This is a genomic window from Streptomyces sp. NPDC049541 (genome assembly GCF_044465725.1).
In the GTDB taxonomy this organism is placed as follows: domain Bacteria; phylum Actinomycetota; class Actinomycetes; order Streptomycetales; family Streptomycetaceae; genus Streptomyces.
This window is the reverse complement of the sequence record NZ_JBITLY010000003.1, coordinates 115,080-170,460: the sequence shown is the minus strand read 5'-3', so window position 1 is coordinate 170,460 and position 55,381 is coordinate 115,080. Positions and strand designations below refer to the sequence as shown.

General features: G+C 70.8%; 52 protein-coding genes and 3 tRNA genes (2 of these 55 only partly in view). 27 read left to right on the top strand and 28 right to left on the bottom strand.

All coding sequences use genetic code 11. From position 1 onward, the window contains the following. From efeB to ACIBW9_RS13040, 6 genes are all read right to left on the bottom strand, one after another. A protein-coding gene (gene efeB / locus ACIBW9_RS13065; RefSeq protein WP_398954273.1) for an iron uptake transporter deferrochelatase/peroxidase subunit crosses the window boundary here: on the bottom strand, window positions 1-182 show its 5' end (the start). It extends 1,123 nt beyond the left edge of the window; 182 of the gene's 1,305 nt are visible here — the first part of the coding sequence; it begins with the start codon at window positions 180-182; its stop codon lies off the left edge, out of view. A gap of 8 nt (window positions 183-190) precedes the next feature. Then, window positions 191-2,284, bottom strand: coding sequence for a copper resistance CopC/CopD family protein (locus tag ACIBW9_RS13060; protein ID WP_398954270.1), 2,094 nt, complete (start codon window positions 2,282-2,284; stop codon window positions 191-193). A 13-nt stretch (window positions 2,285-2,297) separates the two neighbouring features. Continuing rightward, complete coding sequence (locus ACIBW9_RS13055; protein WP_398954268.1) at window positions 2,298-2,747, bottom strand: copper chaperone PCu(A)C; 450 nt, start codon at window positions 2,745-2,747, stop codon at window positions 2,298-2,300. Further along, window positions 2,744-3,397, bottom strand: coding sequence for an SCO family protein (locus tag ACIBW9_RS13050; RefSeq protein WP_398954266.1), 654 nt, complete (start codon window positions 3,395-3,397; stop codon window positions 2,744-2,746). The genes ACIBW9_RS13055 and ACIBW9_RS13050 overlap by 4 nt, the downstream gene beginning before the upstream one ends. A gap of 81 nt (window positions 3,398-3,478) precedes the next feature. Continuing rightward, on the bottom strand, window positions 3,479-4,216 hold the full coding sequence (locus ACIBW9_RS13045; protein WP_398954264.1) for a YcnI family protein: 738 nt from the start codon (window positions 4,214-4,216) through the stop codon (window positions 3,479-3,481). 146 nt (window positions 4,217-4,362) lie between these two features. Continuing rightward, entirely contained in the window at window positions 4,363-5,193 is an 831-nt protein-coding gene (locus ACIBW9_RS13040) for a hypothetical protein (RefSeq protein ID WP_398954262.1), read from the bottom strand. A 223-nt stretch (window positions 5,194-5,416) separates the two neighbouring features. Between ACIBW9_RS13040 and ACIBW9_RS13035 the strand changes: the two genes are divergently transcribed. Next, window positions 5,417-5,863, top strand: coding sequence for an ATP-binding protein (locus tag ACIBW9_RS13035; RefSeq protein ID WP_398954260.1), 447 nt, complete (start codon window positions 5,417-5,419; stop codon window positions 5,861-5,863). A gap of 13 nt (window positions 5,864-5,876) precedes the next feature. Here the strand turns inward: ACIBW9_RS13035 and ACIBW9_RS13030 are convergent, their stop codons facing one another. The 3 genes from ACIBW9_RS13030 to ACIBW9_RS13020 form a co-directional block, all read right to left on the bottom strand. Further along, window positions 5,877-7,244, bottom strand: coding sequence for a PLP-dependent aminotransferase family protein (locus ACIBW9_RS13030; RefSeq protein WP_398954258.1), 1,368 nt, complete (start codon window positions 7,242-7,244; stop codon window positions 5,877-5,879). Between the two features lie 82 nt (window positions 7,245-7,326). Beyond that, window positions 7,327-8,793, bottom strand: a complete 1,467-nt coding sequence (locus ACIBW9_RS13025) for an aminopeptidase P family protein (RefSeq protein WP_398954255.1) — start codon at window positions 8,791-8,793, stop codon at window positions 7,327-7,329. 81 nt (window positions 8,794-8,874) lie between these two features. Beyond that, window positions 8,875-10,386: a PP2C family protein-serine/threonine phosphatase gene (locus tag ACIBW9_RS13020; RefSeq protein ID WP_398955209.1), complete on the bottom strand. Its 1,512-nt coding sequence runs from the start codon at window positions 10,384-10,386 to the stop codon at window positions 8,875-8,877. A gap of 446 nt (window positions 10,387-10,832) precedes the next feature. Between ACIBW9_RS13020 and ACIBW9_RS13015 the strand changes: the two genes are divergently transcribed. Continuing rightward, on the top strand, window positions 10,833-11,498 hold the full coding sequence (locus tag ACIBW9_RS13015; RefSeq protein WP_398954253.1) for a bifunctional DNA primase/polymerase: 666 nt from the start codon (window positions 10,833-10,835) through the stop codon (window positions 11,496-11,498). A gap of 109 nt (window positions 11,499-11,607) precedes the next feature. Continuing rightward, the gene (locus tag ACIBW9_RS13010) at window positions 11,608-12,147 is read left to right on the top strand and encodes a hypothetical protein (protein ID WP_398954251.1); all 540 of its coding nucleotides are present in this window, start codon (window positions 11,608-11,610) and stop codon (window positions 12,145-12,147) included. 244 nt (window positions 12,148-12,391) lie between these two features. On the opposite strand, the gene ACIBW9_RS13005 is transcribed toward ACIBW9_RS13010, so the two are convergent. The 3 genes from ACIBW9_RS13005 to ACIBW9_RS12995 all read right to left on the bottom strand — a co-directional run bounded on the left by ACIBW9_RS13005 (window position 12,392) and on the right by ACIBW9_RS12995 (window position 15,118). After that, complete coding sequence (locus ACIBW9_RS13005; RefSeq protein ID WP_398954249.1) at window positions 12,392-13,357, bottom strand: DUF5926 family protein; 966 nt, start codon at window positions 13,355-13,357, stop codon at window positions 12,392-12,394. Window positions 13,358-13,448: 91 nt separating this feature from the next. Beyond that, window positions 13,449-14,096: an ATP-binding protein gene (locus ACIBW9_RS13000; protein WP_398954247.1), complete on the bottom strand. Its 648-nt coding sequence runs from the start codon at window positions 14,094-14,096 to the stop codon at window positions 13,449-13,451. 194 nt (window positions 14,097-14,290) lie between these two features. After that, a complete protein-coding gene (locus ACIBW9_RS12995) occupies window positions 14,291-15,118 on the bottom strand; it encodes a glycerophosphodiester phosphodiesterase (protein WP_398954245.1) in 828 nt (275 codons plus the stop codon). 256 nt (window positions 15,119-15,374) lie between these two features. Between ACIBW9_RS12995 and ACIBW9_RS12990 the strand changes: the two genes are divergently transcribed. From ACIBW9_RS12990 to ACIBW9_RS12975, 4 genes are all read left to right on the top strand, one after another. Then, entirely contained in the window at window positions 15,375-16,799 is a 1,425-nt protein-coding gene (locus tag ACIBW9_RS12990) for a S1C family serine protease (protein ID WP_398954243.1), read from the top strand. 111 nt (window positions 16,800-16,910) lie between these two features. Then, window positions 16,911-16,997 (top strand) — tRNA-Ser (locus ACIBW9_RS12985). Continuing rightward, complete coding sequence (locus ACIBW9_RS12980) at window positions 16,965-17,411, top strand: IS200/IS605 family accessory protein TnpB-related protein (RefSeq protein WP_398955207.1); 447 nt, start codon at window positions 16,965-16,967, stop codon at window positions 17,409-17,411. The genes ACIBW9_RS12985 and ACIBW9_RS12980 overlap by 33 nt, the downstream gene beginning before the upstream one ends. Then, window positions 17,344-17,562 (top strand): zinc ribbon domain-containing protein, encoded by a 219-nt coding sequence (locus ACIBW9_RS12975; protein ID WP_398954241.1) that lies wholly within the window; start codon window positions 17,344-17,346, stop codon window positions 17,560-17,562. The genes ACIBW9_RS12980 and ACIBW9_RS12975 overlap by 68 nt, the downstream gene beginning before the upstream one ends. Window positions 17,563-17,680: 118 nt before the next feature. On the opposite strand, the gene ACIBW9_RS12970 is transcribed toward ACIBW9_RS12975, so the two are convergent. Together ACIBW9_RS12970 and ACIBW9_RS12965 are read right to left on the bottom strand one after the other, a co-directional pair. Further along, window positions 17,681-18,145, bottom strand: a complete 465-nt coding sequence (locus tag ACIBW9_RS12970; RefSeq protein ID WP_398954239.1) for a hypothetical protein — start codon at window positions 18,143-18,145, stop codon at window positions 17,681-17,683. 39 nt (window positions 18,146-18,184) lie between these two features. Beyond that, entirely contained in the window at window positions 18,185-19,054 is an 870-nt protein-coding gene (locus ACIBW9_RS12965) for a bifunctional DNA primase/polymerase (RefSeq protein ID WP_398954237.1), read from the bottom strand. Window positions 19,055-19,387: 333 nt separating this feature from the next. Between ACIBW9_RS12965 and ACIBW9_RS12960 the strand changes: the two genes are divergently transcribed. From ACIBW9_RS12960 to ACIBW9_RS12935, 6 genes are all read left to right on the top strand, one after another. Then, window positions 19,388-19,699 (top strand): hypothetical protein, encoded by a 312-nt coding sequence (locus ACIBW9_RS12960; RefSeq protein ID WP_398954235.1) that lies wholly within the window; start codon window positions 19,388-19,390, stop codon window positions 19,697-19,699. Window positions 19,700-19,903: 204 nt separating this feature from the next. Then, entirely contained in the window at window positions 19,904-20,848 is a 945-nt protein-coding gene (locus ACIBW9_RS12955; RefSeq protein WP_398954233.1) for a bifunctional MaoC family dehydratase N-terminal/OB-fold nucleic acid binding domain-containing protein, read from the top strand. Beyond that, a complete protein-coding gene (locus ACIBW9_RS12950; RefSeq protein ID WP_398954230.1) occupies window positions 20,845-21,261 on the top strand; it encodes a MaoC/PaaZ C-terminal domain-containing protein in 417 nt (138 codons plus the stop codon). The genes ACIBW9_RS12955 and ACIBW9_RS12950 overlap by 4 nt, the downstream gene beginning before the upstream one ends. After that, window positions 21,258-22,424: a lipid-transfer protein gene (locus ACIBW9_RS12945; RefSeq protein WP_398954228.1), complete on the top strand. Its 1,167-nt coding sequence runs from the start codon at window positions 21,258-21,260 to the stop codon at window positions 22,422-22,424. The genes ACIBW9_RS12950 and ACIBW9_RS12945 overlap by 4 nt, the downstream gene beginning before the upstream one ends. A 179-nt stretch (window positions 22,425-22,603) precedes the next feature. Then, window positions 22,604-23,161 carry a SigE family RNA polymerase sigma factor gene (locus tag ACIBW9_RS12940; protein WP_398954225.1) on the top strand — a complete coding sequence of 186 codons (558 nt, stop codon included), beginning with the start codon at window positions 22,604-22,606 and terminating at the stop codon, window positions 23,159-23,161. 138 nt (window positions 23,162-23,299) lie between these two features. Further along, window positions 23,300-24,976 (top strand): long-chain fatty acid--CoA ligase, encoded by a 1,677-nt coding sequence (locus ACIBW9_RS12935; protein WP_398954223.1) that lies wholly within the window; start codon window positions 23,300-23,302, stop codon window positions 24,974-24,976. A gap of 594 nt (window positions 24,977-25,570) precedes the next feature. Here the strand turns inward: ACIBW9_RS12935 and ACIBW9_RS12930 are convergent. After that, window positions 25,571-26,767 carry an MFS transporter gene (locus tag ACIBW9_RS12930; RefSeq protein ID WP_398954221.1) on the bottom strand — a complete coding sequence of 399 codons (1,197 nt, stop codon included), beginning with the start codon at window positions 26,765-26,767 and terminating at the stop codon, window positions 25,571-25,573. A gap of 183 nt (window positions 26,768-26,950) precedes the next feature. On the opposite strand from ACIBW9_RS12930, the gene ACIBW9_RS12925 reads away from it, so the two are divergent. Beyond that, window positions 26,951-27,529 carry a TetR family transcriptional regulator gene (locus tag ACIBW9_RS12925; RefSeq protein WP_398954219.1) on the top strand — a complete coding sequence of 193 codons (579 nt, stop codon included), beginning with the start codon at window positions 26,951-26,953 and terminating at the stop codon, window positions 27,527-27,529. A 21-nt stretch (window positions 27,530-27,550) separates the two neighbouring features. Here the strand turns inward: ACIBW9_RS12925 and ACIBW9_RS12920 are convergent, their stop codons facing one another. Further along, entirely contained in the window at window positions 27,551-31,591 is a 4,041-nt protein-coding gene (locus ACIBW9_RS12920; RefSeq protein WP_398954217.1) for a PAS domain-containing protein, read from the bottom strand. Window positions 31,592-31,855: 264 nt separating this feature from the next. Continuing rightward, window positions 31,856-32,317: an SSI family serine proteinase inhibitor gene (locus ACIBW9_RS12915; protein WP_398954215.1), complete on the bottom strand. Its 462-nt coding sequence runs from the start codon at window positions 32,315-32,317 to the stop codon at window positions 31,856-31,858. 170 nt (window positions 32,318-32,487) lie between these two features. On the opposite strand from ACIBW9_RS12915, the gene ACIBW9_RS12910 reads away from it, so the two are divergent. The 3 genes from ACIBW9_RS12910 to ACIBW9_RS12900 all read left to right on the top strand — a co-directional run bounded on the left by ACIBW9_RS12910 (window position 32,488) and on the right by ACIBW9_RS12900 (window position 34,284). Further along, window positions 32,488-32,578: transfer RNA gene (locus ACIBW9_RS12910), tRNA-Ser, on the top strand. Window positions 32,579-32,766: 188 nt separating this feature from the next. Then, a tRNA-Arg gene (locus ACIBW9_RS12905) sits at window positions 32,767-32,839 on the top strand. A gap of 566 nt (window positions 32,840-33,405) precedes the next feature. Continuing rightward, a complete protein-coding gene (locus ACIBW9_RS12900; RefSeq protein WP_398954213.1) occupies window positions 33,406-34,284 on the top strand; it encodes a hypothetical protein in 879 nt (292 codons plus the stop codon). 219 nt (window positions 34,285-34,503) lie between these two features. On the opposite strand, the gene ACIBW9_RS12895 is transcribed toward ACIBW9_RS12900, so the two are convergent. Together ACIBW9_RS12895 and ACIBW9_RS12890 are read right to left on the bottom strand one after the other, a co-directional pair. Further along, window positions 34,504-34,752 (bottom strand): hypothetical protein, encoded by a 249-nt coding sequence (locus ACIBW9_RS12895; RefSeq protein ID WP_389073087.1) that lies wholly within the window; start codon window positions 34,750-34,752, stop codon window positions 34,504-34,506. A gap of 348 nt (window positions 34,753-35,100) precedes the next feature. Further along, on the bottom strand, window positions 35,101-35,577 hold the full coding sequence (locus ACIBW9_RS12890) for a MarR family winged helix-turn-helix transcriptional regulator (protein ID WP_398954210.1): 477 nt from the start codon (window positions 35,575-35,577) through the stop codon (window positions 35,101-35,103). 126 nt (window positions 35,578-35,703) lie between these two features. Between ACIBW9_RS12890 and ACIBW9_RS12885 the strand changes: the two genes are divergently transcribed. Beyond that, entirely contained in the window at window positions 35,704-36,096 is a 393-nt protein-coding gene (locus ACIBW9_RS12885; RefSeq protein ID WP_398954208.1) for an HGxxPAAW family protein, read from the top strand. A gap of 81 nt (window positions 36,097-36,177) precedes the next feature. Beyond that, window positions 36,178-37,062: a DUF2797 domain-containing protein gene (locus ACIBW9_RS12880; RefSeq protein ID WP_398954206.1), complete on the top strand. Its 885-nt coding sequence runs from the start codon at window positions 36,178-36,180 to the stop codon at window positions 37,060-37,062. Window positions 37,063-37,259: 197 nt separating this feature from the next. On the opposite strand, the gene ACIBW9_RS12875 is transcribed toward ACIBW9_RS12880, so the two are convergent. Next, window positions 37,260-37,457: a hypothetical protein gene (locus tag ACIBW9_RS12875; protein WP_398954204.1), complete on the bottom strand. Its 198-nt coding sequence runs from the start codon at window positions 37,455-37,457 to the stop codon at window positions 37,260-37,262. A gap of 230 nt (window positions 37,458-37,687) precedes the next feature. Here ACIBW9_RS12875 and ACIBW9_RS12870 point away from each other — a divergent pair, with 230 nt between their 5' ends. The 7 genes from ACIBW9_RS12870 to ACIBW9_RS12840 all read left to right on the top strand — a co-directional run bounded on the left by ACIBW9_RS12870 (window position 37,688) and on the right by ACIBW9_RS12840 (window position 47,062). Continuing rightward, on the top strand, window positions 37,688-38,596 hold the full coding sequence (locus ACIBW9_RS12870) for an amidohydrolase family protein (protein WP_398954202.1): 909 nt from the start codon (window positions 37,688-37,690) through the stop codon (window positions 38,594-38,596). 128 nt (window positions 38,597-38,724) lie between these two features. Beyond that, complete coding sequence (locus ACIBW9_RS12865) at window positions 38,725-39,465, top strand: response regulator transcription factor (protein WP_311736776.1); 741 nt, start codon at window positions 38,725-38,727, stop codon at window positions 39,463-39,465. Further along, on the top strand, window positions 39,462-41,096 hold the full coding sequence (locus ACIBW9_RS12860; RefSeq protein WP_398954200.1) for an ATP-binding protein: 1,635 nt from the start codon (window positions 39,462-39,464) through the stop codon (window positions 41,094-41,096). The genes ACIBW9_RS12865 and ACIBW9_RS12860 overlap by 4 nt, the downstream gene beginning before the upstream one ends. 14 nt (window positions 41,097-41,110) lie before the next feature. Next, window positions 41,111-42,529, top strand: coding sequence for a glycosyltransferase (locus ACIBW9_RS12855; protein ID WP_398954198.1), 1,419 nt, complete (start codon window positions 41,111-41,113; stop codon window positions 42,527-42,529). Between the two features lie 2 nt (window positions 42,530-42,531). Next, complete coding sequence (locus tag ACIBW9_RS12850) at window positions 42,532-44,694, top strand: glycosyltransferase family 39 protein (RefSeq protein WP_398954196.1); 2,163 nt, start codon at window positions 42,532-42,534, stop codon at window positions 44,692-44,694. Window positions 44,695-44,764: 70 nt separating this feature from the next. Further along, window positions 44,765-46,177 (top strand): MFS transporter, encoded by a 1,413-nt coding sequence (locus ACIBW9_RS12845; protein WP_398954194.1) that lies wholly within the window; start codon window positions 44,765-44,767, stop codon window positions 46,175-46,177. Window positions 46,178-46,306: 129 nt separating this feature from the next. Next, on the top strand, window positions 46,307-47,062 hold the full coding sequence (locus tag ACIBW9_RS12840; protein ID WP_398954192.1) for a TetR/AcrR family transcriptional regulator: 756 nt from the start codon (window positions 46,307-46,309) through the stop codon (window positions 47,060-47,062). A gap of 190 nt (window positions 47,063-47,252) precedes the next feature. Here ACIBW9_RS12840 and ACIBW9_RS12835 read toward each other — a convergent pair whose 3' ends face one another. The 4 genes from ACIBW9_RS12835 to ACIBW9_RS12820 form a co-directional block, all read right to left on the bottom strand. Further along, complete coding sequence (locus tag ACIBW9_RS12835) at window positions 47,253-47,723, bottom strand: PPOX class F420-dependent oxidoreductase (protein ID WP_398954189.1); 471 nt, start codon at window positions 47,721-47,723, stop codon at window positions 47,253-47,255. A gap of 60 nt (window positions 47,724-47,783) precedes the next feature. Then, window positions 47,784-48,605 (bottom strand): YceI family protein, encoded by an 822-nt coding sequence (locus ACIBW9_RS12830; protein WP_398954187.1) that lies wholly within the window; start codon window positions 48,603-48,605, stop codon window positions 47,784-47,786. A gap of 128 nt (window positions 48,606-48,733) precedes the next feature. Continuing rightward, a complete protein-coding gene (locus ACIBW9_RS12825) occupies window positions 48,734-51,265 on the bottom strand; it encodes an MFS transporter (protein WP_398954185.1) in 2,532 nt (843 codons plus the stop codon). A gap of 13 nt (window positions 51,266-51,278) precedes the next feature. Beyond that, window positions 51,279-51,785 carry a MarR family winged helix-turn-helix transcriptional regulator gene (locus ACIBW9_RS12820; RefSeq protein ID WP_398954183.1) on the bottom strand — a complete coding sequence of 169 codons (507 nt, stop codon included), beginning with the start codon at window positions 51,783-51,785 and terminating at the stop codon, window positions 51,279-51,281. Window positions 51,786-51,980: 195 nt separating this feature from the next. Here ACIBW9_RS12820 and ACIBW9_RS12815 point away from each other — a divergent pair, with 195 nt between their 5' ends. Beyond that, the gene (locus ACIBW9_RS12815) at window positions 51,981-52,181 is read left to right on the top strand and encodes a hypothetical protein (protein WP_398954181.1); all 201 of its coding nucleotides are present in this window, start codon (window positions 51,981-51,983) and stop codon (window positions 52,179-52,181) included. Window positions 52,182-52,190: 9 nt separating this feature from the next. Here ACIBW9_RS12815 and ACIBW9_RS12810 read toward each other — a convergent pair whose 3' ends face one another. From ACIBW9_RS12810 to ACIBW9_RS12795, 4 genes are all read right to left on the bottom strand, one after another. Beyond that, complete coding sequence (locus ACIBW9_RS12810; RefSeq protein ID WP_398954179.1) at window positions 52,191-52,895, bottom strand: hypothetical protein; 705 nt, start codon at window positions 52,893-52,895, stop codon at window positions 52,191-52,193. Window positions 52,896-52,934: 39 nt separating this feature from the next. Further along, a complete protein-coding gene (locus ACIBW9_RS12805; protein ID WP_398954177.1) occupies window positions 52,935-53,858 on the bottom strand; it encodes an RNA polymerase sigma factor SigF in 924 nt (307 codons plus the stop codon). Between the two features lie 247 nt (window positions 53,859-54,105). Then, a complete protein-coding gene (locus ACIBW9_RS12800) occupies window positions 54,106-54,945 on the bottom strand; it encodes an RNA polymerase sigma factor SigF (protein ID WP_398954175.1) in 840 nt (279 codons plus the stop codon). A 170-nt stretch (window positions 54,946-55,115) separates the two neighbouring features. Beyond that, on the bottom strand, window positions 55,116-55,381 hold the 3' portion of the coding sequence (locus ACIBW9_RS12795; RefSeq protein ID WP_398954173.1) for a Dabb family protein. The gene runs 28 nt beyond the window's last position; the window shows 266 of its 294 coding nt (coding positions 29-294); the start codon falls outside the window, past its right edge; the stop codon is at window positions 55,116-55,118.

The following is a 55,381-nucleotide window of genomic DNA, read 5'->3' as shown; positions in this document are numbered from 1 at the left end:
GGTGCGGCGGCATACCCCACGGCTCCGCCGGCAGCGCCGAGCACGAGCCCGGTGGCGCCGGCGGTGCCGAGCAGCTTCCGTCGCGAGATGCCGTCTCCGGGGGACGCGGAAACCCTCTCCTGCGGAGCCCCGTCGGGAGCTGCGTCGGGAGTGCGGGCCTCCCGAATGGACTTGTCAGCCATGGTGCGATTCAGCCGATCTGCGCGTTCTTGGAGACGGTCACCTGGTCGATGTCGGAGGTGCGCACGGTCACGGCGACCTTCCAGTCGCCGGCCATGGGGATCTGCACGCTGCTCGTCGCCCAGTGTCCGGTGGCGATGTGGTCGGGGTTGACGGGCAGCGGTCCGATCTTCTTGGCCTCCAGGGTGAAGGCGACCTTCACCTCGGGGATGTCGAAGGCGCGCCCGTTGGGCCGCTGGACGTAGACGTGCATGTCGTTGCCGCCCACGCGTGCGGGGTCGAGGTCCACGGACACGACGCCCTTGCCGTCCGTGCCGCCCGTGTCGAAGGGCATGGTCAGGGTCAGCGCGCCGGACGACGAGTCCGCCGTCGAGGAGGAGGACGAGGACGCCGAGGTGGCCGCCCTGGCCTCCTGTTCCGTGCGTCCGGGCTCGGTCTGCGTCAGCACGGTGGTGACGGCGAGCAGGACGACGGCGACTCCCGCCTCGGCGAGTACGGAGCGCCGTAGGCCGAACCGGTCGGGGTCGGCGTCGCGCTGCCGCTTCTGCCGTGCGGTGGCCATGGCGGCCTTCTGGCGGGCGAGTTGGGCGGCGCGCTCGGAGTCGGCGGGGGCTTCGGAGGCCCGGGCCTCGTCGGCAGCCTCTGCCTCCTCGGGCTCCTCGGATCCTTCGGAGCCGGTGGTGGACGCGGGGCCACCCTTGACCGTGGAGCCGCGAGCGGCCCTCGATCCCGCGCCCGCCGAGGAGTCGGCGGAAGCCGAAGCCGCCTTGGCCGAGCCGGTTCCCGCGCGGGCGGCGGCCGGCTCCCTGTCGCCCAGGTCGTCGCCCTCCGACGTGGTGTCCTGCCCCACCTCCTCCTCGCGTGGCTGCACGACGGTGGTGTCCGCCAGTCGTGCCGTCCACCGCCGGGAGATCCATGCGATGCCGACGAGCAGTGCCACGAGCCCGATCTTGACGAGCAGCAGCTGTCCGTACGTCGTGTCGGTGAACGCCGACCAGGAGCCGAGCTGGCGCCAGGACTGGTAGCTGCCGGTCGCGACGAGGGCGAGGACGCTGCCGAAGGCGACTCGGGAGAAGCGGCGTACTGCCGCGGCCTCGATCGGGGTGTCCGACCGGTACAGCGCCACGAGGAGCGCGCACAGACCGCCGAGCCATGCGGCCACGGCCAGCAGATGGACGACGTCGACGGGCATCGCGACGCCCGGCTGGAGCCCGGTGGAGGCGTGCTCCGCCATCGCCCAGCTCGCCGCGAGCCCGGCGGCCACCACGGATCCGCCTATCGCGAGCCCGAACGTCAGATCCCGCTTCTCCTCGTCGTCCCGCTTGTCATAGGCACCGAAGAGCACGGCGATGAACAGGGCCGCCGCGGCGAGCAGCAGCAGCCGGGAGATCAGTGCCGCGCCCGACTTGGTCTGCAGCACCTGCCCGAGCAGGCTCAGGTCGAAGACGGCGCCGACCTTGCCGGAGCTGGTGTAGGAGCCGCGCAGGAGCAGCAGCAGGAGGGTGGCCGAGGTGAGCGCGAGCCACCCGGAGACCACGAACCGCTGCAGCGCCCGGACGCCGGAGCCGCGCCGCCAGCAGGCGAGGACGAAGGCGGCGCCGCCGACCATGACGATGAAGCCGGCGTACGACACATACCGGCCGAAGCCGTACAGCCAGCCGACGATCCCGCCGCCCACCGTCCGGTCGGTGACCGAGACGGTGGTGGTGGAGGGGGCACCGATGGAGAAGGTGAAGGCGCCGGCGACGGGGTGGCTGTCCGCGGACACGACCTGCCAGGACACCGTGTAGGTGCCGTCCGACAGGCCGCTGTGCAGCGGAACGGCGTAGGACGTGCCGCTCACGTTGGACGGTTTGCCCGTGTCGACGCGTTTGCCCTTGGGGTCGAGGACGCGCAGGGAGTCCTCGGACGTGGCGACCTTCTCGGAGAAGGTGAGCGTGACCTGGCTGGGTGCCTTGTCGACCACCACCCCCTGGGCGGGGTCGCTGCCGGTCAGCGCGGCGTGTGCGGAGGCCGGTCCGGCGCCGGCGAGGAGCATGCCGAGGACGGCCAGGAACAGCAGCGCCAGGGTCCGCATACGGCGGGGGGTGGTGGTCCGGGTCACGGTGGTCCCTCCCTCAGTGGCCGGTTGCGGGGTTGTACGTGGCCGACTTGACCGGCATCTCAACCTTGATCGGGCCGGACTTGGCGAAGTGCAGTTCGAGGGTCACTTTCTCGCCCTGCTTCGGCCTGCGCTTCAGGTTCTCGAACATCAGGTGATTGCCGCCGCTCTTGAACACGAGTTGACCGTGAGCGGGGACATCCAGGGACTTGACCTCCTCCATGGACTGCCCGACCGTCTCGTGGACGGTCACGCTGCCCGCGGCGTCGCTGGTGACGGAGGTCAGTGCGTCCTTGGTGCCGCCCTTGTTGGCGATGGTGAGGAAGCCCGCGGCCATGTCGGAGACGGGCTGGGGCATGTAGGAGGAGCTGACGGACAGCTCGGCCTTCGCGTCGTCGGAGCCGCCGCAGCCCGCCAGCGCCAGTGCTCCCGTCAGTATCGCGGCGGGGGCGACGAGGTGCCTCACGGGTTCTCCCCCTTGATGATCTTGGGTAGATCCTTGGTGTAGTCGTCGACCTGGGCGTCCTCGTCGTAGAGGACGTAGCCGCCGTCGGTCTTCGGCGAGAACGCGATGACCTGGGTGCCGTGCACCGAGACGGTCTTGCCGGTCTTCTTGTCCTTGTGGGTCGGCTCGATGGAGATGCCGAGGGTGCGGGCGCCGGCCTGGATGGTGGCGAAGTCGCCGGTCAGACCCACGAACTGGGGGTCGATGCCCTTGAGCCACTTGCCGAGTTCGGTCGGGGTGTCGCGCTGGGGGTCGGTGGTGACGAACACGACCCGCAGTTTGTCCTGTTCGGCCTTGGGCAGCTGCTTCTTGGCGACGGCGATGTTGCTCATCGTCAGCGGGCAGATGTCGGGGCAGTGGGTGTAGCCGAAGTAGATCAGCGTCGGACGGCCCGCGGTCTCCTTGCGGAAGTCGTACTTCTTGCCCGTGGTGTCGGTGAGGACGAGGTCCGGCTTCTCGAAAGGCTTGTCGAGAACGGTCGCGGCCTGGTGCGAGGTGTCCTCGGAGACCACGGCGACGGGCGAGTTGCTGTCGTCGCCGCTGCCGCAGGCGGAGAGGGTCAGGGTGGCGGCGGCGAGCAGCGCGGCCGCGGCGAACGTCTTCTTGCGCATAGAAAAATGTCCCAGATGTGAGAGCTCCGGTGTGCACCGGGGGTCGTACGACCCCCGGTGCACCACACGGAAGAACGGGCCTCAGGCGTCGCTGCGACGACGTCCGGCGAGCACGCCGTACGCCACGCCCAGCGCGCCGACGACGATGCCCACGACGGCGAGCACGCGCGCCGTGGTGTCGCTGCCGCCGGAGGCGGCGGAGGTGTCGGCGGCGGCGTTCTCGGCGGTCTTGGTCTCGTCGGAGGCGTCCTTGGCGGCCGCGCCGTGTGAGTGGCCGTCCTCGGAGGCGGCGGACAGGGTGAGCACGGGGGCCGGGTTCTCGGGCTCCTGTGCGCCGTCCTTCTGCACCTCGATCCAGCGCACGACCTCGTTGTTCGAGTACGTCTGGAGGGCCTTGAAGGTCAGTTGGTCGGCGTCCTCGGGCAGCGCGCCGACGGAGACCGGGAACTTCTCGAAGTAGCCGGGTTCGATGCCCTTGTCGGCGGCGGTCCAGGTGATCTTGGAGACGGCCTCGCTGATCTTCTTGCCGTGCACCTCGAGCGGCTTGGCGAGCTTGGACTTGGTGACCTTGATGTTCCAGCCGTTGATCGGCTCCGGCAGGGCGGAGGCCAGCGGGTGGTCGGTCGGGAAGGTCACCTCGAGCTTGGTGGTCGAGGCGTCGTCGCGCTCGTTGGGGACCTTGAAGTCGACGACCGCGTAACCGCCCTTGGCGGCCGTGCCCTCGGGCTGCACGGTGACGTGCGCGAACGCGGGCGCGGACAGGACGACGACGGCAGAGGCGGCGAGGGCGCCGGCGGCCGCGAGACGGGAAGCCTTCATGAACGGATGCACTCCACTTCGGGTTTCGAGTGAGTTCCGGTGGTCGGAGGAACGCGTGCGCATGGATGCCGGAAAAGACGGGCACGCGCGTGTGCCGCACGACGGCGGCCCCGGTCCCACGGAGGTGGAGTGGCGGTCGCGTCGTGTCAGGCGGCGAGGACGAGGGCGGCGGCCGGCGGGCCGCGCCTGATCACCGTGTGCTGGAGAGCGGTGGTACGGGGCTTCGGCGGCGCGAGCAGCGCGGTGCGCGGCGGTCGCGGGCCCGCCTCGGGCGCGGCCGGGAGCCCGGCACGCAGGGCGCCAACCAGCGCGAGCGCCGCGCGCAGGGACCGTACGAACGCACCCTCGGCCACGGAGTGGGCCGAGAGTTCCATGAGCCGCAGCAGGGCCAGGTCACCGCGGCGCAGCAGCCAGCCGGCGGCGATCGCGGCGAGGACGTGGCCGAGCAGCATCGGCAGGGACGGCAGCAGCGAGGCCGGTGAGGTGGCGGACAGGGCGTCCGCCGGATGGTGCATGGAGCTCATGTCCATGCTCATGGCGGTGTCCGGGGAGATCCGGGCGTCGGCGAGGAGTCTGCGGGCCTGGGCGGGGCTGATCGCCGCAGCCGTCGTCCCGCACACGAGCCGCGCCGCCCGCTCCACCAGTGAGGCGTCGGACGTCGACGTCATGGAGGACATCGGCATCGCGCCCGAGGAGACGGTCTGCTGTCCCAGCCCGAACAGCGTGTGCAGCAGGGTCTGTCCGGCCGCGAGCAGTGCCGCGATCCCGGTCAGCGAGCGCACCCGCCCGGCCAGCGGTGCCGCCACCAGGACGACCCCCAGGAATCCCGCGCCCAGCGTCCACAGCGGAACCGTGGCGCAGGAGGCGAGGGTGTGACCGCCCGCGGCCAGCACGACGCAGACCGCGGCGAACACCGCGGCCCGCAGCATCCGGAGATCGTTTCCGGAGCCTGTGGTGGGCTGGTGGGGGGCAGTCATGGCGGGCTCATCATCGCACTGGCCCCGTGACCGCCGTACGGCAGGTCCGCAAGGTTCCCTGCCGACCGGAAGATCACTTTCTGCCACGACCGGCCCGCACATACACCGATTCCGTTTCGGACGCATCGCCCATATGGGCGGCATCACGTCAACTCCGTGCTTACGCACGGCTGCGCGCGGCAATAAGAAACGGTATGTCGAGCCGCGGCCGGGAGGCTGGAGCATGAGCATCTGGTGGTCACTCCACTTGCGGCGTGAAGCTGCGAGCGTTCCGCTCGCCCGACGCCTCCTGCTCGGCACGATGGAGACGGCGGGCGTCGACCCGGACGTCTCCTACGATCTCTCCGTCGCCCTCACCGAGGCCTGTGCGAACGCCGTCGAGCACGGCGGGGGCGCGGTGCACGGTGCCTCCTCGGAGGCGTACCGGGTCACCGCCTACCTCGACGGCGAGAAGTGCCGTATCGAAGTGACCGACTCGGGCCCGGGGTTCGCCTTCTCCGCGACCCCCCGCCCCGCCCGCCCCGAGGCCGAGCACGGCCGAGGCCTCGGCCTGATCAGGGAGCTGGCCGACCACGTCCACATCGGCCACAAGCCGGGGCGTACGGGCACGGTGGTGAGCTTCGACAAGATCCTCAAGTGGCGGGACGACTCACCGCTGATGGCGGTGTGAGCCCGAGGCTCCCTCAGGCCCCCTCCAGCACCTTGCCCAGGACCTCCAGCGCCTCCGGATACGCGCGCTCCCGAGGCGTCCCGTACCCGACCACGAGCCCTTGCGGCCGCCCCTCGCCGGGCGTGTGCCAGTGGTCTCCCAGGTGCCCGACGGCGAGCCCCTCGGCCTCGGCCCGCTTCAGCGCCGCTTCCTCGTCGGCGACCTCCACGAGCGCGTGCAGCCCGGCGGCGATCCCGCGCACGTCGTGCTTTCCGCCGAGCCGGTCCAGGAGCTGGTCCCTGCGTCTGCGGTATCTGAGCCGGCACGCGCGCACGTGCCGGTCGTAGGCATGGCTGTCGATGAGTTCGGCGAGGGCCAACTGGCCGATGGACTCGGTGTGGTGGTCGCTGTGCAGCTTGGCGTCGGCGACCGCGTCGACCAGGTGCGGCGGCAGCACCATCCAGCCGAGCCGCAGCGCGGGCCCGAGCGTCTTCGAGGCGGTGCCCAGGTAGACGACCCGCCCCGGCGCCATCCCCTGGAGCGCGCCCACGGGCTGCCGGTCGTAGCGGAACTCCCCGTCGTAGTCGTCCTCCACGATCAGCCCGCCACGCTCGCGTGCCCAGTCGGTGAGCGCCCGCCGCCGCTCGGGGTGCAGCGTCACACCGGTCGGGTACTGGTGCGCCGACGTGACGACGACAGCCTTGAGGTCCCCCAACTCCTGGGCGCACAGGCCCCGTTCGTCCACCGGAACCGGCACCACACGTCCCCCGTTGCGCCGCACCACCTCCCGGTGGAACGGCAGCCCCGGGTCCTCCATGGCGATCTCCGCACCGTCCAGCACCCGCGTGAGCAGCGCCAGCCCCTGCACATACCCGGAGGTGATCACGATCCGCTCCGGCGGCGCGATGACGCCCCGGGCCCGTCCCAGATAGCCCGACAGCGCGGTCCGCAGCTCGATACGGCCGCGGGGATCCCCGTAGTCGTACGCCAGCAGCGGCGCCGTCGCGATGGCCCGCCGCAGCGCCCGCAACCAGGCCGCCGCCGGAAACGCCCCGACGTCCGGACTGCCGGGCCGCAGATCGAAGCGCGGGGTACGCGCGCGTGCGGCCGCCTCCGGCGTGTCGGCGTCCAGGGAGGGCAACGAGGCGACCTGGGTGCCGGAGCCCTGCCGGGCCGTCAGATACCCCTCGGCGACCAGCTGGTCGTAGGCGGCCTTGGCGGTCCCCCGCGAGACACCGAGCTCGGTGGCGAGCCGCCGGGTGGCGGGCAGCCGCGTCCCGGGCGCGAGCCGCCCGTCCCGCACGGCGTCCCTGAGCGCCCGCTCGAGCCCGACCCGCCGCCCGTCACCGGAATCGGGCTCGAGATGCAGATCGACTCCGACGCCGGACCAGAAGTCGTCCACGACGACGCTCCCCCCCAAGGTTGGTGATTCCAGGCACGTCAATGGCCGGGCACCTCCCTGGTACCCGGCCATCCGTCTCGTATCAGCTCTTGAGCGCGGCCATCCACGCCTCGACCTCGTCGGAGCGGCGAGGCAGCCCGTCCGACAGGTTCCGGTTGCCGTCGGCCGTCACCAGGATGTCGTCCTCGATCCGGACGCCGATCCCCCGGTACTCCTCCGGCACCGTCAGGTCGTCGGCCTGGAAGTACAGACCGGGCTCGACCGTGAGCACCATCCCGGGCTCCAGCGTTCCGTCGACGTACGACTCCACGCGGGCGGCGGCGCAGTCGTGCACGTCCATGCCGAGCATGTGTCCGGTGCCGTGCAGCGTCCACCGTCGCTGCAGCCCGAGCTCCAGCACCCGCTCCACGGGCCCCTCGACGAGCCCCCACTCGACGAGCCGCTCGGCGAGCACCCGCTGTGCGGCGTCGTGGAAGTCGCGGTACTTGCCACCCGGCTGCACCGCCGCGATACCGGCTTCCTGGGCGTCGTACACGGCGTCGTAGATCTTCTTCTGGATCTCGGTGAAGCGCCCGTTGATCGGCAGGGTGCGGGTGACGTCGGCCGTGTAGTACGTGTGCGTCTCGACGCCCGCGTCCAGGAGCAGCAGGTCGCCCGAGCGCACCGGCCCGTCGTTGCGCACCCAGTGCAGCGTGCAGGCGTGCGGCCCCGCGGCGGCGATCGTGCCGTAGCCGACGTCGTTGCCCTCCACGCGTGCGCGCAGGAAGAACGTGCCCTCGATGTACCGCTCGGAGGTCGCCTCCGCCTTGTCCAGAACGCGTACGACGTCCTCGAAGCCGCGGACCGTCGAGTCGACGGCCTTCTGCAGCTCGCCGATCTCGAACTCGTCCTTGACCAGCCGCGCCTCGGAGAGGAAGACCCGCAGCTCCTCGTCGCGCTCGGCGGTGACCTTGTCGGTCAGCGCGGCCTCGATCCCGGCGTCGTAGCCGCGCACGACGCGCACCGGACCGGTGGCCTCGCGCAGCGCGTCGGCCAGTTCGCGCACGTCGGAGGCGGGGATGCCGTACAGCTTCGCCGCCTCGGTGAGGGAGTGCCGGCGGCCGACCCACAGCTCGCCCTGGCCGGAGAGCCAGAACTCGCCGTTCTCCCGGTCGGAGCGCGGCAGGAGGTAGATCGTCTCCTGGTGACCGTCCGCGGTCGGCTCCAGGACCAGGACGCCGTCCTCGGTCTGGTTGCCGGTGAGGTACGCGTACTCGACGGACGCCCGGAAGGGGTACTCCGTGTCGTTCGAACGGGTCTTCAGGTTGCCCGCGGGGATCACCAGACGCTCGCCCGGGAAACGCGCCGACAGCGCGGCGCGCCGCGCGGCGGTCTCGGCGGCCTGGGCGATCGGCTCCAGGTCGTGCAGCTCCGTGTCGGCCCAGCCGGACTTCATGCTCTCGGCCAGCTCGTCGGACACGCCCGGGTACAGGCCGTTCTTCCGCTGCTTGATCGGCTCTTCGGACTCATCTTCCGGGGTCGCCGGCGTGAGCTCGTCTGCCACGGTCATCCTCCTCGATACGGCACTGGACCCCTTCCATCGTACGGTCGTACGGAAGGGGGCCCAGGCCCTGAAGACCCTTACCGGCCGCTACTCGAAGCGAGCCGCCAGCAGCACCACGTCCTCGTCACTCTCCGCCGCGTCCAGCCCGTCCGGCAGGACCGTCCGCAGTACGTGGTCGACGATCGCGTCCGGGTCGTGCCGCAGCGCCCTCGGGACACCGGCCGCCGCCGCGTGCAGCCGGGTGAAGGCGCGGTCGGTGGGGTCGCCGGTGCGGTGCAGCAGACCGTCGGTGTAGAGCAGCACCGTCTCGCCGCGCTCCGCCTGGAACTCCATGCTCGGCGCCTCCCAGCAGGCGAGCATGCCGAGCGGCGCGGACACCGACGTCTCCACGAACTCCGTGCGCCGCTCGCCGACCAGCAGCGGCGGGCAGTGCCCGGCCCCGGCCAGCGTGATCTTGCGCAGGGAGGGCTCGCAGTAGGCGAACAGGGCGGTCGCGGAGCGGGCGGGCTCGGTGAGGCGGAGCAGCAGCTCCAGGTCGGACAGGACCGCCACCGGGTCCTCGCCCTCCATCACGGCGTACGCGCGCAGGGACGCCCGCAGCCGCCCCATCGCGGCGACCGCGCTCGGCCCGGAACCGGTGACCGAGCCGACCGCGAGACCCAGGGCGGCGTCGGGCAGCGGCAGTGCGTCGAACCAGTCGCCGCCGCCGCGCGGACTGGTGCGGTGGCGCGCGGCGAGCTGGACGCCCGCCACCCGGGGGAGCCGGGACGGCAGCAGCTCCTCGGCCATCGTCGTCATGCATGCGCGCGTGCGTTCCACCTCCACCAGCCGGGCCAGGTGCTCCCCGGCGTAGCGGGCGTAGAGCCCGACGAGGTGGCGCTGGCGCTCGAGCGGTTCGGCGGGCTCGTCGTAGAGCCACACGGCGGCGCCGAGACGGCCCGAGCGCTCGCCGGCCAGCGGGAGTGCGTAGCAGGCGGCATAGCCGAGACGGGCGGCCACCTCGCGATGCCGGGGGTCGAGCCCGTCCTCGGCGAAGAGGTCCGGCTGGGCGATCTCGCCGTCCCCGCCCGGCAGTCCCTCGAGGATGCGGCCGTACGACATGGCACTGCGCGGCACCGTCTCGATGTGGCCGAGGTCGGCGCGGGCGAGGCCGAGGCCGATGGTGGTGTCCGGTCCGAGGCCGTCGACCGGTTCCAGAACGACAAGACCGCGCCGGGCGCCGACGAGGGCGGCTCCGGCGCGCAGCACTTCCGTCAGGGCGTCCGCGAGCGAGTCCGTGCGGTTCAGTCGTTCGGTGAGTTCATGGAGGGTCGTGAGGTCCGAGACCCAGCCGGCCAGCCGGTCGGTGAGCAGCGCCCCCGGCGGGTTGGGCGGTGGGACCGGAGGGGTACCCGGGGCTGCGGGCGCGGGCGCGACAGTGTGTGCGGGCGACGGAACCGTTGAATCGATTCCAGCCACTTTCGGAGGGTGAGGGGCGTTCATGGCGTCCGGCTTCCGGACCGGTGCGTATTGCGCAAAAGCATCGCAAACCCCCATGTCATTCTGCGCCGCTAGCGGTGTCTCCACATGTACACGCACTCGTAAGGGGATGTCCAGCATTGTCCTGCTGGGATTCCTGGTGTCCATGGGCACCGAGTGATCCCCTTGTCTAAAAGCAAATTTGGCTTAAAACTGACTCGGGTAACGGGGTATTGCGGTCGACTGGGCTTGCTCGACGGAGCGTCACAGCGGTCGTGATGGGTACGTACTCGGAGAAGGCCAGGGGTGGTGGAGCGCCATCCGGAACCTGGCGACCGACTCCGGGCGTCTTAGCCACCGACGACCGAGCCCCATCCTCCCGTGGCGGAGGCGAAGAGAAATACGCGGGACGGCAAAACGCCAGACTTCGCCACCCCACGCCACGTCCAACGTTCGGCCCATAGGGGTTCCCCTTGCCTGGGGCAGGGGTGTGATGCGCCAACAGGTACGCACAGTGAAGTGATCGACACATGGTGTGATGTGGCCCACGGTGTTGCCAGCGGTGCAACGGAAAGGAACGAGCGCTCATGCGCGAGATCCTCGGAAGGCGACGCAGGCTCCTGTCCAAGCGCAGCGACGGAAGGCCTGAGTTGATCAGCGCGGCCCTGACCTTCGCGACGGAATGGCAGTGGCCCGTACTCCCGGGTGTGGCGGCGGACCCGCAGGCGCGTTCCCGCTGCGGCTGCCCCGACGCGGAGTGCACGGTGCCCGGCGCGCATCCCTTCGACCCCGGGCTGCTCGCGGCCACCACCGACGCCCGCATGGTGCGCTGGTGGTGGAGCAACCGGCCGGCCGCACCCGTCATCCTCGCCACCGGCGGCAAGGCCCCCTGCGCGGTGAGCATGCCGGCCCTCGCCGCCTCGCAGGCACTGACCGCACTGGACCGCACGGGCATGCGCCTCGGCCCGGTCGTCGCCTCGCCGAGCCGCTGGGCGATCCTGGTGAAGCCGTACGGCATGGAGCAGCTGGGCGAGCTCCTCTACGCCAAGGACTTCGTCCCCGGCTCCCTCCGCTTCCACGGCGAGGGCGGCTATGTGGCCCTGCCCCCGTCCGAGACCGGCGAGGGCGAGATCCGCTGGGAGCGCGCGCCGCTGCCCGGCTCCGCCTCCCCCTGGGTCCCCGACGTCGAGGCCGTGGTGGACGCGGCCGTCGAGGCCCTCACTCGTACGGGTGTGAGCGCGCCCGAGTTGTAGGGGTGTCCGGCGCGCGCGGGACGGCACGCGCCCGCGTGCTCGTTATCTTCCGCACATGCTGCATGATCCTGGGGGACACCCCCCAGACCCCCGAATCCGTCTGCTCGCCATGGCGGGCGTAGTGGTGTGCGCAGTCGTGCTGCCGCTGGCCGTGGCATCCGCGGGACCGGCGGGCGACGAGGGGCACACCGTCGTGCGTGCCCCCGCGCGCGCGTCCGTACGTGCCTCCCCGCGTCCCCAGGACGCCAAGGCGCCCTCCGCCGCCTCCGCCCCTTCTCCCCTGCTGCTCGATCTCGGTCTGGACACGGCCGTCCGCTGCGGCCCCGAACTCACCTCCCCCGAAGGCGTCGAGGCACAGACCTGTGTGCTCACCCAGGGCGAGGACACCTGGGCGCGCACCTACTACCGCAATGTGACCGGCAAGGCCCTGGACTCCGCACTGAGCCTGATGGGACCCGGGGGCCGCACCGTGCAGCTGAGCTGTGCCGTGGGCGCCGAGGACGAGCCGGGGATGTGCGAGACACCCCGGCAGCACACCCGGGGCGCGCTGGACGCCTACACGGCGGTCGCGGAGTTCGCGGGGCGGGCAGGGCACGGTCCGCTGCTGCTGCGCTCGGGGAGCAACTCCGGGAAAACCACCGGAAGTTGACGGGCGACGGCATTCCGTAAGGGAACCGCGCGCATGAAAAGACCCGGTTGCTGGCGACGGGGGATGCACCAGCAACCGGGCTACTGGAACGGTAACAAGAGATCCGCGGTTCGCAAATTCGATCCGGGCTTTCCAGTCACGTATGTGCTTGTTCCCAGCGGGACTTGTGAGCGGACTCACCGGTTCCGAAAGACCGGGTCCGGCTGACCGGCCGTTCAGCCGGACCCGGTCTCGTCACTCTTCGTCAACTCAGCGTGACCTGGCGGTTGGTGAGGCCGCCGCGGGCGCGGCGCTCGTCGGCCGTCAGCGGAACGTCCGAGGCGAGGGCCGTCGCGAGGCGCTCGGCGAACTCGGCCGCCGGCTTCTCGACGTCGTCCGCGCCGACCCCGCTCGGCAGGTCCCAGACCGGGACGGTGAGCCCGTGAGCGCGGAAGGAACCCACGAGGCGGGTGCCTTCACCCAGGTTCGCCCGGCCCGCCGCGTGCAGCCGTGCGAGGGCGTCCAGAAGCTGCTCCTCCGGGTACGGCATGACCCAGCGCAGGTGGTTCTTGTCCGGCGTCTCGCACCAGTACGCGGCGTCCACCCCGGTGAGCTTCGCGGTCGGGATGGCCGCGGCGTTGGCCCGCTCCAGAGAGGCGGCCACCTCCGGCGTGGCGTTCTCCGAGTCCGGGACCCAGAACTCGAAGCCGCTGTGCACAACTGGCTCGAACACGCCTTCGGGGTCGAGCAGATCCTGCAGCCGCGGACCGTCGGCCGGGGCGCGCCGGCCCTCGATCGGTGTGCCGGGCTGTGCGGTCAGCGCGCGCTGGAGGGTGTCGGCGAGGTCGCGGCTGATGTCGCCGGACGCCGTGTCGTTCTGCAGGCCCAGCAGCACCGAGCCGTCGTCGCGGCGCAGGGCCGGCCAGGCCATCGGCAGCACCGTCGCCAGCGTGAGGGACGGGACGCCCTCGGGCAGGCCGCCCTTCAGGGGCAGCTCCACCGTGGCGGCGGGCACCAGCTCACGCAGCGCCACCCAGTCGCACTCGCCCGGCAACCCCTCGAAGGGACGGTGCACCAGCTCGGTCACGGCGTGGGCGGCGGCCCGTCCGTGACAGGCCTTGTAGCGGCGGCCACTGCCACACGGGCAGGGTTCGCGCGCGCCGACGACCGGGACCTCACCCTCCGTGATCTGCGGGCGCTTGGCCTTCGTCTGGGGTCGCTTCTTGGCCATCGTGGGTGTCTCCCGGTTACGGCTCGTCTGGTACGGCGGGAGCCTAGCCGTTCACGCCGTGCGCCACGGGGACCTGTGGACAGCCAGGTGTTCAGTCCAGGTCGTCGAACGCGTCCGCGAAGTCCAGGCCCGGCATCGCCGGGATCCTCGACACCGTCGGTGCGGTGACGCGCGTAGCGAAGTCGTCGCGCCGCAGCCGGGCATCCGGATCGTGGACGTCCCCGTGCACGACGACCCACACGGTGACCTCGCCCCGGGCGTCGTCCCGTACGCCCCAGTCGTCGGCCAGCGCGGTGATGATGTTCAGCCCGCGGCCGCCGTGCGCGGTGACCGAGGGCGTGGCCGGAGCCGGGCGGGTGGGCCCGCCACCGTCCGTCACCTCCACCGTGAGCCGGCCGCTCAGGTCCACCCGCCATGCGGCCCGGACGTCGCCGTCCCCGGCCAGGGCGTCACCCAGGGGCCGGCCGTGCTTGCACGCATTGCTCAAGAGTTCGGAAAGAATGAGTACGGCATCGTCGATCACGGCGTCCGGCACGCCGCCCGAGCGCAATTGCTCGCGCATACGGTGTCGCGCCTTCCCCACGCCCGCAGGGCCATGGGGTACGGCCATGCTCGACGACGTGGGCACCTCCTGTGCCACCACCAACGCCACCCCCGAGACCTCCTTTGCCCCACGCCACGGTGTGGATGCCCCATTGGCCTGTACCGGAAACCGGCCGATCCACGTGCAGTGACGCATTCGCAACGATCGAATACGGAGCGAATGCGCCGGGGCACTCCCTGTAGCCGTGTGGCTGGATTTCGACTGTGGCCGAGTCTGGAGGATGGTGCCCGAGTGGCTGATGGGTCAAGGGTTCTTCACAGGTCTTTACCAGTGACGAACGGTGACGAACCGTAGTAACGGACCGTGGTGCCAAGCGGCGGGAGCGCCGCTCAGCGGCCGAGCTGACGCAGAACCGCACGTGGGCGGTTGGTGATGATGGCGTCGATGCCCAGCTCGACACAGAGATCCACGTCCTGGGGCTCGTTCACCGTCCACACGTGCACCTGATGGCCGGCCGCCTTCAGGCGCTCGATGTACGCCGGGTGATTGCGCACGATCCGGATCGAGGGGCCCGCGATCCGGACACCCGCCGGAAGCCGTCCGTCGCGCAGCCGGGGCGAGACGAACTGCAGCAGATAGACCGTCGGCAGGGTCGGCGAGGCGGCACGCACGCGATGCAGCGAGCGGGCAGAGAAGCTCATCACGCGCACGGGCGACTCGGCGGCCGAGGCGGGGGCGTCAAGACCGAACCGTTTCAGCAGCACCAGCAGGCGCTCCTCCACCTGCCCCGCCCAGCGTGTCGGGTGCTTGGTCTCGATCGCCAGCTCCACCCGCCGCCCCGCGTCGGCGACCAGCTCCAGCAGCCGCTCCAGGGTCAGTACGGAGGTGTCCTCCCGGTCCTCGGGCCGGAACTCCCAGTCGGGCTCCTCGTCGCGTGTGCGCCACAGCTCCCGCGTCTTGCGCGAGCCGAAGTCCAGGGCGGCGAGCTCCGCGAGCTCCAGCGCCGAGACCGCGCCCCGGCCGTTGGACGTGCGGTTGACGCGGCGGTCGTGGACGCACACGAGATGGCCGTCCGCGGTCAGGCGCACATCGCACTCGAGGGCGTCCGCACCGTCCTCGATCGCCTTCTTGTATGCGGCCAGGGTGTGCTCGGGGGCCTCCTCGGAGGCTCCGCGGTGGGCGACGACTTGAATCCGGTGTCGGCGTGCGTGGGTCACCGCGTCATGGTGCCACCGCAGAGGGGTAGTCGTGCGATCGGAGGAGCATAGATTGCGCCCCTTTTGCCTGTCATGGCCTATATAAAGAATGGCCCCGGACCCACAGGCACCGCTTATGGTGCCCTGACGGCTCATGGGAAAAGCTGACGGCATACAAAAGAACATGCACAGCTGCATCGCGCCGGGCCGTCGAGAACGTGAACGAGCGTGACCGAGTGCGACCGAGAACAACAGCCGTGGACCGAGGAGAGAAGCTGTGAGCACCGAGAACGAGGGCACCGCGGTACCCCCGGCCCCGTCCGCACCCCCCGTGCCGGTGGACGCTCCCGCTCCCTCGGCACCCGCCGCCCCCGAGGGAAGCGACCACACGGCACCGCTTCCGCCCGTACCTCCGAGCGCCCCCGGCGCTCAGGAGCACACGCAGCAGCAGCAGGCGCCCACGGGCTCGGCCCCGGACGCCTCCTGGCCGCCCCCGGCCATGCCCTCGTACGCCGACGGCGGCGCCGGCGGCGCGGGCTCCGGCTGGGGCTCCTCGTACCAGCAGCAGCCCGCACCGAAGTCCGGCCGCGGCGGTCTCGTGGCCGCGATCCTGGTGGCCGCGCTGGTCGCCGGCGGCCTGGGCGGCGGCCTCGGTTACACGCTGGCCAAGAACAACGACGACAACACCGGCTCCACCACGGTCTCCGCCTCCACCAGCGGCGGCGCCGTCAAGCGGGACGCGGGCACGGTCGCGGGCGTGGCCGCCAGGGCGCTGCCGAGCACGGTCACCATCGAGGCCGAGTCCACCAGCGGCGAGGGCGGCACCGGCACCGGCTTCGTCTTCGACACCCAGGGCCACATCGTCACCAACAACCACGTCGTCGCGGACGCGGTCGACGGCGGCAAGCTCACGGCGACCTTCCCGAACGGCAAGAAGTACGACGCCGAGGTCGTCGGCCACGCGCAGGGCTACGACGTGGCGGTCATCAAGCTCAAGAACGCCCCCTCGGACCTCAAGCCCCTGCCCCTGGGTGACTCCGACAAGGTGGCCGTGGGCGACGAGACGATCGCGATCGGCGCCCCCTTCGGCCTGTCCAACACGGTCACGACGGGCATCATCAGCGCGAAGAACCGCCCGGTGGCCTCCAGCGACGGCTCCGGCAGCAGCAGTGCCTCGTACATGAGCGCCCTGCAGACCGACGCCTCGATAAACCCGGGCAACTCCGGCGGCCCGCTGCTCGATGCGGCGGGCAACGTCATAGGCATCAACTCCGCGATCCAGTCCACCGGCAGCGGCGGCCTCGGCGGCTCCAGCCAGTCCGGCTCGATCGGCCTGGGCTTCGCCATCCCGATCAACCAGGCCAAGTACGTCGCCCAGCAGCTGATCAAGACCGGCAAGCCGGTCTACGCGAAGATCGGTGCGTCCGTCTCCCTGGCGGACTCCTCCAGCGGCGCGAAGATCACCGAGCAGGGCGCCGGCGGCTCCGCGGCGGTCGAGTCCGGCGGCCCCGCCGACAAGGCGGGCCTCAAGCCCGGTGACGTGATCACCAAGCTCGACGACCGCGTCATCGACTCCGGCCCCACCCTGATCGGCGAGATCTGGACGCACAAGCCCGGCGACCAGGTCACGATCACCTACGAACGCGACGGCAAGTCCCACACGGTCCAGCTCACCCTGGGGGCACGGCAGGGCGACAGCTGACACCAGCTACCCACGCGCGCGAATCTCCCTGGTTCAGCAACATCTGACGGACGCGTGAGCGTGCCAACCCGTTACTCTTGTCCCCGCGCCGCTGATCTCCGAGCGGCGCGGGGAGGCGTGCCCGAGCGGCCTAAGGGAACGGTCTTGAAAACCGTCGTGGCAGCGATGTCACCGTGGGTTCAAATCCCACCGCCTCCGCAGAGCGCACAAGAACCGAAGAGGGCTGGGGCGCCGGAACGATTCCGGCGCCCCAGCTGCAAGCTGCGCTCCAAGCTCCAGCAGAAGGGCACCAAGTCCGCCAAGCGGCGGGCGAAGAAGCACGCGGGTAAGGAAGCACGCCAGGCCCGCGACACAAACCACAAGATCGCACAGCGCATCGTGGCGGAGGCTCAACGCACCGGTAGCGGAATGGCCCTGGAAGATCTGACGGGCATCCGCGACCGGGCACGGCTCAAGAAGCCCCAACGCGTCACACTGCACTGCTGGGCGTTCCGTCAGCTCGGCGAGTTCATCGCGTACAAGGCCAAGCGGGCCAGGAGTTCCAGTGGTGGACGTCGACCCGGCGTACACCAGCCAAGAATGCTCGCAATGCCATCACATCGATCGACGTAGCCGGCCGTCTCAGGCCGTGTTCGTCTGCAGGCTATGCGGCTTCGTTGAGCACGCAGACCTGAACGCGTCCCGCAACATCGGTCGAGGTGGCTGGTGGACGTGGGTTCGCGGGGCCCAGTCGGCGGCCTCTGCGCTCACCTTGACTGCGTGAGCGCTGGACGCGGTCGGCCTCGAAGCCATCGGTGGTCTGAGCCGCAAGCCCGGGACTCGAAGTCTTGGCCGGTCGACATCCCACACCCACCCCAAGAGCGATCTGTGGCCCCACGGTCCTACAACTCGCAATCCCGCGCCAACCCCTCCCAGTCCACCTCCCGCAACGCCCCCTCCGCATCGCACTCGCACGGCACCCGTGTCGTCGGCTGGAACCAGACGACCGTCAGCCCCGAGCGGTACTGAAGCGGATCGTGGTTCGGGTCCAGCGCCGAGGACCGGAACGAGCCGACGCAGGCGACGGACGGCAGGATCTCGACCGGGCCGAAGGCGCCCGGATACTGGTCCGGGTAGACGCGCGGGGGCGGGACGAGGTGGACCGGGGCGGGGGACATGCGTGCGGCGGTGCTGAGCAGGCCCTCGATCACCCTGTCGTTGACCGGCTTGCAGGGGTAGCCCGGCCAGTCCTCGGGCACGCCTCCGTATGTCGACGACAGCCGCAGCGTTGCGAGGTCGACCGGGCGGCCGGAGAAGAGGACCACGCGGGCCAGCGACATGGTCCGCGCTCTGGTGCGGTGGTGCATGGACGTCCTCTGCTCAGGTGCTCCAGGTTGCGTCCGGCCTTATGGCCGGTGCCCAGTCATCCGCGCAGCCGACGCGATCGTCGCCCGTGCCTCGCGTTCCGACAGACCGGTGTTGAGTGCCGCGTCCAGTAAGGGGGCGACCAGGGCCGGCCCGATGCCGTTCTCGTATGCGCGGCAGGCGGCCCAGAACAGGCGGGTGTTGCGCTGTCCCTCGTGCGCGGCGAGGACGAACTGCACGAGGCCCTGGCCGTGGTCGCCGGCCGAGGGGTGCGTCGAGGGGTGGACCGGGCGCGGCGGCGGCAGCAGCAGACGCAGGAGGGCCGGCGGGCAGGCGGCGGGCGCGAGATGGGCGGTGCCGGGTGCCGCCGTGTAGACGCCGTGGTCGGTGCGGGAGCCGGGGCCGACGAGGTAGCCGCCTGCGCCGCGGATGTCGATGCCGGGGGCGAGCCGGCCGGCGGAGTTGGGGACGGCGGCGTCGGGCGGGCCGCTCAGCCAGAGGTGGCGGCCGCCGCTGGGGGTGAGGACGACGACCGTCTCGGGGATCGTGAAGAGGTGGCGCAGGGCGAGTTCGCGCAGGGCCGCCGAGGAGTCCGTACCGGATTTGGTGTCGAGGTCGACGCCGATCAGATGGTGGGGCGGAAGACCGCAGGCGATGCCGTAGCCGGTCGCCCAGGGGGCCGCGGCGAACAGTTCGCGGATGCGTGCCGGGTCGGTCGAGGCGTCGTACACCCCGTGTCCGAGACGGCCGCACTCGCCGTGGCAGGGCTGCGAGCCGGGATCGTCGCGGTGGGGGGAGCGCAGGGCCGGGAGTTTCGTCCGGGACAGGGGAATCACGGCCAGTCCGCGCTCGGCGGCTGACAGGGCGTGTGCGAGGGCCAGCGTCGTGGCCTGCCGGTCGGTGGTGGCCATGGCTCCATGTTCGTACACGCGTTCGAAAAAGGGAAGGGGGGTCGGGCTCGACGCGCCCGGGTGCGGAGGTTGTCCGGAAAGGTGGCCGGACCGCTGCGCTCCTTGCGGCGCTTGGGATGGAGATGCCTGGACTGTCCTGACCTGGGCGTTGAAAGTGGAGATAGGGGTTTATCGATATGTCGTAGCACTTGAGGAGGAATCGTGCGTTCCGGTGTGGTTCGTCGGAGATTCGATGGGCAACTCTGATCTTGCGACGTCGTGCACAGCGCCGGGGCGGTCGGCCAACTGCCTTGGTGACAGCCGTACTTCACGTTGGTGTTCTGGAGGAACAACATGGCAAGCATCCGTACCGCCCGCGTCATCGCCGCCGTCTCCGCCCTTCCGCTGGCCGCCGCACTCTTCGCCGGCGTCGCGACGGCGGACAACGGTGCCGTCGCGGACAACGGATCGAACGCGGGTGTCGCAAGCGTCGTCGGCAGCGGTGTCGGAGACGACAACTACGGCAACTCCTCGACCACGCAGCAGAACGCGGTGGGCTCCGGCGCCTCGAACCAGAGCAACACCGCCCAGGTCAAGGGCTCCGCGTTCACGGCCGTCAACCAGGGGAACAGGAACGTGGCCATCAACTTCACCGAACTGTGGTGAGCCGACTCCCCTGACCTGCAAGGTCAGGGATGCGCTGGGGTGCAAGGGCGTCTGCGCGGCGGTACTTCGGTGCCGCCGCGCAGGCGTTTTCGCGTCCGGGCCGGCGACCTTGACACTGCTCACTATCTGACGGACAGTCAGGAACTCTGGCGGGCGACGACGGAACCCGCTCGACGGCTGCGGTGTACCAGAAGTGTCAGTGCGATGCGCGATGCAGGAGACGGCGAGGGGGCGACGTTGAGCGAGGACGAGCTGGGGGCACGGCTGAAGGCCTACGAGGGGCGACGCGCCGCCGTGTCCGGCAGAGGCCGGGACCCCGTCAACGCGCCCATGATCCGGCACTGGTGCGAGGCGATGGGAGACACCAATCCGGCCTATGTGGGCCCCGAGGCCGTAGCTCCTCCCACCATGCTCCAGGCCTGGACCATGGGCGGCCTCTCGGGCCACGAAGGGCGCACGGGGGACTACGACGAGCTGCTCGCCCTGCTCGACGAGGCGGGCTGCACCTCGGTCGTCGCCACCGACTGCGAGCAGGAGTACCTGCGACCGCTGCGTCCCGGGGACGAGATCACCTTCGACACGGTGATCGAGTCGGTGTCCGAGCAGAAGACGACGAAGCTGGGCACGGGGTACTTCGTCACGACGCGGACGGACGTCCGCGTGGGCCACGCTCTCGTCGGCACGCACCGCTTCCGCATCCTCAAGTACGCCCCCGCCCGCCGCAGGAAGCCCGAGCAGCCGGCCCGGCGCCCGCGCCCCGTCGTCAACCGTGACAACGCCGGCTTCTGGGAAGGAGTCGAGCACCACCGGCTGCTCATCCAGCGCTGCACCGACTGCGCGACCCTCCGCTTCCCCTGGCTGCCGGGCTGCAACAACTGCGGCGGCCCGGACTGGGACACGGTCGAGGCGAGCGGCGAGGGCACGGTGTACTCGTACGTCGTCATGCACCACCCGCCCTTCCCGGCCTTCTCCCCGCCCTACGCGGTCGCCCTCATCGAACTCGCCGAGGGCGTGCGGATGATCAGCGATGTGGTCGGAGTGCCGTACGACAAGGTGCGCATCGGAATGCCCGTGCGGCTCGAATTCCAGGTGTACGACGAGGAGTTGGTGCTGCCGGTGTTCCGCGCCCGGGAGGAGGAGGCCGTATGAGGACCGGTGAGAAGCTGCCGCCGCTGGAGATCCCGATCACCCGCACCCTGATCGTGGCCGGAGCCATCGCCTCCCGCGACTACCAGGACGTGCACCACGACGCCGAGCTGGCCCACAAGAAGGGCTCCCCGGACATCTTCATGAACATCCTGACGACGAACGGCCTGGTCGGCCGCTACATCACCGACCACTTCGGCCCGACGGCTCTCCTGCGCACAGTGGCCATACGGCTGGGAGCGCCCAACTACCCGGGGGACACGATGGTGTTGACGGGCACGGTGGAGGAGGTCGTCGAGCAGGCGGACGGCGAGACGGCGACGGTCCGGGTGGTGGGGGCGAACGGCATCGGCCGCCATGTCACGGGCACGGTGACGGTCACCGTCCCCGCGCAGGCCCCCGGGGGTGCCGGATGAGCGTCCGCAGCCGGGACGGCCTCGGCGGGCGGGCCGCGATCGTCGGCATCGGCGCCACGGAGTTCTCCAAGGACTCGGGGCGCAGCGAGCTGCGGCTGGCCGTGGAGGCGGTGCGGGCCGCGCTGGACGACGCCGGGCTGACCCCGGGGGACGTGGACGGACTGGTCACGTTCACGATGGACACCAGCCCGGAGATCACCGTGGCCCAGGCCTGCGGGATCGGTGAACTGTCCTTCTTCTCCCGCATCCACTACGGCGGCGGCGCGGCCTGCGCGACCGTCCAGCAGGCGGCACTCGCGGTGGCGACGGGCATCGCGGAGGTCGTGGTCTGCTACCGCGCGTTCAACGAGAGGTCGGGCCGCCGCTTCGGCTCCGGGGTGCAGCACCGGGAGCCGTCCGCGGAGGGCGCCGCCCTGGGCTGGTCCCTGCCGTTCGGGCTGCTGACCCCGGCGTCCTGGGTGGCGATGACCGCCCAGCGGTATCTGCACACCCATGGGCTGACCCCGGAGGCGTTCGGGCAGGTGGCGGTGGTCGACCGCAAGTACGCGGCGACAAACCCGGCGGCGTACTTCCACGGCCGCCCGATCACCCTCGCCGATCACGCGGCCTCGCGCTGGATCGTCGAGCCCCTCAGGCTCCTGGACTGCTGCCAGGAGACCGACGGCGGCCAGGCGATCGTCGTCACCTCGGTGGAGCGGGCCCGCGATCTGCCCCGTCCACCCGCTGTCATAGCGGCGGCGGCCCAGGGCGCGGGCCGTGCGCAGGAGCAGATGACGAGCTTCTACCGGGACGACCTGACCGGCCTGCCGGAGATGGGCGTGGTCGCCCGGCAGCTGTGGCGCACCTCCGGGCTGACGCCGGCCGACATGGACGTGGCGATCCTGTACGACCACTTCACGCCGTTCGTCCTGATGCAGCTGGAGGAGTTCGGGTTCTGCGGGAAAGGGGAGGCGGCGGAGTTCGTGGCCGGGGAGTCGTTGCCGATCAACACGCACGGAGGACAGCTCGGGGAGGCCTATCTCCATGGGATGAACGGGGTGGCGGAAGGGGTGCGGCAGCTGCGCGGGACGGCCGTGAACCGAATACCGGGGGCGGGACGGGTCCTGGTCACCGCAGGCACCGGCGTGCCCACATCCGGCCTGGTCCTGACCGCGGACGGCTGAGCGGCCGGGTCCGTGAGCGCTGGTGGCGGGGCGACCCCCAGGGGTCATCCCGCAGTACCCCGGGGCCGCTCGTCCACCTACAGGAGGTGCAGCTGCCTCCACCCCTACAACCTGAGGGGGACTCGGCTTCGGGACCTGCGGCCGATGAGCAGGAGGCCCCCCGCTCATAGCGTGGAGCCATGACCACACCCGTCTGCACCAGCGCGTCGACCGCTGCCGAACCGGCGGCGCTGACCTTCCCGTATCCGTCGTTCGCGTCGTACGTGAGGGCCCGGCAGTCGATGCTGCTGCGTACCGCCCGGTCGCTGACCGCGAACCCGAGCGACGCGGAGGACCTGCTGCAGACCGCGCTCACCAAGACGTACGTCGCCTGGGAGCGGATCGAGGACCACCGTGCACTCGACGGCTATGTGCGGCGGGCGCTGCTGAACACGCGCACCTCGCAGTGGCGCAAGCGCAGGGTCGACGAGTTCGTGTGCGAGGAGCTGCCCGAGCCGGAGCCCGTGTCCGGCGGGAACGACCCGGCCGAGCAGCAGGCGCTGCACGACGCGATGTGGCGGGCGATCATGAAGCTGCCCGCCCGGCAGCGGGCGATGGTCGTCCTCAGGTATTACGAGGACCTCAGTGAGGTCCAGACGGCCGAGGTGCTGGGCGTGTCGGTGGGTACGGTGAAGTCGGCGGTGTCGCGTGCGCTGGGCAAGCTGCGCGAGGATCCTGAGCTGGGGCTTGTGCGGTAATGCGGCTACCTGGTGCCCCGTCGAGGGGTGACGTGGTGGCTATTGGGGGCCGACGTGACGCGATCGATCATCGGCACCTAGTGACATACCGCGCGGTATGTGCGCAGAATCAGCGCAACCCTTACCGCCGCGTAGGCAATGTCGCCACGGGAGGACACCGTGCTGAGCACGATGCAGGACGTACCGCTGCTGATCTCGAGGATCCTGACCCACGGGTCGACGGTCCACGGGAGGTCGCAGGTGACCACCTGGACCGGGGAGGGCGAGCCGCACCGCCGCTCCTACGCCGAGATCGGAGCCCGCGCGGCCCAGCTCGCGCACGCTCTGCGCGAGGAGCTCGGGGTCGCGGACGCCGACCGGGTGGCGACCCTCGCCTGGAACAACGCCGAGCATGTCGAGGCCTACTTCGCGATCCCCTCCATGGGGGCGGTGCTGCACACGCTCAACCTCCGCCTCCCGGCCGAGCAACTGGTGTGGATCGTCAACCACGCGGCCGACAAGGTCGTCATCGTCAACGGCTCGCTGCTTCCGCTGCTCGCTCCGCTGCTGCCGAAGCTGCCCACGGTCGAGCACGTCGTCGTCACCGGGCCCGGTGACCGCTCCCTCCTGGAGGGCGCCCGCCCCCAGGTGCACGAGTACGAGGACCTGCTCGCGGACAGGCCGACCACCTACGACTGGCCCCAGCTGGACGAACGCCAGGCCGCCGCCATGTGCTACACCTCCGGCACCACCGGCGACCCCAAGGGCGTGGTGTACAGCCACCGTTCGATCTATCTGCACTCCATGCAGGTCAACATGGCCCAGTCGATGGGCCTGACCGACCAGGACACCTCGCTCGTGGTCGTCCCCCAGTTCCACGTCAACGCCTGGGGACTGCCGCACGCCACCTTCATGACCGGCGTCAACCTGCTGATGCCGGACCGCTTCCTGCAGCCGGCGCCGCTCGCCGAGATGATCGAGTCCGAGCGCCCGACCCATGCGGCGGCCGTCCCCACCATCTGGCAGGGCCTGCTCGCCGAGCTGACCGCCAAGCCGCGCGACGTCTCCTCCCTCACCCAGGTGACCATCGGCGGCTCGGCCTGTCCGCCCTCCCTCATGGAGGCCTTCGACAAGCTGGGCATGCGGGTCTGTCACGCCTGGGGCATGACCGAGACCTCTCCGCTCGGCACGATCGCCCGGCCGCCGGCCCATGCGGTCGGTACCGAGGAGGAGTTCGCGTACCGACTGACCCAGGGCCGCTTCCCGGCCGGCGTGGAGGCCCGCCTCAGCGGCCCCGGCGGTGAGCGCCTGCCCTGGGACGGCGAGTCCGCCGGCGAGCTGGAGGTCCGCGGCAACTGGATCGCGGGCGCCTACTACAACGGCCCCGACGCCGAACCGCTGCGTCCGGCCGACAAGTTCAGCGAGGACGGCTGGCTGAAGACGGGGGACGTCGGGACGATCTCCCCCGAGGGCTTCCTCACCCTCACCGACCGCGCCAAGGACGTCATCAAGTCCGGAGGCGAGTGGATCTCCTCCGTCGAGCTGGAGAACGCCCTGATGTCCCACCCGGACGTCGCCGAGGCAGCCGTGGTCGCCGTCCCCGACGAGAAGTGGGGCGAACGCCCGCTGGCCACGGTCGTGCTCAAGGAGGGGGCGACGTCCGACTTCGAGACCCTGCGCGCCTTCCTCGCCGACGAGGGCCACATCGCCAGGTGGCAGCTCCCGGAGCGCTGGACGATCATCGAGGCGGTGCCGAAGACGAGCGTGGGCAAGTTCGACAAGAAGGTGCTGCGCAGGCAGTACGCGGAGGGGGCACTGGACGTCACCAAGCTCTGAGCGCCGGGCCGGCTTGCCGTGCGGCGGCACGGACCTGTGGCGTGACGACACGGCCAGTTCGTGTGAAGGCCCGGACTTGTGGTGCGACGGCCGCGGTGCCGTGCGGTGGCCGAGCTGCCGTGCGGCGGTCCGGGGCTGTGGTGTGACGGCCGGACCCGTCGTCGGTGGCCTGGACTCATCGTGCGGCGGTCCGGGGCTGTGGTGTGACGGCCGGACCCGTCGTCGGTGGCCTGGACTCATCGTGCGGTGGCCGAGTTTGCCGTGCGGCGGTCCGGGGCTGTGGTGTGACGGCCGGACCCGTCGTCGGTGGCCTGGACTCATCGTGCGGTGGCCTGGACTCATCGTGCGGCGGTCCGGCGCGTCGAAACCCCGCTGTGCGGTGGGGCTGTGGCGGTGTCGAGGTGCGGCAGGAACTGGAAGGGGGGCCAGACGGCCGCTGGCCTGCGGGACCCGCTTCTGGTCCGCCGCATCTTCGGCCCCGAGATCCTGCTGCGCTGCGCGCAGGCCGGGTCGACGGGACCGCCAACCACGGCCCGGTCCCGCCGTACGACGGCGCTCACCGTCGAACCGCGGACCCGACCGCGTATGACGCCCTCACCGCCGTACCGCGGTAACCCCCCACCCCAGCACCAGCCACAGCCCCGCCACCGCGCACACCCCGCCCCAGCCCCAGTGGCCGAAGGCGAGGCCGGCCAGGGCCGAGGCGGTGGCGCCGCCGGCGAAGCCTGCGACGACGTAGGCGCTGTTGGCGGTGGCCGGAGCCGAGGTGGTGGTGAGCGCGAGGGTCTGGTTGGCGACGTGGGACGCGACGAGGGCCGCGTGGACGGCGATCGCGGCGACGAACAGGGCCGCGAGCGCCTGCCCGCCCCACCAGAACAGCGGCACGGACACGGCCGCGAGCAGATACGCCGACCGTACGACCTTGGCGGCGCCGAATCGGTCGACCAGTCCGCCGGCCAGGGGCGCCACCGCGCTCGCGGTGAGCCCGAAGAGGCCGAACAGACCGGCGGTCGCGGTGGACAGGCCGTAGGACTCGCCGGTCAGCAGCAGGGCGAGCGAGGTCCACAGGGCGCTCCAGGCGCCGTACATCCCCGCCTGGCGCACGCACGCCCGCCACAGGTCCGGCGAGTGGCGCACGACGGACGGCATGGCGGCGAGGCCCGAGAGGAGCGAACCCTGGCGGCGAGGCGTCTCCGCGGGGAGGGCGCGCGCGGTCGCGAGACCCAGTACGGCGGTCAGCGCCGCCGCGCCCACGAAGACCGTCCGCCAGCCGAAGGCCTGACCGACCAGGCCGCCGAGCACACGAGCGGCCACGATCCCGGCGAACAGGCCGGAGATGACGGCGGCGACATGGCGGGCGCGGCGGTCGGCGGGGGCGCGTGCGGCGACCAGCGGGACGAGGAGCTGGGGGACCACCGTGGCCGCGGAGGCGACCAGTACGGCGGCCGCGAGCGCGGTCGTCCCGGCGGCCGTGGCGCCGGCGACCAGGGCCGCGGCGGTGACCAGGGACAGGACGGCGACCAGTCGGCGCCGGTTCACGCTGTCGCCGAGCGGGGCGAAGAAGAGCAGGCCGGCCGCGTAGCCGAACTGCGCGACCGAGGCGATCCAGGCGACCGCCGAGGGGGTCGAGCCGAAGTCGTGGGCGATGAGGGGGAGCAGGGGCGCCGCGAGGTAGATGTTGGCGGCCGTGACGGCGGTGCACAGGGCGATGAGGGGCAGGAGCAGGCGTGATGCGCCCGTCGGCGCCGGAGCGGCGGTCCGGACCGGTTGCGCTGCGGTGGTGGACTGCATAGCGGACGGACTCCTTCGAGTTCCTTCGAGTGCTTTCGAGCGAGTGCCTTCGAGTTCTTCTGGTTCTTCGAGCCAGCTCCAACAACTAACTGGTTGGTTGGAAGAGGGAACACCGTGCACCGCCCACCGATTCCCTGTCAACCAAATAGTTGGTTACCGACCTCGGAGCGGTACCCTGCCCCTATGGCAGTCAGAGACCCCGAGGCCACCAGGGCCCGGATCTTCGAGGCGGCGGTCGCCGAGTTCGCCGCCCACGGCATCGCCGGGGCCCGCATCGACCGCATCGCCGCCGCGGCCAAGGCCAACAAGCAGCTGATCTACGCCTACTTCGGCAACAAGGCGGAGCTGTTCACCCAGGTCCTGGGCAAGGTCATGCTCGACCTGGCCGCGGCCGTCCCCGTCGACCCGGACGACATCGAGGGCTGGATCGACCGCCTGATGGACTACCACGAGGCACACCCCGAGGTGCTGCGCCTGCTCTTCTGGGAGGGCCTGGCGTACGGCACCACCGACCTGCCGGACGAGGCCGAACGCCAGGAGCACTACCGCCGCAAGGTGGCGACCCTGGAGGACGGCCAGGACCGCGGCGTCATCACCGACGCCATCCCGCCCCGCGATCTGCTCCTGCTGCTGACCGCGGTGGCCAACTGGGCCGTCGTCGTCCCGCAGATGCGCCGCATCCTCGCGGGCACCGAGGAGACCGACCGCGACCGCCTGCGCACCTCGATCAAGGAGGCGGCACGCAGGCTCGTCGCGAAGTAGCGAAGCAGCCCTTGCCGAGGCCTAGTTGGTCCCGATCCGCGACAGCAGATCGACGATCCGGCTCTGCACCTCGCTGCTGGTGGACCGCTCGGCGAGGAACAGGACGGTCTCGCCGGAGGCCAGCCGCGGCAGGTCGGCCTGGTCGACGGCGGCGGTGTAGACGACGAGCGGGGTGCGGTTGAGCTGCCCGTTCGCCCGCAGCCAGTCGATGATCCCGGCCTGGCGGCGGTGCACCTGCATCAGGTCCATCACCACCAGGTTGGGCCGCAGCTGCCCCGCCAGTGTCACCGCGTCCGCATCGCTCGCGGCCCGCGCCACCTGCATCCCGCGCCGCTCCAGCGTCGCGGTCAGGGCCAGCGCGATCTCCGCATGCTCCTCGATCAGCAGCACCCGCGGCGGATGCTGCTCGCTGTCCCGCGGCGCGAGCGCCTTCAGGAGTACGGCGGGGTCGGCGCCGTACGCCGCCTCGCGCGTCGCCTGCCCGAGCCCCGCGGTCACCATGATCGGCACCTCGGACGCCACCGCCGCCTGCCGCAGCGACTGCAGCGCGGTCCGTGTGATCGGCCCGGTCAGCGGGTCCACGAACAGCGCCGCCGGGAAGGCCGCGATCTGCGCGTCGACCTCCTCGCGCGACTGCACGATCACCGGCCGGTAGCCGCGGTCGCTCAGCGCCTGCTGGGTCGTCACGTCCGGCGCGGGCCACACCAGCAGCCGACGCGGGTTGTCCAGCGGCTCCGGAGGCAGCTCGTCGTCCATCGGCACCGGACGCGGGGTGTCCGCGATCTCCACGGCCCCACCGGGACCGTCCAGCGGCTCCGGCCCCTCGGCCGCGTTCTCGTCCGGCGCCCCTATGGCGTACGACCGCCCGGTGCCCTCGGTCATCTGCGCCAGCCGCGACTGCCCGGCCAGTGAGGGCTGCGGCTGTGCCGGTACGGGAGTCTGTTCGGCCGCCGGGTGCGGACGGGCCGCCTGCTCGGGGGCCGCGGCCGCGGGCTCGGTCCGCGTGCCCAGCTTGCGACGCCGGCCGGAACCGCTCGGGTTGTGCGGCGCTGGTGTGGCCGTGGGCTGCTGCACCTGCGCGGCCTGCCGCGTGAACGGCACCCCCTGGCCCAGCGTCCGCACGCTGATCGCCTGGCCCTGCGTGGAGTTCGGGTCGACGGGGACGGCCGGTGCGGCGGCCGCTTCGGCGGGGAGCGGCTGGGCGGGGCGTGCCGGTGCCGCGGCTGCCTCGGGGGGCAGCGGAGTGCCGGGCGCCGGGGTGGACTGACCGGCGGCCCCCTCCACGGGCGCAGCGGGAAGCGGCTGAGCGGCGGCGGCCGGTGCGGCTGCCTGGCCGGTGCCGTTCGGCGCGGCGGCCGCCTGGGCGGGAACGGGCGCGGCCTGCTGCACCGGCACCCCCTGCCCCGGAGTCTGTCCGCCGGCCTCCTGCGCCCCGGGCTGTGCCACGGCACGGCGACGGCGGCCCGTCGGCGCGCTCGTGGGGTGCGGTTGCGGCGGAGTGTGGTCGCCGGACTGATCGTGCGGAACGGCATCGTGACGACCGTCGTCGGCCAGCCCGTCACCGGAAGCATCCAGGCCGCCCTTCCCGGGGACCTGCGGGTGTCCGGGAACCTGCGGCTGAACAGCAATCTTCGGCTGCCCAGGAATCTGCGGCTGAGCAGGAGCCGGAACCGGCGCCTGACCCTGTGCAGGTACGGATGCCTGCCCAGGCACCGGCGCCTGCCCCTGCGCACCCGCGGCGGGAACCCGGTCCGCCTCCGCCGGCGGCAGGGCGAACACCGAACGCGGGGCCGCCTCCTGTGCGGCGGCGCGGTCGTTCGCGGCGGCCAGGGCGCGGCGACGGCGCCCGGTCGGCTCGCCGTTCTCCGTGTTCTGTACGGCTACGGCCTGCTCGGCCCGGACCGACTGCTCGGCTGCCGTGGGGCCCGCGGGCAGCGCCGCGGGCAGGGCGGGCTGCTCGCCGCCGTCCCGTCGCGCACGTCGGGCGCCGGGTGCGGGCACGCCCTGAGGCGGAACCGTCCCGCCCAGCCCCGTGCCGACGGCCGCGGTCCCGGAGCCGTGCTCGCCGGCCATGACGACGGCACCCTCGGCGACACCGTCACCGGCGTCGGCCGGCCGCCCGCGCCGTCGCCCGGTACCACCGGAAAGCTCCAGCGCTCCCGCGGCGGCCGCCGACTCCTCCACCGCACGCCTGCGCCGCCGTCCGGTGGGCACACCGCCCTCCGCGTCACCGGCATCGGTCGGGTCACCGGCCTCCGCCGGCCCCTCGCTCTCCAGGAACGCGTCGACGGAGGCCCGCCGGGCACGCCGGCGCCCGCCACCGGAGGTCTGGTCGGAAGCGACACCCTCGTCGGACCCGGCGCCCGGAACCTCGGCCGGACCGTCGGCCGCAACGGCCCCGGCCCCGCCCCCGATGGGCACCTCCAGCACATAAGCGCTGCCGCTCATCCCGGGCACTTCGTGCGTCTGCAGCACACCGCCATGAGCCCGCACGATCCCGCGCACGATCGGCTCGTGCACCGGGTCTCCCCCGGCATACGGCCCGCGCACCTCGATCCGTACGACCTCACCGCGCTGCGCGGCGGCCACGACGACCGTGTTGTCCATGTAACCGCCCGCCGACACGGGCGCGTTGCCGGTCGCATCGACACCGGCGACATCCGCGACCAGATGGGCGAGCGCACTCGCGAGGCGCTGCGGGTCGACCTCGGCCTCGATGGGCGGCGCGTGCACGGCGAACTGCACCCGGCCGGGCCCGATCAGCTCGACCGCCCCGTCGACCCCGGCGGCGACCACGGCGTCGAGCATGACCTTCGTACGAGTGATCTGCTCGCTCCCGGCGTCGAGCAGCTGGTAGCCGAGGACGTTGTCGATGAGCGTGGTGATCCGCGAGTAACCGGCCGACAGGTGGTGCAGCACCTGGTTGGCCTCCGGCCACAGCTGCCCGGCGTCGTCGGCGGCGAGGGCGGCCAGCTCGCGCCGCAGTTCGTCCAGCGGTCCGCGCAGCGACCGCCCCAGCAGGGTCAGCAGCTGCTCGTGCCGCGCGGCGAGGGCCTCGTAACGGTCCTTCTCCCGCTCGCCGAGAGCGGCATACCGCTCCTCGCCGGCCGCGATCTCCTCGTCGTGCTGCTCCTGCAGCTCCGCGATCTCGGTGACGTGCTTCTGGCGCAGTGCGGTGAGCTCGGAGGCGTGCTCCTCCTCGATCCGTTCCAGTTGCTGCGCATGCCGCTTCTCGAGGGCGGCCTTCTCCTCGGCGAGCGCGTCGTACGGCCGCCGGTCGGCGAAGGTCATCACGGCACCGACGAGCTGGTCCCCGTCGCGCACCGGAGCGGTGGTCAGATCGACGGAGACCTTGTCCCCGCCCTTGGAGAACAGCACCTGCCCGCGCACCCGGTGCTTTCGCCCGGAGCGCAGGGTGTCGGCGAGCGCGGACTCCTCGTACGGGAAGGGGGAACCGTCGGCCCGCGAGTGCAGCACGAGGGAGTGCAGCTCCTTGCCGCCGAGATCACTGGCCCGATAACCCAGTATCTGAGCGGCGGCCGGATTGACGAGCACGATCCGCCCGGCCGTGTCGGTCCCCACCACACCCTCGGACGCGGCCCGCAGGATCATCTCGGTCTGCCGCTGCGAACGCGCCAGCTCGGCCTCGGTGTCCACGGTCCCGGTCAGGTCGCGCACGACGAGCATCAGCAGCTCGTCGCCGCTGTAGCCGTAACCGTCGTAGGCCTGCTGTCCGTTCTCGAGGTTGGCGCTGGTGACCTCGACGGGGAACTCCACCCCGTCGGTCCGCCGCGCGATCATCCGGGTGGGCTTGGTCCGCCCGGCGGGGTCCATGTGATCGGGCCGCCGCATGGACCCCGGGATGAGCTTGGAGTCGAACTGCGGCAGCAGATCGAGCAGCCCCCGCCCCACGAGAGCCGTACCCGGCGCTTCAAAGGCCTCAAGCGCGATCGTGTTCGCGTTGACGACGGTCCCATTGGCGTTGACCAGCACCAACGCATCGGGAAGCGCGTCGAGTATGGCTGCGAGGCGAGCAGCGCCTCGGGATGGCCTGCTGCTCACGAGACGCTTCCTCCCTGTTACCGCACCTTGCCGACCGCTCGGGCCATCTTGCCAACCGGCCCGCGACGTGTCACGCGAGGGAGTCTAAGGGCAGTGGTTGCGCTCGCGACGCCGGATGAGAGGGAGGTCGCACGACGAGTTGAAGTAGAACGTGTGCCCGCATCCTCTGGCCTGCGCAGGGCTTCGCGAGACCTTCGCCGGACCCTTACGAAGTCCTGGGTTTCCCCGGAAAAATCCTGGGCGAGTCCCTGCGCCTCTACGTCCCTACGGTTGCCCTTGCGGCCGCAGATCGGGCAGCAACGGCACAAGCCGGTCCCAGCGGCCGATCTGACATCCGTCGCTGCGGTCGTACGACGCGTCGACGGGCCGCCCGGCCCACCTCCCCGTGACATGCGCGGTGGCGGGCCCGCCGTACTGCATGGTGCAGACGCTGTCCTCGGGCACGGGCGCGAAGGTGTCCCTGCCCCACCGGGCGACACGATCGAGCGTCTCGCACGCACCGCTGACATCGGGATGGTCACCGCTTCCGGGATGGCAGTACAGCTCGAACGTCCCGTCCGTACCGTCGCCCGCGTGCCGGACGGTGACGGTGAGGTGGTCGCCGGCCCGGTCCTCGTCCTGCACGGGCGGCGGTGCGAGAGCGGGACGGCCGACGTCGGCGTGGGCGACGGCGGGCACTACGGAGGCGGCGGCGGTGGCGGCGACGGCGAGAATCCGAGCGAACATGCCCTGACTAACGCCCCACCGCCCCGCTCGGCACGGACACCCCGGCACGGGCCGGAAGGGCTTTGCTCTGCGGCCTGCCTGCCTAGTACCGTGGGAGTCGATTGGTGACAGCACGCTCGACTGTGTCATCATCTGCACGCACCACTCGCGCTCGCGCGGGCGGCTGTGCTGGAGGCGTCGCCTAGTCCGGTCTATGGCGCCGCACTGCTAATGCGGTTTGGGCCTTAAAGCCCATCGAGGGTTCAAATCCCTCCGCCTCCGCGCATGATCACCGAAGCCCCGGTCCGAGCGACCGGGGCTTCGTCGTTCACAGAACCGCCCGAAGAGGCGTTTCCGCAGGTCACAAGGGGTGCGGCAAACGGATTTCACATGGCGGCGGCAGTCATGTAATGTTCTTCCTGTCGCCGCGAGCGGGCCGAAAGGACCAGGACCGGCGGAAAACAAAACAAGCACTCGTAGCTTAACGGATAGAGCATCTGACTACGGATCAGAAGGTTGCAGGTTCGAATCCTGCCGAGTGCACACAGGTGAGAGGTCCCGGAGAGATCCGGGACCTCTTGCGTTTTGGGGCGTACAGCGGCGGCGTACAGCAGTGGGGTACGGCAACGGGCTCCGAAGATCGACTTCAGGGTCAGGCACAGGACCACACCCGGTTTGATCGTCCTCCGCCGGGACCGGCTACGAGTAGCCGGGGCGGTCGGTGCGTGTGAAGGCGCCGGTGACGCTTCGTCCTGGATGAGCACCTGCACCGAGTATGGGTCGGGCCAGGGCAATGACTCCAGATGGGCCAGCAGCCCGTGCCGATTCAGTCGCATGAACTCCACGACCCAGGCGTCGAACCAACTTCCGCTGATCGACTCGAAGCACTCGGAACGCGGTCCGGGCTGTACAGCGGCGAAGTACGGCAACCTGGGCAACCGGCAGTGCCTCACGCCCGCCCGCCACGAGTGCGTGCTCGGTTCCCGGCGAGGACCGGAACTCGTCTGCGTCTGGAACGCAATGACGTGTCTTTCCGTCTTGAAGTCAGCCGAAGGTGACAGAGGCCGACCTGTCCGGCACAACGTCAAAAGGCAGGGCAGACGACGGAGATGGGCGGATTCCGAACTGCCGCACGGGTGGCGCTGCCGTTCCTGCTGCTTGCCCTGGCGGCCGGACCGGCTTCGGCCTCGGTCCCGCAGCCCACGGCATCGCTCACGTACGGACGCGTCACGTCGGTGCGGCCCGGTGACACGCTGAGCGTCGACGCCAAGCAGGGCGAGGCGCAGTACGGCGACACCATGCGCTCGTCCGTGTTCCTCGCGTCGGGCGAGCTGCGCATGATGGATCCGCTGCTGACGACCACCGTCACCGTCGCCTGCGAGGCCACGCCGGGCACCTATCCGGTCCTGCGGCGCGGCGCGGGGGACGTGGGGCCCGAGGAGCATCCGTTCCGCTGGGCGCGGGTGCGTGTCGAGCCGGCCGACGAGGCCGCGCGCCGGGCCTGCCGCGACAGGGTGAAGAAGCTGCCCCGGCGGGATCCGGAGGAACGCTGGGCCCCGGACACCACATGGCCCCAGTCGGAGTGGGACGTGCGGACCTTCCGGGCCGGCCACCGCATCACGATCACCGACAACGACGACGAGGGATCGGACGGGGACATCAGTCTCACCTCCCCCGCCTTCGCCGGCCGCGCCGTCCTGCGTGGCGCCAGGGCCGTCCTGACCGCCACCGCAACCCTCAAGTGCGACGCCGCGCCCGGCCTCTACGTCGTCCACCGGCACGAGGTCGGCCAGACCGGCCCCGACAAGCCGTGGGCCCGGTTGCGCCTCACCCGGGGCGAGGCCTGTTCCACGGAGCAGGCGGCCGCACACTCCGCCGGAGCATCGCGCCTCGGCCTGGCGGCCTGGACCGTGGGTGGCACGCTCCTTGCCGGCGTGGCGGGGGCGCTGTTCCTGAGGGCCAGGTCCCGCCGCGGGAACTCCGCCTGACTGCCGCGCACGATCGGGAGGTGACTGCTGGTCCGCGGACTTCTGCCCAAGGGCAGTACGGGAATTGACACACAGACAAGAGGCCCCGGAAAGATCCGGGGCCTCGTGCGGGTGATGGGGGCTGTGGCCCGTGGGCGAGACAGCGCTCGGCGCCCGGAGCTGTGTGCTCCGGGCGCCGAGACCCAAGTCGGTCAGCTACGTGACGCGATCAGTGGCCACCTAGTCGCAGGTACTGGAGCCGACGTGGTTGTTCTGGCCGCCCGCGTTGCCCTCGCCATTGAGCGCATTGCCCAGGAGGCCGTTGAGCAGTCCGACCTGACCGAGGATGTCGATGTTCAGGTCGTGGGACCTGCACCCGCCGCCTTCATGCATGAGGTTCGCGGGCTGGGCGGTGGCGGTGCCGGTGGCTATGAGGGTGAAGCTGCCGAGGATGGCGGCCGCGACAGCGGCCTTCTGAAGCTTGCGCATGACTCCTCCTTGGGTCGAATGAGCGCAACATCAAAGATCCACTAAGCGCTCATTTGGGAGGCTAATCCGATATGTCCCGCCGCGCTCTTCGGAGCTGGCATACGGGGTCAATCATGCGCAATCGGGCGAACCGGAACGCGTCGCCTCGGCCGCCGACGGGCCCGAATCCTGTTGGTTTCACGCGTATTTGAGGCCCCGAAGGATTCCGGGCCTCCGGGGTCGTCCTGATCTGACACCGACACAGATGGACGAGTTCAAGCGGCGGCCGCCGGGCGGCGGAAGGCCTCGGAGGCGCGTGGGCGGGCGCGCTCGGCGTGCAGCGGGAGGGCGGCCCGCAGCAGGTCCGGCTCAGTCCGTTCGGCAGTGCTCTTCCAGGTAGCCGGCCGCCAGGGCGCTCGCGCGGGTGAACCAGTCGGTCAGGACGGCGATTTCGTCGGGGGAGTAGTCGGCGAAGAGCTCGTTCAGGCGGGCGTAGTACGGCTCGTAGACCTCGCGGACGCGGGCCTCCGCGTCCGGCACGGCGGCCACGCGGACCCGGCGCCGGTCCGTCGGGTCGGGGCGGCGGGTGACGTAACCAGCGCGTTCCAGGCGGTTGAGGATCCCGGTGACCGCGCCCGTGGTGACGTGGGCACGGGCTGCCAGGTCGCCGGCCGTGAGCAGGTTCTCGCCGGCCTCGATGACGTAGCCGAAGCAGGTCAGGTCGGTGACGTTCAGGCCGATCTGCTGGGCCATCTCCTGCTGGCCGATCAGACTGGTCGCGATGAGGTGGTCCATTGCCGACAGCGCCTGGGCCGGGGTGGCGGTCGGGCGCGGCTTGGCTTGCATGACGGATTCCTGATTCCCTTAGATCGTCAGAGGTTTATGAGGTAAATTTCTTAGAAGGTGAGGGATCTGGTTGGCGCGCCGTCCGGTCGCTGTCCGGATCCCGTTCGTCCTCGGGGAGGCGGGTACATGAGCGCACACCAGTATGACGAGGGGCACACGGTCGCGGGCTGGACCGGTTTTGGGGTGGCGAGCGCGGGGGCTGTGGTGCTGGGGCTCGGGGTGTGTACGGCCTCGGTGATCACCCTGGCCGGAGGGCTCGGCATCGTGGTCGTGAGCGTCCTGGTGACCTGGGCGCTGCACCTTGCGGGGTGGGGCAAGCCGCCGGGGCGGCGGCCCAGGGAGCAGTGGGGATGGCGGGTACGGGATCTGGCGGCGCGGGAGGGGCATCCCGGGTGCGTCGGCTGCCGGCTGGCCGGGCGCGGGCGGGGAGCAGGGCGTACGGCGGAGTCGTACGGCGCGGTGGTCGCGGCCGGCGGCGGGGAGCCGCAGCCTGCCGCCGCGGCCGAGTCAGGGCGTTGAACCGGCTGCACCAGGGCGCCGACCTGCTCGAATTCCCTCGTCGCGGTCCCTTGTCAGTGCCGCCCCCTACTCTCGAAGGCAATGGCACAGGCATGGAAGTGCTCGGGGCTGCGATGGGCGGCAGGCGGTCCCGTGCTGGCATGGGACGGCGGGCGGCGCTCGGTGCTGCCTTGGGGGAAACGGGTGGCCTTCGGGGTCGCGGACGGGGGTGTGCGGACATGTGTGGGCGCACGTGGACATGCGTGTCCGGTACGGGCGGTCGTGCCGGGGCGGAGTACGGGGGCGCGGTGCGAGGAGTGTGCGCGGCTGGACCGGGCGCACTCGGTGGCCGCCGACACGATCGCGGACGACCCGCGGCCGTACCACGTGTATCTGGCGTGGTTCGGGCCCGGCATGGTCAAGGTCGGGATCACGGCGGAGGAGCGGGGGTCCGCACGGCTGCTCGAGCAGGGTGCGGTCTGCTTCAGCTGGCTGGGGCTGGGGCCGCTGATGGCGGCGCGGCGCACCGAGGAGTTGCTGCGGGCCGCGCTCCAGGTACCGGACCGGATCCCGTATGCCGAGAAGCGGGCGGTGCGGTCAGGGTTGCCGGTGACGCAGGCGGAGCGGGCGGCAGAGGTCGAGGAGTTGCACGCGCGGGCGCTCGCACTCGACGGCTGGCCGGAGTCACTCGCCCGTGAGCCCTGCCAACCGGTCGATCACGCCGAGGCGTTCGGGATCGCCGGCCTGCCGGCCGCCGTCGGCGAGGTGACCGAGCTTGTCGCGGGCGGGGCGGTGAGTGGGCGGTTGGTTGCGGCGGCCGGGCCGGATCTGCATCTGGTGACCGGGCGGGGCGTCGTTGTGCTGGATACGCGGTTGATGCGCGGGTGGGAGTTGCTTCCTGCCGAGGGATCTGTGGCAGAGGGCGAACTCACCCTTCCGGTGAAGGAGTCCAAGCGTGGACTCAGCGCCCAGGACGGCTTGTTCTGAGTGCCGGCTCGACTGCTGCGGCGCCGACGACAACCAATGTTTCAACAACAAAAATAAGCAATGAATTAGCAAACCCAACAAATCTCTGGCACGGCGTATTCGTGGAGTGAGTGTTGCGCGTGAGGAAGGCAGAGGAGGAAATGACGGGCATAAAGCCCTCCTCCTCTGCCTGCCCCTATCTCACGCGGCGATAGGTGTCATGCGCACTGGTTGCCGACGCCGTCGCAGTCGCCGTCATCCCCGCCGTGGCGATAGGCGATCGGGACGGACTGGACCGTTGTGGTCTTTACGGCGGTGTGGAGAACGGACGGCGCGGCCATCGCGGTTCCGGCCGAGGCAGTCGCGGTTGCGAGAGCGAAGCCAAGGGCGGCGCCGATCGCGAGTATTCGTGACATGGATATCTCCAGGCGTGTTTGGTGTGTTGCCCCCTCGACCATCACTCTGCATACCCCTGCGGCAGGTTTCATCTCGGGCGCGGCCAATCGTGTGACCACCGCGGAATCGTGCCGCCATGTCTCCGGCGAGCGGGGGAAAACCCCGCGTTCCTGCGCCCGATTCCCCGATAGTCGCTCTCTTTTGGCAAGCGCTATGGACACCCGTCCCTCTGCCGTCGATCGTGGACGACATGAGCGATCAGCCCGTTGTGCCGTTGCCCATCGGCACCTCTTCCGAGGATGTGCGGCGGTTCTGGCAGCGGCTCGGGCTGCCCGGGCTGGTCGACGTGCACACCCACTTCATGCCCGAGCGGGTGCTGCGCAAGGTCTGGGGCTACTTCGACTCACTGGGGCCGCTGACCGGCGGCGTCGAATGGCCCATCACGTACCGCAAGGAGGAAGCGGAACGGGTCGCGCTGATCAGGGAGTTCGGGGTGCGTCGCTTCACCGCCATGCTCTACCCGCACAAGCCGGGCATGGCGCAGTGGCTCAACAGCTGGGCGGCGGACTTCGCCGGCCGTACTCCGGACTGTCTGCACACCTCAACGCTCTTCCCAGAGGCCGGCGTTGAGGACTACGTCCAGGAAGCCCTCGATGCGGGAGCGCGGGTCTTCAAGGCTCATGTGCAGGTGGGGGCGTACGACCCGGCGAGTGAACTCCTCGATCCCGCTTGGGGGTTGCTGGCCGAGGCCGGGGTGCCGGTGGTGATGCACTGCGGGTCGGGGCCCGCGCCGGGCAAGCACACCGGGCCGGAGCCGGTCGGGCGGGTGCTGGCCCGGCATCCCCGGCTGCGGCTGGTCGTCGCGCACATGGGGATGCCGGAGTACGAGGACTTCCTCGACCTCGCCGAGCGGTACCGGGAGGTGCGGCTGGACACGACGATGGCGTTCACGGACTTCGCTGAGCGGCTCGCGCCGTTCCCGCGGCGGGCGCTGGCACGGCTCGGCGAGCTCGGCGACCGGATCCTGCTGGGCAGCGACTTTCCCAACATCCCGTACCCGTACGTCCATCAGCTGCAGGCGCTGGAGCGGCTGGGGTTGGGCGAGGAGTGGCTGCGGGCCGTCTGCCATGACAACGGGGCGCGGTTGTTCGGGTTGTGAGAGCCCGCGGGACGATGCGGCAGAGCAAGAGCTTCCCAGGGTTCGCCTGAGAGGTGCCTGTGCGTTTCTCAGGGAAATCACAGGTTGCCGAAAGGGTGTTCTCAGAGGATCCCGACAGTGTGTTCAGCATGACCACGACCTCGCCCCAGGGGCGCACCGAACTGCTGAGGCCGGACGGGAGCCCCGTCCGAGTGCTTGTGGTGGACGACGAGATGTCGATCACCGAGCTGCTGTCCATGGCCCTTCGCTATGAGGGATGGCAGATCCGGAGTGCGGGGGATGGCACGGGTGCCATCCAGACCGCGCGGGAGTTCCGGCCCGACGCCGTCGTTCTCGACATGATGCTGCCGGACATGGACGGGCTGACGGTGCTCGGGCGGCTGCGCCGTGAGCTGCCGGACGTGCCGGTGCTGTTCCTGACCGCGAAGGACGCGGTCGAGGACCGGATCGCCGGTCTCACCGCCGGCGGCGACGACTACGTCACCAAGCCGTTCAGCCTGGAAGAGGTCGTGGCACGGCTGCGGGGGCTGATCCGGCGCTCCGGTGCCGCCGACCGGAGGTCCGACTCCGTGCTCGTCGTCGGTGACCTGACCCTGGACGAGGACAGCCACGAGGTCAGCCGTGCCGGGGAGGGCATCCACCTCACGGCCACCGAGTTCGAGCTGCTGCGCTTCCTGATGCGCAATCCGCGGCGCGTGCTCAGCAAGGCGCAGATACTCGACCGGGTGTGGTCGTACGACTTCGGTGGGCAGGCCAATGTGGTCGAGCTCTACATCTCGTATCTGCGGCGCAAGATCGACGCCGGTCGTGAGCCGATGATCCACACCCGGCGGGGAGCCGGTTATCTGATCAAGCCTGCCGCGTCATGAGCGGACGGCGACGACCGCGCACGCAGAAGCGACGAGCGGGACAGCCGCGCACCCTGCGGGCGCGGCTCGTCGTCGCGTCCGTGGTGCTGATCGCCGTGGTCTGTGCGGTGATCGGTACGGTGACGACATTGGCGCTCAGGCAGCATCTGTACGACCAGTTGGACGAACAGCTGGTTCAGGTCGCCGGGCGGGCGGCAGGCTTCGGAGGGCCGATCGGCGGCGGCCCCGACAAGCGGAACTCGGCCCGGAGCAACGACGTCGGCAGCAACAGCCAGACCCTCGACCTGACCGAGTTCGTCACGCATGGCCCCCAGCCGGAGCGCACGGTCATCGCCAGGGTCCAGAAGGGCCACATCACCGACGCCAAGTACGGCGAGAGGTCGGACGAGAGCACCGACCTCAGCGGGATGGTCCCCAACTCCCTCAGCGAGGCGGCCCGTAACTCGCTCAACACCGTCTCCCAGGACGGCAGGATCCACACCGTGGAGATCAGCGGGCTGGGCACGTACCGCGTCAAATACGTAAGCAGCGAGAACGGCAGCTACTACGTCGCCGTGCCGACCAAGGTCCCCGACAGCACGATCAACACCCTCATCCTCGTCGAGGTAAGCGTCACCGCCGCCGGCCTCGGTGCCGCCGTCATCGCCGGTTACGTCCTCGTCGGCGTGGCCACCCGTCCCCTCCGCCGCGTCGCCGCGACCGCGACCCGGGTCTCCGAACTCCCCCTGCACACCGGCGAGGTGAACCTCTCCGAGCGCGTCCCGGAGTCCGAGACCGACCCGCACACCGAGGTCGGGCAGGTCGGGGCCGCGCTCAACCGGATGCTGGACCATGTCCATGGCGCGTTGCACTCGCGGCAGCAGAGCGAGATGCGGGTACGGCAGTTCGTCGCGGACGCCAGCCACGAGTTGCGCACTCCTTTGGCCTCCATCCGCGGGTACGCCGAGCTGACCAGACGCGGCAGGGAGCAGGTGGGCCCCGACACCCGGCACGCCCTCGGCCGTATCGAGTCCGAGGCGGGCCGGATGACACTGCTCGTGGAAGACCTCCTTCTCCTCGCTCGACTCGACGCCGGGCGGCCGCTCCAGTTCGAGCAGACCGATCTCATCCCGCTGGTCGTGGACACCGTCAGCGACTCCCGTGCGGCCGGAATGGACCACATCTGGCGGCTCGACCTGCCGGACGAGCCCGCGCTGGTGTCCGCGGACGCCGCACGGATCCAGCAGGTGCTCGTCAACCTGCTGGGCAACGCCCGCAAGCACACCCCGCCCGGTACGACGGTCACCGCACGCATCCAGCGGCGCGGACCGTGGATGTGCGTGGACGTCGAGGACAACGGGCAGGGGATACCGGCGGAGCTGCTGCCGCACGTCTTCGAGCGGTTCGCGCGCGGTGACTCCTCGCGCTCCCGTGCCTCCGGTTCCACGGGCCTCGGTCTGGCGATCGTGCAGGCCGTCGCGACCGCGCACGGCGGTGCCGTGACCGTGGACAGCGTTCCCGGACGCACGGTGTTCACCGTGCATCTGCCGGCGCTTGCCCCGGTGGTACCCCACCCGGCTCCCGAAACGAACTGGCAATCGCACTCACAGGCAGACCACAGTGCCACCACATGGGTGCAACAGGGCACTTGACCAGAGTCGTTTCCATGCGAAGCGACTCTTCTCCCGGCACCCTGCCGGCGCGGGAGCACCTCCCGGCCGGCGACGCCGGTACGCCTGTCCTGGACGTAGTGATCCCCGTCTACAACGAGGAGAAGGACCTCCAGCCGTGTGTGCTGAGACTGCACGACCATCTCAAGCGCACGTTCCCGTACGCGTTCCGGATCACGATCGCGGACAACGCGTCGACCGACACCACTCCGCTGGTGGCGGCGCGGCTGGAGACGGAGATTCCCGAGGTCTCCAACTTCCGGCTGGAGCAGAAGGGCCGCGGTCGCGCCCTGCGGGCCGTGTGGTCCGCCTCCGAGGCGCCGATCCTCGCCTACATGGACGTGGACCTCTCCACCGACCTCAACGCACTGCTACCGCTGGTGGCGCCACTGATCTCCGGCCACTCGGACCTGGCGATCGGCTCCCGGCTGGCCCGCTCCTCCCGCGTGGTGCGCGGACCGAAGCGGGAGTTCATCAGCCGGGCGTACAACCTGATCCTGCGCGGCTCGCTGCAGGCCCGCTTCTCCGACGCGCAGTGCGGTTTCAAGGCGATCCGGCGTGATGTCGCGCAGGTGCTGCTGCCGCTGGTCGAGGACACCGGCTGGTTCTTCGACACCGAGATGCTCGTCATCGCCGAGCGCGCGGGGCTTCGTATCCACGAAGTGCCCGTCGACTGGGTCGACGATCCCGACTCCACCGTGCACATCGTGAAGACGGCGACCGAGGACCTCAAGGGCGTGTGGCGGGTGGGCAAGGCGCTGGCCACCGGGTCGCTGCCGCTGGACCGGATCACCCGGCCGTTCGGCGACGACCCGCGCGACCGCGAGATCCAGGACGTACCGAAGGGGCTGGCCCGCCAGCTCGTCGGGTTCTGTGTCGTCGGCGGTCTGTCGACCCTGTTCTATCTCGTCCTCTACAGCCTCTTCCGGCAGTTCGGCGGCTCGCAGGTCGCCAACGCCCTGGCCCTGCTGGTCTCCGCGGTCGCCAATACGGCGGCCAACCGGCGCCTCACCTTCGGAGTGCGCGGCAGCGGCGGCGCCGTCCGGCACCAGGCGCAGGGCCTGGTCGTCTTCGGCATCGGCCTCGCGCTGACCAGCGGTTCGCTCGCCGCCCTGAACGCGGCGACCTCCGACCCCGGGCACTCCACCGAGCTGGCGGTGCTCGTCGCCGCCAACCTCGCGGCGACCGTGCTGCGCTTCCTGCTCTTCCGCGCCTGGGTGTTCTCCGACCGGCGGGACAGCGAGCCGTCCCAGCACGCGCAGCCGTACCAGCCGCTCCCGCAGCGTCCGGTCGCGCAGCCGAACCCGTACCTGACCACCCAGTTCCGCGCCGGTGCAGTCGCGGACCAGCGCTGGGAGGACGCCACCCTGCATCTGCAGCCGGTGCGCCCGACCGACACCGACCCGAGGGACTGACGATGACCACGCACTACGACCGGACGACCCAGCCGGGTCCCTCCGCATGGGGCCCGCCACCTACGGCGACCACGGACGTGCCGCAGCCCGTCGCGCCCGGATCCGATGAACCCGAGCGGCCCTTCGTCCGCAGACTCCGGCGCGGCCACCCCGAGGACCCCCGCTGGGTACGCCCGGCCTTCCTCGGCCTGCTGCTCGCCACCGGCCTGCTCTACCTCTACAACCTGAGCGCCTCCGGCTACGCCAACTCCTTCTACTCGGCGGCCGTCCAAGCGGGCAGCAAGTCCTGGAAGGCGTTCTTCTTCGGCTCGCTGGACGCGGGCAACGCCATCACCGTCGACAAGCCCCCGGCCTCCCTGTGGCCGATGGAGCTGTCGGTGCGGATCTTCGGCCTCAACTCCTGGGCGATCCTCGTCCCCGAGGTCCTCATGGGCCTTGCGACGGTCGCCGTCGTCTACGCGTCGGTGCGCCGCCGGTTCAGCCCCGCGGCCGGACTGATCGCGGGCGCGGTGCTCGCGCTGACTCCCGTCGCGGCGCTGATGTTCCGGTTCAACAACCCGGACGCCATGCTGGCGCTGCTGATGTCGGTCGCCTGCTACTTCGTGGTCCGGGCCCTGGAGGACGGCCGTACGAAGTGGCTGGTGTGGGCCGGTGTGGCGATCGGGTTCGCGTTCCTCGGCAAGACGCTGCAGGCCTTCCTGATCCTTCCGGCCCTTGCGATCGTCTACGCGGTCTGCGCGCCGGTGTCGCTGAGGAAGCGCCTCGGGCAGTTGGCCGCGGCGACGGCCGCGCTGGTGGTGGCCGGCGGCTGGTGGGTCGCGTTCGTCGAGCTGTGGCCCGCCTCCTCCCGCCCGTACATCGGCGGCTCGCAGGACAACAGCTTCCTTTCGCTGACCTTCGGCTACAACGGCTTCGGGCGCCTGAGCGGCAACGAGACCGGCAGCGTCGGCGGCGGAGGCGGTGGCACCGGCACCGGCATGTGGGGCGCGACCGGGTGGAACCGGATGTTCAACTCCGAGGTCGGCAGCCAGATCTCCTGGCTGCTGCCGGCCGCGCTGATCCTCCTCGTCGCGGGGCTGGTGGCCACGCGCAAGTACCGGCGGACCTCCGTGACCCGCGGTTCGTTCCTGGTCTGGGGCGGGTCGCTGCTCCTGACCATGGTCGTCTTCAGCTACATGGCGGGCATCTTCCACCAGTACTACACGGTGGCCCTCGCCCCCTACCTCGCCGCCGTGGTCGGCATGGGCTCCGCGCTCCTGTGGGAGAAGCGGCGCGAGACCTGGGCGTCCCTCACCCTCGCGGCCGCGGTCGTGGCGAGCGCCGCCTGGGGCTACGTACTCCTCAACCGCACCTCGGACTATCTGCCCTGGCTGAAGTACCTGGTCCTGGTCGGCGGCCTGGTCGCCGCGCTCGGTCTGATCTTCGCGGGCCGGATCAGCCGGCAGCTCGCCCTAGGGGCGGCCGCCATGGGCCTCCTGGCCTCGCTGGCCGGTCCGACCGCGTACACCCTGTCCACCGTGAACAGTGCGCACACCGGTTCCATCGTCACGGCGGGCCCGGCCGGCGCGAGCATGATGGGCGGCGGCCGGGGCGGCTTCGGCGGCGGCGGTGGAATGCGGGGCGGCTTCGGTGGCGGTGGCCTGCCGGGCCGGCAGAACCAGCAGAACCAGCAGAACGGCAACGGCAACACCCAGAACGGCGACGGCTTCCCGGGCGGCGGCACGAACCAGCAGGGCGGTGTGCCCGGCGGCCGGGCGGGCGGCGGCATGGGCGGCGGCGGTGGCGTCGGCGGCCTGCTGAACGGCGCGAGCGTCAGCTCGCAGGCCAAGAAGCTGCTGGAGACGAACGCGTCCCAGTACACCTGGGTCGCGGCGGCCGTCGGCGCGCAGAACGCGGCGAGCTACCAGCTCTCCACCGGCGACCCGGTGATGGCGATCGGCGGCTTCAACGGCACCGACCCGTCGCCGACCCTCGCGCAGTTCAAGAAGTACGTGGCGGACGGCAGGATCCACTACTTCATCTCCAGCGGCACCGGCGGCGGCATGATGGGCGGCCGTAGCAGCGGCACGTCTTCGCAGATCACGTCGTGGGTCGAGAAGAACTTCAAGAAGGTGACGGTCGGTTCGTCGACCTTCTACGACCTGACGCAGAAGGCGAGCAGCTAGCAGTCGGCAGCCGATAGCTGTCGGGAAAAGTGTTGTACACCGTATAGCGCCCAGCTATACGGTGTATGGCATGTCTACGTCCCCACAGAGCCGGCCGCAGGGCCACCCCCGGCGCTGGCTGATCCTCGGTGTCATCTGTCTCGCCCAGCTCACCGTGCTGCTCGACAACACCGTCCTGAACGTGGCGATCCCCTCCCTCACCCGGGAGTTGGGCGCGGCCACCGCCGACATCCAGTGGATGATCAACGCCTACTCGCTCGTGCAGTCGGGCCTGCTGCTCACCGCGGGCAGCGCGGCCGACCGCTACGGCCGCAAGAAGATGCTGATCGCGGGCCTGGCCCTGTTCGGGGTCGGTTCACTGACCGCCGGACTGGCGGGCAGCACCGGGCAGTTGATCGCCGCGCGGGCCGGTATGGGCGTGGGCGGTGCGCTGCTGCTGACCACGACTCTGGCCGTGGCGATGCAGATCTTCACGACCGAGGAGCAGCCGAAGGCCATCGGCATCTGGGCGGCGGTCAACGCGCTGGGTTTCGCGGCGGGGCCGCTGCTCGGCGGGTTCATGCTGAACCACTTCTGGTGGGGAGCGATCTTCCTGGTCAACCTGCCGGTGGTGGCGCTGGGATTGATGGCTGTCGTGGCCCTGGTGCCGGAGTCCCGGAATCCGCGCGGTGACCGCCCCGATCTCCTCGGCGCCCTGCTTTCCACGATCGGCATGGCCGCGCTGGTGTTCGCGATCATCTCGGGGCCGGAGCACGGCTGGACGTCGGGGCGGGTCCTCGGCACTGCGGCGATCGCCGTACTGGTCCTGGGTGCCTTCGCGTACTGGGAGACCCGGATCCCGTACCCCATGCTCGACCTGCACTTCTTCAGGGACCGGCGGTTCACGGGTGCGGTCGCCGGTGCGGTGCTGATCACCTTCGGCATGGGCGGGGCGCTGTTCCTGCTCACCCAGCATCTGCAACTCGTCCTGGGCTACGGCCCCTTGGAGGCCGGTCTGCGGACGGCGCCGCTCGCGCTGACGGTCGTCGCGCTGAACTTCTCGGGGCTGTCGGCGAAGTGGGCCGCCAGGCTGGGTACGCCGGTGTCCATTGCGCTGGGGATGGTGCTGATGGCGGGTGGGCTGGTGGCCATCGCGCTGCTGGACTCCGGCGGTTATGCGGGGACGCTGGTGGGGCTGTTGCTGATCGGCGGGGGGTGTGCGGTCGCCAACCCGGCGATGGCGCACGCCATCATGAGCGCGATTCCTCCGGAGAAGGCGGGGGTGGGCGCCGGGATCAACGGGACGCTCGCGGAGTTCGGGAACGGGCTGGGGGTCGCCGTGCTCGGGGCGGTGCTCAGCTCCCGTATGCCGTCGGCCGGGCTGGCGGCGGGGTTGCGGACGGGGCAGTTGGTGGGAGCGGTGGCGGTGCTGCTGGGTGGGTTCGTGGCGGCGGCGTTGCTGCGGCGGGCTGAGCGGGCAGACTCGGGGGTGGTGGTCGCCTAGAGCTCGGGTGGCCCGGTGGTTGTCTGCGCTCACGCGGCGGAGCCGCACAGCGATGCAGTCCCGCGCCCCTTGCGGCGGCTGCCGTCTGGCATCGTGATCAGTGAAACGTGGGTCGAGGAAGGTGCGCCAATGGTGAGGGCAGCCGAGCGGGCGGCGCGGACCAGTGTGTGGCTGGAGGGCAAGGTCCGCCGGGGCGGTCGTGGCGGGCAGCCGTCGGGGCTCGACCGGGACCGGATCACCGAGGTCACCGTCCGCCTGCTCGACGCGGAGGGGCTGGCCAAGTTCTCCATGCGCCGGCTGGCGGCCGAGCTGAACGTCACCGCGATGTCCGTCTACTGGTACGTCGACACCAAGGACGACCTCCTCGAACTCGCCCTGGACGCGGCCTTCGGCGAGATCGCCCTGCCGGAGCCGGACGCCGACGAGGACTGGCGCGACCAGCTGCGCGCCTTGGCCAGGGAGTACCGCTCGCTGCTGGTCCGCCATCCCTGGCTGTCGCCGCTGGCGGGTACGTTCCTCAACATCGGCCCGAACAACCTGGCCTTCGCCCGGGTCGTGCAACGGGTCATCCGCCGTACCGGACTGCCCACGCACGGGCTGGCGGCGGCCATCTCCTCCGTCTTCCAGTTCGTGTACGGCTTCGGCACGATCGAGGGCCACTTCAACGCCCGCAGCGCCGACTTCGGCATGACCGCGGACGAGTACTTCAAGCACGCCATGAGCGCGGTGACGCAGGACCCGCAGGCCGCCGAGGTCGTCAAGGAGTCCGAGGACATCATGGCGGCCCGCGGCGGCGACACCGTGCACGAGATGTGGGAACGCGACTTCGACTTCGCCCTGGACCTGCTGGTGGCGGGCATCGAGGCGATGGTGGCCCGAGGCTGACGCACCCCTCCCCGAAGGCGCAGCCGCGCCGCAGCGGCCGGCGGTGGCTAGTCCCCGGACGACAGCCGCGCCGGGAAGCCCCCGGTGGCCACCGGGCCCCGCCCCTTCCTTCTGCGCTCCTCGCGCTGCTTCGCAGGCTTCGGGGCGCTGCGCCGGACTCCGTCCGTCGAGTGGCCGCGGCCGGCGGTTGCTAGTCCCCGGACGACAGCCGCGCCGGGAAGCCCCCGGTGGCCACCGGGCCCCACTTCTCGGGGGTGACCCGGATGATGGACTTGCCCTGCTTGACCATCGCCTCCCGGTATTCGTCCCAGTCCGGGTGCTCACCGGCGATGTTCCGGTAGTACTCGACCAGCGGTTCCACGGACTCCGGTGAGTCGATGACCTCCGCCGTTCCGTCCACCTGGACCCACGGGCCGTTCCAGTCGTCGCTCAGCACGACGAGGCTGACGCGTTCGTCCCGCTTGGCGTTGCGGGTCTTGGCCCGTTCGGGGTAGGTGGAGACGACGATCCGCCCCGAGTCGTCGACCCCGCAGGTCAGCGGCGAGGCCTGCGGGCTGCCGTCGGCCCTGCGCGTGAGCAGGATGGCGCGGTGGCGGGGGCGTACGAAGTCCAGGAGTTCGTCGAGGGAGACACGGGTGTTGGTCGCGATGTTCGGTGCCATGGCGCCAGCCTAGGCCCGTGCGGCCCGGCGAGCCTGCTCCTGCCGTGCCTACGCCCACGCTCAGACCTGCGGCAGCGACTCCCCCTGCACCGCCTGGATGTCCAGCTCCACCTTCAGGGTCGTGCCGATCGCGGCGATGCCCGCCTGGAGCACCTGGTTGTAGTTCATGGCGAAGTCCTCGCGGCGGAGTTCCGTCGTCGCCCGGAACGCGGCGCGCGTCCCGCCCCACGGGTCCGCGCCCGTGCCCAGGTAGGCCAGGTCCAGGTCCACCGGCCGTACGACCCCGTGCAGGGTCAGCTCCCCGTGCACGGTCCAGCGGTCCGCGCCCGCCGCCGTGAGGCCCGTCGACCGATAGATGATCTCCGGGTGCTTCTCGACGTCCAGGAAGTCCGGCGAGCGCAGATGGTCGTCGCGCATGCCGTTGCCCGTGTCGATGGACGCGGCCCGGATCACCGCCTCGACCCGGGACTTCTCCACCTCGTCCGGGGCGATCTCGACGCGACCGGCGAACTCCGTGAACCGCCCGTGCACGCTGGAGATCCCCAGGTGCTGGGCGACCGCGCCCACCGAGGAGTGCGCCGGGTCGATGGTCCACGGCCCGGGCGGCGGCAGCTCGGTGCCGCCCTGCCGGGCCAGCGTCACCGCACCCAGCTCGGCCCGTCCGCTCGCCGTGACCAGCGCGCTGGAGGCCACGGGCGCATACCCGACGGCCGTGACGATGACGGTGTACGCGCCCGGGGCGAGCTCGGTGGCGTCCCGTACGGCCCCCTCGGCGTCCGCCTCCGCGCGCAGCACCTGTGTGCCGGTCATGTCGGTCACCGTGACGACCGCGTGCGACACGGCCCATCCGTCCCGCGTACGGATCTTCGCGGTCAGGCCCATCTTGACTCCCGTTTCTGCCTGCAGTGCAACTGCTCGTGAAGCTGGTCGTAAAGCGACCGGCCCGTGGCGCCGGGCGCGCACCTCCGCTCAGAGCGCGCATGCCGTCCGCCACGGGCCGGAGTACCGAACTACTCGCCCGGATGGGCCAGTTCGATGTCGTGGCCGTCGACTCCGCGGCCGTTCACCGTCAGGGCGGTCGCGACCGGCGGGTAGCCCGTCGCGATGACCGTGTAGTCGCCGCCGTTCAGGTCGGTGAAGGCGTAGGCCCCGTCCGTGCCGGTGGTGGCCGTCCCGACCACGTTGCCCGCCGCGTCGACCAGGGTGACCCGGGCGTCGGCCAGCGGACCGTGCGGGGCGCGGACCACGCCCTGCAGCTGGGCGCCCGAGTCGAGGTCGATCTCGATACGGGTGACTCCGGTGCCGCCCACCTCGACGGGCAGGGCGCGCGGCCGGTACCCGGCGGCGTTCACCGCGACGGTCACCGTCCCGGGCACCAGCTCGGCGAGGGAGAACTCGCCCTGCTCACCGGTGGCGGCGGTGGCCAGCAGCTCCCCACGGACATCGGTCACGATGACCATCGCGTCCTTGACGGGCAGCGTGGTCTCGGCGGCCCTCACCACACCGCTCAGCCCACTGGTGCCGCTGAGCAGGATGTCGTACGAGACGGGCTCACCGTTCACCACGACCGTGGACGCCTGCGGCTGGAAACCGTCGGCGGCGGCGATCAGGACGTAGCTGCCCACGCTCGGCGCCTCGACGGCGTAGGAGCCGTCGGCCTGCGCGACCGACCGGCCCAGCTGCCGTCCGGCCAGCGAGATCAGCGTGACGGCGGCCTGCGGCACGGGCGCGCCCTCGTTGCCGCGGACGAAGCCGCGCACCGGGATCCCGCCGGAACCGGCGGACTCCTCGGGCCGGGCGAGGGTGGCCACGGCGGCCAGCCGCTGCGTGCCGTCGGCGGCGACCTCGGTGTCGGAGACGGCCCAGCTCGGGACGTGCTCGGCAGTCGGAGCAGCGGGAGCCTCGACGGCGGCCGGAGCGGCCTTTGCAGCGGGGGTCTCCTCGGCGGCAGCGGCCTGCGCCAGCGCGCCCTTGGTCTTCAGCGGGACCTCCTTGATGAACAGGGTGATCAGGAACGCGACGGCCGCGAGGGCGCCGGCGATCAGGAAGACATCGGCGATGCCGTGGCCGTAGGCGCTCTCCATGAGGGTGCGGATGGGGGCCGGCAGCTTGCCCAGGTCCGGGATGCTGTCGGTGGAGGAGCCGGCACCGGCCAGCGCCGCACGGTACTGCGGGTCGAGGGCGGCGATGCCGTCCTTGACGTAGTGCGTGATCCGGTGGGCCATCACCGCGCCCAGCGCGGAGACGCCGACCGCACCGCCGAGCGAGCGGAAGAAGGTGACCGTGGAGCTGGCGGAGCCGAGGTCGCGCGGGTCGACCTGGTTCTGCGTGCACAGCACCAGGTTCTGCATCATCATGCCGATGCCGAGACCCAGCAGCGCCATGAAGATCGACATCTTCCAGTACGCCGTGTCGTAGCGGATGGTGCCGAGCAGGCCCAGCCCGGCCGTCACCAGCACACCACCGCTGACCAGCCAGGCCTTCCAGCGGCCGGTGCGGGTGATGAACTGACCGGAGACGGTGGAGGAGACGAACAGACCGCCGATCATCGGGATCGTCATGACGCCCGACATGGTCGGGGACTTGTCCCGCGCCAGCTGGAAGTACTGGCTGAAGAAGACCGTGCCGGTGAACATCGCGACACCGACGAACAGCGAGGCCAGCGACGCGAGGGTGATCGTGCGGTTGCGGAACAGCCGCAGCGGGATGATCGGCTCGCTCGCCTTGGACTCGACGAGCACGAAGACCAGACCGAGGACGATCGAACCGCCGACCATCGTGTACGTCTGCCAGGACAGCCAGTCGTACTTGTCACCGGCGAAGGTGACCCAGATCAGCAGCAGCGAGACGGCCGCGGCGACGAAGAACGCACCGGCCCAGTCGACCTTCACGTCCCGCTTCACGACGGGCAGGTGCAGGGTCTTCTGCAGCACGATCAGCGCGATGACGGCGAAGGGGACGCCGACGTAGAAGCACCAGCGCCAGCCCAGCCAGTCGGTGTCGGTGATGACACCGCCGAGCAGCGGGCCGCCGACGGTGGCCACGGCGAAGGTCGCGCCGAGGTAGCCGGAGTAACGGCCGCGCTCGCGCGGGGAGATCATCGCGGCCATGACGATCTGGGCGAGGGCGGACAGACCGCCGACGCCGATGCCCTGGACGACACGGCAGGCGATCAGCATGCCGGAGTTCTGCGAGAGTCCGGCGGCCGCGGAGCCCAGCACATAGATGACCAGGGCTATCTGGACGAGCGCCTTCTTGCTGTACAGGTCGGCGAGCTTGCCCCACAGGGGAGTGGTCGCGGTCATGGCCAGCAGCGAGGCCGAGACGACCCAGGTGTAGGCGGACTGGCCGCCGCCGAGGTCGCTGATGATGTGCGGCAGGGCGTTGGTGACGATCGTGGACGACAGGATCGCCACGAACATGCCGAGCAGCAGACCGGAGATGGCCTCCATGATCTGCCGGTGCGTCATCGGGGCGTACTCGGCGGAGCCTCCCCCGTGCTTGGCATGAGCCCGCACACCGGCTGGTGTGGTCGTTGCCATGGGCTTCCTTCTCTTAAGTGCTTGCGGGTGTACGGGTGGTCGGTTCGAGTTCGAGTTCACGTGCGGGGGGCGGGAGCCGGGGCGGCAGGGCGCGGCAGTCGTCGAAGCTGGCCCGCAGGCGTTCCATGAGCCAGCTGAGCTGGGCGACCTCCTCGTCGCTCCAGTCGGCGAGCCGCTCGGCCAGCAGCTGGGTGGTCCGTTCGGACAGCGCCTCCAGCTGCGCCAGGCCCGTGGGCGTGAGGTGCAGGATCCGGGACCGCTTGTCCGCCGGGTCGGCGGACCGGTCGATCCAGCCGCGCTCGGCGAGGTGGGCGACATGGCGGCTGGTGACCGACATGTCCACGGCCAGCAGCTCGGCGAGTCTGCTCATCCGCATGTCGCCGTGGCGTCCCAGCAGGGTCAGCACCGCGGCGCTGCCGCTCGAGCAGTCGGACGGCATGATCCGTCCCAGCTCCCGCTTCACCGCGCCGAAGGCGCTGAACTGCCTCAGCAGCTCCTCGTACTGCGCCCGCTCGGCCATCACACCTCCCGCTTTCGTTGCTTGGGGCAACCATAGAAGTTATTGGTTGCTACAGGCAAATAAAAGGACTCGGGTGAACGACAAAAACTTGGCAAAGGCAAGTATTGCGACAGTAAACATGCAGGTGGGAGCGGTTACGTCCGCGAACCGCCCCCCACTTGGGCCACAACCGGTGATTCGCTAGGGTCTCGGGCTATGGCTAACCCCCAGGGCCCCCAGGGCAACCACGACCCCGCAGGCAGCACCCAGATGTTCCGCGCGTTCGTCGACGAGGGCCCGCAGGGCCGCCGTCAGCAGCAGGCGTCCGCGCCGGCCGGACCGCGCATCGGCCTGATCGTCGGCATCGTCGTGGCCGTGGCGGTCGTGGCGGCCGTCGCCTGGCTGGCACTCAAGTAGGACCGGCCGCTACTTCCACCGGACGGTGACGTCCCGCGTCTCGATGTGCATGCCGAGCGGCACGCGCCAGGCGTCGACACACACCGTCCAGGTCCTCTCCTTGCGTACCCCGGCACCGATCGGCACCGGAAGCCCGACGGTCGACTCGACCGTCCCCCAGTCGATGCCGAGCGCCCCGATGATGTGCGTCCCGAAGGTCACACTGCCGGAACGCACCGCACTGCCACCGGAGTTGGCGAAGTCCAGCGTGACGTCCTCGCACCAGCGCCTGTCGGTGGCTTTCCGGGCCGGGTCGCCCCAGGTGAGAACGGCGGGCCCAGCGGGCGCCGTGGCGCTCGGAGTCGACGTCGGTGAAGGCGAACCCGGTGGCGTACGAGGGGACTTGGCGCCGTTGCCCGACGGGCTGCCGACTCCTGCGGGCGCTGCCGCCGGAGCGCTGGGCGAAGTCCCGCTCCCCGGCACGGCGTTGCCTTCGGCCGCAGGGGCGGCCCCGCCCTCCCCGCGCGCTCCGTCCAGCGGTACGAAGGTCACCCCGCCCGTCGGCGTCAGGGTCGCACCGGACGCCTGAGGCGCACCGCCCACCGGCCCGGTGGCGACGTACCCCTCGGCCCCGCCGCCCCCGCACGCGGCCAGCGCGGCGCCCAGGCAGACGACGGCCGCCGACGCGCCGATCACAGCGCCTCGACGGCCAGGTGTCCATGTCGTCCGGAGCATCGCGCCAGTGTGGCTGACACTCCGTCAGGAAGGAAGGGCTCAGTCGGAGATGAGCCCCTCCCGCAGCTGGGCGAGCGTCCGGGTCAGCAGCCGGGAGACGTGCATCTGCGAGATGCCGACCTCCTCGCCGATCTGCGACTGGGTCATGTTGGCGAAGAAGCGGAGCATGATGATCTGCCGCTCCCGCGGCGGGAGCTTGGCCAGCAGGGGCTTGAGGGACTCGCGGTACTCGACGCCCTCCAGAGCCGTGTCCTCGTAGCCGAGCCGGTCCGCGAGGGAGCCCTCGCCGCCGTCGTCCTCGGGTGCCGGGGAGTCGAGCGAGGAGGCGGTGTACGCGTTGCCGACTGCGAGGCCGTCGACCACGTCCTCCTCGGAGACGCCGAGCACGGCGGCGAGTTCGGGGACGGTCGGGGAGCGGTCCAGCTTCTGGGAGAGCTCGTCGCTGGCCTTGGTGAGGGCCAGGCGCAGTTCCTGCAGCCGGCGCGGGACCCGCACCGACCACGAGGTGTCGCGGAAGAACCGCTTGATCTCACCGACGACCGTCGGCATCGCGAAGGTCGGGAACTCCACGCCCCGCTCGCAGTCGAAGCGGTCGATCGCCTTGATCAGGCCGATGGTGCCGACCTGGACGATGTCCTCCATCGGCTCGTTGCGCGAGCGGAAGCGGGCCGCCGCGTAGCGCACCAGTGGGAGGTTGAGTTCGATCAGGGTGTCCCGGACGTACGCGCGCTCGGGGCTGGTCTCGTCGAGTGCGGCGAGCCGCAGGAAAAGGGAGCGGGACAGGGTGCGGGTGTCGATGGCATCCGAGGCCGGCGGGGCCGGGATGTCAGCGGCCGTAAGGGCCGGGGCCGGTGCGGTGTCGACGGCTGCCATCTCGTCGATGGAGCCGAGCACGGCGTCGGCGGGCGCGGACGCGCTCTTCGTGAGCGTGAGCACCTTCGAGCTGCCCTGGTCTGCGGACATGCCACCCCCTCTGGGTCGCGGGACGGTCGTGGCCGGGGCCTCCCCTGGCGAGGAGTTCAGCCTTCACCTGAATACCGGAGCCGAAGCCGCGGCAAACGCGCTTGGGGAAGAATGTCACATGTCGGCAACACGCTGTAGTGACATGTCGACATGCGAGACACGAATCGGCCCTGGAAAAAGGGGGTCTGAGGCTTTTTCAGCACAGAACTGTCGGGAACGTCCCTGGTGAGCGATTCGCTCGTGACGGTTATGCCTCGATCCTGTTTGCGGATCGCAGCCGCTGGAAGCTACGCGCGAGTAGCCGTGAGACATGCATCTGGGAGACGCCGAGTTCCGCACTGATCTGCGACTGGGTGAGGTTGCTGTAGTAGCGCAGAAGAAGGATTCGCTGTTCCCGTTCCGGCAGTTGTACGAGGAGATGGCGGACGAGGTCGCGGTGCTCGACGCCGTCCAGGGCCGGGTCCTCGTAGCCGAGCCGGTCCAGCAGCCCCGGCAGCCCGTCGCCCTCCTGGGCGGCCTCCAGGGAGGTCGCGTGGTACGAGCGGCCGGCCTCGATGCAGGAGAGCACCTCCTCCTCGGTGATGCGCAGCCGTTCGGCGATCTCGGCGGTCGTCGGGGTGCGCCCGAAGGCGGTCGTCAGGTCCTCGGTCGCGCTGTTGACCTGCACCCACAGCTCGTGCAGCCGGCGCGGGACGTGGACCGTGCGGACGTTGTCCCGGAAGTAGCGCTTGATCTCGCCGACCACGGTCGGCATCGCGAAGGTCGGGAACTGCACGCCCCGGTCCGGGTCGAAGCGGTCGATCGCGTTGATGAGCCCGATGGTGCCGACCTGGATCACGTCCTCCATCGGCTCGTTGCGGGAGCGGAAGCGGGCGGCCGCGTAGCGCACGAGCGGGAGGTTGGCCTCGATGAGCGCCCCGCGCACCCGGTTGTGCTCCGGTGTGCCCGGCCCGAGCCCCTTGAGCTCGCCGAAGAGCACCTGGGTGAGGGCCCGGGTGTCGGCGCCGCGGCTGCGCGGCGGTGCGGGCTCCGGTGGGGCCTCGGGGGCCTCCTGGGGCGGTGCTTGAGGCGCAGTACTGGCCGGCACGGTCAACTCCACCTCGCAATCGATCAACGTATTCGGCAAAAGCGGTCATAGCATCACAAGAGATGTGCACTGTGTGCAAGCACCGCATAACGCCGTGTTGAGGGCAAGTTGGGGCTAAATGCGCATAAGGGCCCTGCGCCTTTCCGGCGCAGGGCCCAGCGGGGTCCGGCTCAGTACTCGTAGTCGGCGATCACCCAGGTGGAGAACTCCTTCCACAGCGTCACGCCCGCCTGGTGCTCCGGGTGCTCGAGGTAGCGGCGCAGCGCGGCCGCGTCGTCGAAGCCGGAGTTGATGGCGAAGTCGTACGCGATGGGGCGGTCGCTGAGGTTCCAGCCCAGCTCCCAGAAGCGGATCTCGGGGATCTTCCCGTCCAGCGAGCGGAACGCGTCGACGCCCTCCAGGACGCGCGGGTCGTCGCGCTCGACGCCCTCGCCGA

Coding starts and splice junctions, on each gene's coding strand:
- ACIBW9_RS13050 (WP_398954266.1), bottom strand. CDS start 3,397: ATGCGCAAGAAGACGTTCGCCGCGGCCGCGCTGCTCGCCGCCGCCACC.
- ACIBW9_RS13045 (WP_398954264.1), bottom strand. CDS start 4,216: ATGAAGGCTTCCCGTCTCGCGGCCGCCGGCGCCCTCGCCGCCTCTGCC.
- ACIBW9_RS13040 (WP_398954262.1), bottom strand. CDS start 5,193: ATGACTGCCCCCCACCAGCCCACCACAGGCTCCGGAAACGATCTCCGG.
- ACIBW9_RS13035 (WP_398954260.1), top strand. CDS start 5,417: ATGAGCATCTGGTGGTCACTCCACTTGCGGCGTGAAGCTGCGAGCGTT.
- ACIBW9_RS13025 (WP_398954255.1), bottom strand. CDS start 8,793: ATGACCGTGGCAGACGAGCTCACGCCGGCGACCCCGGAAGATGAGTCC.
- ACIBW9_RS13020 (WP_398955209.1), bottom strand. CDS start 10,386: ATGCTGGACATCCCCTTACGAGTGCGTGTACATGTGGAGACACCGCTA.
- ACIBW9_RS13015 (WP_398954253.1), top strand. CDS start 10,833: ATGCGCGAGATCCTCGGAAGGCGACGCAGGCTCCTGTCCAAGCGCAGC.
- ACIBW9_RS13010 (WP_398954251.1), top strand. CDS start 11,608: ATGGCGGGCGTAGTGGTGTGCGCAGTCGTGCTGCCGCTGGCCGTGGCA.
- ACIBW9_RS13005 (WP_398954249.1), bottom strand. CDS start 13,357: ATGGCCAAGAAGCGACCCCAGACGAAGGCCAAGCGCCCGCAGATCACG.
- ACIBW9_RS13000 (WP_398954247.1), bottom strand. CDS start 14,096: ATGCGTCACTGCACGTGGATCGGCCGGTTTCCGGTACAGGCCAATGGG.
- ACIBW9_RS12980 (WP_398955207.1), top strand. CDS start 16,965: ATGTCACCGTGGGTTCAAATCCCACCGCCTCCGCAGAGCGCACAAGAA.
- ACIBW9_RS12970 (WP_398954239.1), bottom strand. CDS start 18,145: ATGCACCACCGCACCAGAGCGCGGACCATGTCGCTGGCCCGCGTGGTC.
- ACIBW9_RS12965 (WP_398954237.1), bottom strand. CDS start 19,054: ATGGCCACCACCGACCGGCAGGCCACGACGCTGGCCCTCGCACACGCC.
- ACIBW9_RS12960 (WP_398954235.1), top strand. CDS start 19,388: ATGGCAAGCATCCGTACCGCCCGCGTCATCGCCGCCGTCTCCGCCCTT.
- ACIBW9_RS12955 (WP_398954233.1), top strand. CDS start 19,904: ATGCGCGATGCAGGAGACGGCGAGGGGGCGACGTTGAGCGAGGACGAG.
- ACIBW9_RS12950 (WP_398954230.1), top strand. CDS start 20,845: ATGAGGACCGGTGAGAAGCTGCCGCCGCTGGAGATCCCGATCACCCGC.
- ACIBW9_RS12945 (WP_398954228.1), top strand. CDS start 21,258: ATGAGCGTCCGCAGCCGGGACGGCCTCGGCGGGCGGGCCGCGATCGTC.
- ACIBW9_RS12940 (WP_398954225.1), top strand. CDS start 22,604: ATGACCACACCCGTCTGCACCAGCGCGTCGACCGCTGCCGAACCGGCG.
- ACIBW9_RS12935 (WP_398954223.1), top strand. CDS start 23,300: ATGTCGCCACGGGAGGACACCGTGCTGAGCACGATGCAGGACGTACCG.
- ACIBW9_RS12930 (WP_398954221.1), bottom strand. CDS start 26,767: ATGCAGTCCACCACCGCAGCGCAACCGGTCCGGACCGCCGCTCCGGCG.
- ACIBW9_RS12925 (WP_398954219.1), top strand. CDS start 26,951: ATGGCAGTCAGAGACCCCGAGGCCACCAGGGCCCGGATCTTCGAGGCG.
- ACIBW9_RS12915 (WP_398954215.1), bottom strand. CDS start 32,317: ATGTTCGCTCGGATTCTCGCCGTCGCCGCCACCGCCGCCGCCTCCGTA.
- ACIBW9_RS12900 (WP_398954213.1), top strand. CDS start 33,406: ATGGGCGGATTCCGAACTGCCGCACGGGTGGCGCTGCCGTTCCTGCTG.
- ACIBW9_RS12895 (WP_389073087.1), bottom strand. CDS start 34,752: ATGCGCAAGCTTCAGAAGGCCGCTGTCGCGGCCGCCATCCTCGGCAGC.
- ACIBW9_RS12890 (WP_398954210.1), bottom strand. CDS start 35,577: ATGCAAGCCAAGCCGCGCCCGACCGCCACCCCGGCCCAGGCGCTGTCG.
- ACIBW9_RS12885 (WP_398954208.1), top strand. CDS start 35,704: ATGAGCGCACACCAGTATGACGAGGGGCACACGGTCGCGGGCTGGACC.
- ACIBW9_RS12880 (WP_398954206.1), top strand. CDS start 36,178: ATGGCACAGGCATGGAAGTGCTCGGGGCTGCGATGGGCGGCAGGCGGT.
- ACIBW9_RS12875 (WP_398954204.1), bottom strand. CDS start 37,457: ATGTCACGAATACTCGCGATCGGCGCCGCCCTTGGCTTCGCTCTCGCA.
- ACIBW9_RS12870 (WP_398954202.1), top strand. CDS start 37,688: ATGAGCGATCAGCCCGTTGTGCCGTTGCCCATCGGCACCTCTTCCGAG.
- ACIBW9_RS12865 (WP_311736776.1), top strand. CDS start 38,725: ATGACCACGACCTCGCCCCAGGGGCGCACCGAACTGCTGAGGCCGGAC.
- ACIBW9_RS12860 (WP_398954200.1), top strand. CDS start 39,462: ATGAGCGGACGGCGACGACCGCGCACGCAGAAGCGACGAGCGGGACAG.
- ACIBW9_RS12855 (WP_398954198.1), top strand. CDS start 41,111: ATGCGAAGCGACTCTTCTCCCGGCACCCTGCCGGCGCGGGAGCACCTC.
- ACIBW9_RS12850 (WP_398954196.1), top strand. CDS start 42,532: ATGACCACGCACTACGACCGGACGACCCAGCCGGGTCCCTCCGCATGG.
- ACIBW9_RS12845 (WP_398954194.1), top strand. CDS start 44,765: ATGTCTACGTCCCCACAGAGCCGGCCGCAGGGCCACCCCCGGCGCTGG.
- ACIBW9_RS12840 (WP_398954192.1), top strand. CDS start 46,307: ATGGTGAGGGCAGCCGAGCGGGCGGCGCGGACCAGTGTGTGGCTGGAG.
- ACIBW9_RS12835 (WP_398954189.1), bottom strand. CDS start 47,723: ATGGCACCGAACATCGCGACCAACACCCGTGTCTCCCTCGACGAACTC.
- ACIBW9_RS12830 (WP_398954187.1), bottom strand. CDS start 48,605: ATGGGCCTGACCGCGAAGATCCGTACGCGGGACGGATGGGCCGTGTCG.
- ACIBW9_RS12825 (WP_398954185.1), bottom strand. CDS start 51,265: ATGGCAACGACCACACCAGCCGGTGTGCGGGCTCATGCCAAGCACGGG.
- ACIBW9_RS12820 (WP_398954183.1), bottom strand. CDS start 51,785: ATGGCCGAGCGGGCGCAGTACGAGGAGCTGCTGAGGCAGTTCAGCGCC.
- ACIBW9_RS12815 (WP_398954181.1), top strand. CDS start 51,981: ATGGCTAACCCCCAGGGCCCCCAGGGCAACCACGACCCCGCAGGCAGC.
- ACIBW9_RS12810 (WP_398954179.1), bottom strand. CDS start 52,895: ATGCTCCGGACGACATGGACACCTGGCCGTCGAGGCGCTGTGATCGGC.
- ACIBW9_RS12805 (WP_398954177.1), bottom strand. CDS start 53,858: ATGTCCGCAGACCAGGGCAGCTCGAAGGTGCTCACGCTCACGAAGAGC.